Origin of the sequence: Okibacterium sp. HSC-33S16, assembly GCF_024171565.1 — a bacterium.
Taxonomy (GTDB): domain Bacteria; phylum Actinomycetota; class Actinomycetes; order Actinomycetales; family Microbacteriaceae; genus Mycetocola_A.
In genome coordinates this window covers 285,939-343,609 of the sequence record NZ_JALJZZ010000003.1, presented here as the reverse complement: position 1 = coordinate 343,609, position 57,671 = coordinate 285,939, and the positions used below count along the sequence as shown (strand labels likewise).

The window sequence follows — 57,671 nt, the reverse complement described above, 5'->3', positions numbered from 1 at the left end:
GACAGGAGAGCGGATGCCTGCGGCCCCGTTTCACCAGCACGCTCAACGTCCTCGCGGGTGATGAGCCCGTTCTCGCCGGTGCCGAACACCGTCGCGAGGTCGATCCCCCGGTCGCGCGCGAACTTGCGTACCGGTGGGGTTGAGCGCGGCCGCTCGGCGTGTTCCCCCTCGGGAGCCACGTGTTCGGCCTCGCGAGCCCGAACCGCTCCCTCGTCTGCGTGCTGCCCCGCGTCGGGAGCCCGCTCCTCGTCGCGCCAGGTGCGCGCTCGTCGTTTCGGCCGCGCCCCACCGTCGACCCGGGGACCGTACCCCACGAGCACCGACTCTCGTTCGCCGAGACCCTGTGCATCCGACGGAGCCGACGGCGATTCGGAATCGTTCGCGTCGTCACTCACCGAGCCAGCTGCATCCGTTGTCATGGTGTTGGCAGCGCCACGCGCATCAGCATCGCCAGCGGCGTCGACGGGCTCGGGCGCTCCGCTCGTCGGCACGTCGTCGTCTCCACCGGGCACATCGAACGCCACAATCGGCTCACCGACGTTGACTGTCGCGCCTTCGTCGGCGAACAGCCGCGACACGGTTCCCGCGAACGGCGACGGTAACTCAACGAGCGCCTTGGCGGTCTCGACCTCGGCGATGACCTGGTTGAGCGCGACGGTGTCTCCGACGGCGACCCGCCAGGCGACGATCTCGCTTTCGGTCAGCCCCTCCCCGAGGTCGGGCAGAGCAAAATTCACGACGCTCATGCGCGTGCCTCCCATCCGGTGAGCGAGTTGCGGCGGCCGAGGACCCGGTCGACCGCGTCGAGGATGCGGTCGAGGTCGGGCAGGAACGCCTCCTCGAGCGCGGCGGGCGGATACGGCGTATCGAACCCGGTCACCCGCGCGGGCGCGGCCTCAAGCCAGTCGAAGCAGCGTTCCGTAATCGACGCGGCAATCTCCGCGCCCATTCCCCCGGACTGCGCGGCCTCGTGGGTGATCACGAGCCGACCCGTTTTGCGAACGGATGACTCGACCGTCGTGAAGTCCACGGGCGCGAGCGATCGCAGGTCGATGACCTCGATCGCCACGCCGTCGTCTGCCGCGGCGGCCGCCACGTCCAGGGCGGTGCGAACCAGCGGCCCGTAGGCAACCAGCGTCACATCTGACCCCGGCTGCAGCACCCGGGCCTCGCCAATTGGCAGCGCGTCGGCTCCGAGCTCGGTGTTCACCTCACCCTTCTGCCAGTACCGGCGCTTGGGCTCGAAGAAGAGCACCGGGTCGTCGGAGGCGATGGCCTGCTGGATCATCGTGTGCGCATCCTGCGGGTTCGAGCAGGACACCACCCGAAGCCCTGCGGTATGCGCGAAGTACGCCTCGGGCGACTCGGAGTGGTGCTCGACCGCGCCGATGCCCCCACCAAACGGCACCCGAATGGTGATCGGCATTGTCACAGCCCCGCGGGTGCGGTAGTGCAGTTTGGCGACCTGAGCCACGATCTGGTCGAATCCCGGGTAGATGAAGCCGTCGAACTGGATCTCGCAGACCGGGCGGTAGCCGCGAATTGCGAGCCCGACTGCCGTGCCGATGATCCCGGCCTCGGCGAGCGGGGCGTCAATGACCCGACGCGGGCCGAACTCCTCCTGCAGCTTGTCGGTGATGCGAAACACACCACCGAGTTTGCCGATGTCCTCACCGAGAAGCAGCACTTTGTCGTCACGGGCCAGGGAACGCCGAAGCCCGTCGTTGAGTGCGCCGGCGAGCGACATGGTTCTCGTGGCGGCGGGGACTGATGCCGGTGCTTCGTGAGATCCGGTCGCCATCGATCCTGCCGCTGGCACGGTCCCTGTGCTGAACGCGGTCACGATGCGCCTCCCCCTTCGGCCCCGTCTCCATGACCGTTCTCGAATGACGCAAGGTAGGCGGCGTACTGGCCCTTCTGCCGTTCGAGTCCGGAATGCGGCTCGGCATAGACATCGTCGAAGACTGACATCGGGTCGGGTTGGGGAATCGACAGGCAGCCCGCGCGGAGGTCGCGAGCGACAGCATCCGCTTTCCCTTCCACGCGTGAACGCAGCTCGTCTGACATCGCGCCGCGACTCTCCAGCAGTGCGGCCACGCGACTGATCGGGTCTTTGGCCCGCCACTCGTCGAGCTCACCGGTCGGGCGGTACCGGGTGGGATCGTCGCTCGTGGTGTGCGGACCCATGCGGTAGGTGACCGCTTCGATGAAGGTAGGTCCGCCGCCGCTGCGTGCCCGGTCGAGTGCAATGCGGGTGGCCGCCATCACGGCCAGGACATCATTGCCGTCGACGCGCATGCTCGGAATGCCGAAGCCGGGGGCTCGATCGGAGAGATGGCGTTTCGACTGGAGTCCGACCGGTTCGGAGATGGCCCACTGGTTGTTGGAGCAGAAAAACACGACGGGGGCCTGGAAGCTCGCCGCGAAGACCATCGCTTCGTTGACGTCACCCTGACTCGTGGCGCCGTCGCCAAAGTACGCCAGCGCAACGGAGTCTGTGCCGTCGAAGGAGGCACCGAGTGCGTAGCCGGTGGCGTGGAGGGTTTGCGCCCCGATGATCACGGCAGGGGTAGCCATTCCGACCTCGTAGGGGTTCCACCCGGCGGCCGCCGTGCCGCGCCACACGCGCATGAGGTCGGTGAAGGTGACCCCGCGACAGTAGGCGACGCCGTTCTCGCGGTAGCTGGAGAAGACGAAGTCGTCGGGCCGGAGGGTGCGGGCTGACCCGATCTGTGCGGCTTCCTGACCGTGAAGCGGCGGCCACAGCCCGAGCTCACCCTGTCGTTGGAGGGCCGTCGCCTCGGTGTCGATGCGGCGGACGACGACCATGTCTTCGTAGAGGTCCGCCAGTTGCTCGGTGGAAACGTCGTCGACCCACGGGTCGAAACCCGGGCTCGAAAGACGCTCGCCGGTGGGACTGATCAATTGCACAACGTCCTCGAGCTGGCTGAGGTGCACGGGGATGTCGTCGTGCGCCTCGTGAGTTCGTGTGCCTTCATGGGTGGTGGACACAGTTCACTTTCCTTCGTGTACTGAATCGCTGGATCGCAGCGCTCCAGCATCTGGCGCCGTTGCCAGATGTACTTGCGACCGTACGCTCGAGCCTCAAAGGGCACAACCATGCTGCTGTGAATTGCGCATATTGCTTGATTGGTTCGACTGGGGTGGTGCTAGTCTCGGGCACTATGCACAAGCTCGATCGCACGGACACCCGCCTTCTCCTCGCCCTGGCCGAGGAGCCGCGCTCGTCGATCGTCGCTCTCGCCGAGAAATTGGGACTCTCACGCAACACGGTGCAGGCCCGGCTGAGCGCGATCGACTCGACCGACGTGCTCGCCTCATTCGAGCGGCGGATCAACCCGGCGGCCATCGGCTACCCGCTGACGGCGTTCATTTCGGTGCACCTGCAGCAGCAGAAGCTCGCCGCAATCGTCGAGGAGCTGAAGACGATCCCCGAGATCATCCAGGCACATGGGCTCAGCGGGTCAAGCGACCTTCTGGTTCGCGTAGTCGCCACAGATGCGGATGACCTGTTTCGAGTGTCGAGCCTCATCCTGGCCTGCGATGGCGTTGACCGTGCGGAGACGTCTCTCGCGATGGGTGAGCTCATTCCGTTCCGGGCGGCTCCGCTTCTGGAGCGCACCCAGCGCGGGTAACTGTCTCCGCATCACGGCGGCCCCGAATGACCCGAATCAACCGAGCAACAACCGTTGCTCAGACACAATCGGCGACAACCCTCGCTACCGAGGGCTGCTCGGGCACGTGTGGTCACTCGCGCAATGCTCGGACAGTTAGGGGGGCTCCCAGAGCTCAGATGCCGCCGTTTCCGCCCGAGCACCAAGGCGGGCCACCCTTTGTGACGGAGCAACCCCGTCCCAGCGACCACTATCGCCCGAGCAGCACCCCGGTGAGCTCGAACGACCCTAACTGACCGAGCAACAACAGTTGCTCAGACACAATCGGCGACAAGCCCCCGCTTCCGAGGGCTGCTCGGGCACTTGTGGTCACTCGCGCATTGCTCCGGCAGTTGCGGCGGCTCCCAGAGCTCAGATGCCGCCGTTTCCGCCCGAGCACCAAGGCGAGCCACCCTTTGTGACGGAGCAACCCCGTCCCAGCGACCACTATCGCCCGAGCAGCACCCCGGTGAGCTCGAACGACCCGAATCGACCGAGCAACAACCGTTGCTCAGACACAATCGGTGACAAGCACGCGACCGAGGGCTGCTCGGGCAAGGTATGGTCGTATGCGCTTTCTTCTCTCGGTCCTGAGAAGCCACTCGCTCCCAGGCAGGAAGGGCAGTGCGCTTCGGCTGGTGCTGGCCGAAAGCGCGGCCGGTCACGGGGATCACCCCTTTCGCCAAGAAAAGCGGATGCCCCGCCTCGATTTCTCGAGGCGGGGCATCCGCTTAGAAGGAAGAAAGCTGTTTAGCCTTCAGCCGGCTGGTCCGTGTGGACGCGGGCGGCCGGAGCCGTCTCGCCACCCTCAGCGGGCTCGTCCGGGTGGACCCGCTCGGAGGGCTCTTCAGCGATGACCGGCTCAAGCGAGAGCTTTCCGCGGTCGTCGATCTTCGTGATCTGAACGAGGATCTTCTGGCCGACGCCAAGCACGTCTTCGACGTTCTCGACACGCTTGCCACCGGCGAGCTTGCGCACCTCAGAGATGTGCAGCAGGCCGTCCTTGCCCGGGAGCAGCGAGACGAACGCACCGAATGTGGCGATCTTCACGACGGTTCCGAGGAACTGCTCTCCAACCTCAGGGTTGGTCGGGTTGGCAATCGCGTTGACCTGGGCACGAGCCGCCTCGGCCGACGGTCCGTCAACAGCGCCGATGTACACGGTGCCGTCTTCTTCGATCGAGATGTCTGCGCCGGTCTCATCCTGGATGGCGTTGATCGTCTTGCCCTTGGGGCCGATCAACTCACCGATCTTGTCGACGGGGATGTTGACGCTGATCACGCGAGGCGCGGTCGGTGCCATTTCATCCGGAGCGTCGATCGCGGCGTTCAGGACGGAGAGGATCGTGGCACGAGCCTCCTTGGCCTGGGTCAGCGCGGCCTTGAGCACGGAGGCGGGGATGCCGTCGAGCTTGGTGTCGAGCTGGATCGCCGTGACGAACTCAGAAGTACCCGCAACCTTGAAGTCCATGTCGCCGAGTGCGTCTTCTGCACCCAGGATGTCGGTGAGGGCCGCGTAACGGGTCTGGCCGTCAACCTCGTCGGAGACGAGGCCCATGGCGATACCGGCAACCGGGGCGCGCAGCGGCACACCGGCGTTGAGCAGCGACAGGGTCGAAGCGCAAACAGAACCCATTGACGTCGAACCGTTGGAACCGAGAGCCTCGGAAACCTGGCGGATGGCGTAGGGGAACTCGTCGCGGCTCGGCAGAACCGGAACGAGGGCGCGCTCGGCCAGGAAGCCGTGCCCGATCTCGCGACGCTTCGGCGAACCGACGCGACCGGTCTCACCGGTGGAGTACGGCGGGAAGTTGTAGTGGTGCAGGTAGCGCTTCTTCGTGATCGGGCTCAGTGAGTCGATCTGCTGCTCCATCTTGAGCATGTTCAGCGTGGTGACACCCAGGATCTGGGTCTCGCCCCGCTGGAAGATTGCGGAACCGTGAACCCGAGGAATGACCTGCACCTCGGCGTCGAGCGGACGAATGTCGGCAAGGCCACGGCCGTCCATACGGACACCCTCGGTGAGGATGCGCGTGCGGACGATGTCCTTGGTGACCGACTTGTACGCGGCAGACACCTGGCTGTTCGTCTCGGCGGGCAGCTCGCCGGCCTCGACCTTGGCGGCGATGGCAGCCTTGACGCGGTCCTTGAGGGCGTCGTCAGCATCCTGGCGCTCGAGCTTGTCGGCGATCTGGTAGACCGACGTGAGCTCTTCGCGAGCGAGTTCGGATACAGCGGCGAGGGTCTCGTCGTTGTACGGCAGGAAGACCGGGTACTCGCGAACTTCCTTGGCCGACTGGGCAGCGAGCTCGCTCTGAGCCTTGACCAGCTGGAGGAGGAACGGCTTGGCGGCGTCGAGTCCCTCGGCGACGACCTCTTCGTTCGGCTTGCGAGCGCCGGCCTGGATGAGGCCCCATGCGCCTTCGGTGGCTTCTGCTTCAACCATCATGATGGCGATGTCTTCGTTGCCGTTCTCGTCGGTGACGAGGCGGCCAGCCACGGTGAGGTCGAACACAGCGTTTTCCAGCTGCGATGCCTTCGGGAATGCAACCCACTGGCCATCGATGAGCGCGAGGCGGATGCCGGCGATCGGACCCGAGAACGGAAGTCCCGAGATCTGGGTCGACATGGATGCCGCGTTGATGGCGAGAGCGTCGTAGAACTCGTCGGGAGCGATGCTCAGGACGGTGATGACGATCTGGACCTCGTTGCGCAGGCCGGTCACGAAGGACGGGCGAAGCGGACGGTCAATCAGGCGGCAGACGAGGATCGCCTCGGTCGACGGACGGCCTTCACGGCGGAAGAACGAACCGGGGATCTTGCCTGCAGCGTAGCTGCGCTCTTCAACGTCCACCGTGAGGGGGAAGAAGTCGAACTGGTCTTTGGGCTGCTTGCTCGCGCTCGTCGCCGAGAGCAGCATGGTTTCCTCGTCGAGGTAGGCAGCAATGGCACCCTGTGCCTGCTGTGCCAGTCGTCCCGCTTCGAAGCGGACAGTGCGCTTTCCGTACTTGCCGTTGTCGAGGACTGCCTCGGCGAACTTGATTTCTGGACCTTCCATAGGTCACTCCTTACGTTTAGCGCCGCCCCGTGTGGGCGCACGCTCTGCATAGGAGCAGGAACAGGCAGTAATTACTCAAACCATTCGGTCCGGCTGATCTCCAGTAGAAAATCGCTCTCGACGTCCCACCGATACACCGAAGGGAGAATTGTCGGGCACTCCGACGCGAGAGAAATTCACCACCGAGGACCAGCTTCCTGCCGGCCTGCTCCGTGATTCGACTCCGATATTGCTATCGGGCCATGACCAGCCTAGCAGAGGGCCCCTTTTTCGCGGCTGGCAATCTCCTCGTTGGCGTGTCTTTCTGGTGAACGGACGATGTATCAATGAACGGATGCTGTCGCGCACGTTCGCGAAACAGCGCACTCCCCTACCGCCCCGAGTGGCGGCGGGAGTACGGTGTCTCGCAACGAAGCCCGCAGTCCGGCGGGGAGGACAGCACATGACGATCGCGGATGATCCAGCAGCCTTCATCGCCCTCGCCCTCGGAACCGGCGAGCGCACTGAGCCCCGGAGCCTCACCGCCGCCGAGTTCGAGGCATTCACGCCGCGCCACTCGCGGGTGCTTCGAGCCGCACTCGCCATGCGCGGCGGGGTCAGCCTTGCGGTCTGGATCGGTGGAGCCGCAGCCGAAATGGATCTCTGGCGACGCATTCGCGTGTGCACCGACGCCGACGGACAGGTTTGGGCGGTGATTGTGCCGCCCTCTCCCGCCGACGCTTCTCGCCCCACCTGGCTGGACCGCGCGCACATCTACGCCCGGCTGCTCGATTCCCGCGGCTTTGACGCCATCGAGTTCGACGTGATGGCGGGGGCAAGCGCTGGCGGCCTCAACGCCGTCATGTTCGCCGTTGCGCAGCGCGCCGGCGCAGACGTCGACGCCCTCCTGCCGGTCTGGCGGGATGTCGGCAGCGCCTGGCGCCTGCTCCGGCCACCGGGGTTCCGCCGCGTCGATTCTGTCCTCCGCGGCGACGGCTACTTTTGGCCCGAACTCACACGCATCCTCCGCGGCCTCTACGGCCAATCCATCGAAACGGATGCCTCTGGCCACCCTCTCGACGCCCGCCCGGTCGCCAGCGCGGCCGCTTCTTCCCCCTCGCCTATTCACCCGTTCCACCGGGCACGACGCGTCACTGTCGATCTTTCCGCGACGCTCGTCGACAGCGAAGACGCGAGTGAGCGCGGCACTCAGGAAGGCAAGGGACACTTCCACTTCGTGGGCAACGACGACGGCACGGCGTCCGAGTACGGTCGGGGCATTCCCTCGGGCGCCGCCGCCGTTCCCGACTCCGACCTGGCCCGACTCGCCTACGCGGCTCGAACCACATCGTCATTTCCCGGTGCGTTTGAACCGGCATTGATCTTCTCGAAGACCACCCGGGTTCCGCTGACCGGGCCTCTCGCCGCCGACGCCGAAAGCGTCGATATGACATTCGCCTTCCACGCGCATCGCATCGACTGGTCGCATCCGTTTCGAGTGGTTGACGGTGGCGTCCTCGACAACGTGCCCATCGATCGAGCGTTCCGCGCCATCCGCGGCATGGCGTCAACGGTGAACGCCACCCGCGCGCTGCTCTATCTCGACCCGAGCCCGCCCGTGCAGCCGCTCGCCTCGGTCCGTCCGACGCAGTACGGTCGCGCCGATGCTGACTCGGTCTTCGCGAGGCCGCACCGGGTACTCGACCGGCTGGCCGACCGACAGTCCCAATTTCTGGCAGCCATCCAGGCTGGGCGCGGCAAACGCGGCATCAGCGAGTCCGGCCCGGAGGAAGAAGACGAGGTCGAGCGGTTCCGGCTGGCGCTCAAGCAGGCGCAGGGCCGGAGCGAGTCTCTCGCTGTCTTCTCTGAGGCAGCCATCGACGACTACGGAACCGACGCGGCCCAGCGTGCCTACGTCCGATTCCGATCGGCCGCCGATCTGCAGCGGCTCTCCCTCGTGCTCGCGAACCCGTCGCTCTGGCAATTGGGAACCAACCTCCCCACCCGCTCCGCCTGGCGGGCCCGGTCGGCTGAGGAACGCAGCGGGTTCGATGTCCTCTTCGATGCGGTGTACGACAGCATGTCGCTGGCGCCCATCGGCTCAGAGTTTGTCCGCGCCGTGGTCCTCGGTCCGCAGGCGCTGATTGACGCCACGCTCTCGCTCCTCAACTGGGTCCGCGCCCTCGAGAACGTCACCGACCCTGGCGGTGAGGTCGCCGATGTGCGCATGCGGGTCTATCGAATCCTTGCGGATGCGACCGACGCGCGCGACCTGTGCCTGCGGGCGGTACTCGACGACGCCGACCGAACCGGAGCACCGACGCCGGCCCAGCTCGCCGACACCGTCCTCACGGCATGGATCCGGGAAAGCGCAGCGGCCACCGATGCGGTCGCCCATCAGTGGCGCGTTCTCGATGAGTGCCTCGCCGTCCTGCGTGCGGCGGCTCCCGGTTCCTCAAGAGCCGCTGCCTTGCCCACAGCCACTGACGTCCCGACGGCCCCAGACGGGCGGACGTCGTCCGGCTCCCCCACATCCTCCGGCTCCCCCACATCCCCCAAGTCCTCCGCTCCCCTCGATCGCGCGGCCCGGGATGATCCGTCAGAGTCGGCGAGCGCCTGGGCACAGGTCCCGTGGTCAGGAATTCCGAGCCGGCGTCCCGACTTCGCTGCGGCCGACCTCGCTCCGTTCCTGGCCGCCATCGGCATCCCCGAACCGATGTCGGCGCTGACGTTCTGGCGCATCACCGGAGATGAACCCGCAGCGCACCCCGCCGAGTACACGACGCTGCTCGAGCGGAAGAGACGAACGGCGACGCGCGTCGCCCTCGCTCAGGCGTCCAGCGACATCGACGACGACGTGCTCACGCGACTCTTCGGCACCGGTCTCACCTCACTGAACAAGCTCGCGGGCACAACCGCGTTCAGCTTCGGCGGGTTCCTGTCCCGGCAGTGGCGGATCAACGACTGGTGGTGGGGCCGCCTCGACGCGGCCGCCGGGATGACCCGGTTCCTCTCCTCATATCCCGCGCGTCGTCCCGTACCCGGTGAGCACACGGTCCTGCCGCCCGCCTCAGCACTCGCAGACGCTGTCCAGGCGAATGTGCTCGACGACGCGGCGCACAGCATCGACAGCCCATTCCGGTTACCACCGACCGACCCCGGTTCCGCCCCCGACATTCGAGCGGCGTTCAGCCTGGGCGGCAACTCCCTCACCGACCTGTCGCCGCGCTACCTCCTCGCGATCGCGTCACGAAGCATGCGTGTGGCGTCCCGTGCCCTGTCCGGGTCCGTGTCCACCTCGCTCCGGCTCCTGCTTGCACTGGTGCGGCCGATTCTCGTTTTCCTGCCGCTCGCCGCCACGCCGATCCGCGCCGCCATCGCCGCCACCGTGCTGGGCGCGACCATCACGATCGCCGCGTCATCGGCGCGGGTGGCCGTGAACCGGCCAGACGCCTGGACGCTCGCGCCGGGCTTGATGGTGCTGGCCGCGATCCTGATCGCGCTGATTTCAGGGGTTGTGGTCGCCGCGCGGCGCTGGCGCCGTCTGCTTCACCTGCTCCAAGCCTCCACCACGGAGTGGTCAGACGGGGCGCTACATTCCGCCACCGCGCTCTCGCGCAGTGCCCTCGGGCAAGCCGCACTTGGCACTGTGGCTGCCACCGCGACCGTGGGAATCGCCGTCTGGCCGCTGTTTCGCGACGGGCTCAGCGTGTCGTTCTGGATCCTCGCGATCTCCGGCGCGATCATCGCAGCACTGGCTCGACGCTGGGCGCAGGCACCCAGCGGCGTCAGCCACCCTGTCCTTGCCTTCGGGGCCGGAACCCTGGCATACGCCGGTTGGGTCGCGATCGTGCTCCTGCTTCCCGGGCTCGTCGCAGCGCTTCCCGTGAACGACACCGGTGAAGCGTTAGAAAACCTCTCGGTGACCGACGGCGTACTGGCCCTCACAGTCACCGGTGCCGCGCTCGTCCTGGCGCTGTTGTTAACGGTTGGCTGGTTGCCGATTCGAGCCTCCCAGCCGCGAACCTGGCTGCTCAACGCCGCAACCGTCTCGGTGGCCTCGGCGGCCGGCGCCGGTGGAGTCGTGCTCATTTCCCAACTGTTGCGCGGAACGGAGTTCGCCTCGCTCAACATCGCCACCACCGTCATTCTCACCATTGCGGTGTGGGGCTCTCTCCTGTGGTGGCTCCCCGAAATACCGGAAGGGCGTTTGCCCGGCTGGCAGTCAGCCGAAATTCCGGACACCCTGCGGGATTAATCGCGGGTTCGCGCCCACCAGATTCCCACGACGACGAGAAGCACGACGGCGACAAGCGCGACCAGGGCGAACTTGATGGCCACCGCGAGGAAGGTCAGCGCAATATTCACGATCCATGACGCGACGACGACGGCCAGGATGACAACGACGATGCCGATCAGGAGGTTCTTGGTACTGGTCTTCATACGTTCAGTTGACCACAGCGACCACCGGAACAACGAAACGAGCGCGCCCGCTTTCTCGAAAGGAAGCGAACGCGCTCGACGTTGATGACACCGGCAGGGTTAGCTCGGCTGGAAACCGCCGACCGGGCTCAGGGACGCGTCGAAGCCGAAGGGGTCGCGAACTTGGCTCGACCGGTCAGATGCGGCGATGAGGGGAACCAGCTCACCGGCAGCGCGGTCGATCCGGTCAGGCAGTGTCTTAATCTTGTCTGCACCACTGCCCCAGTCCTCTGAGGCTGCGAAGACACTCGTCGGCACAACGACCGCGTGGAGGTAGGTGAACATCGGCCGGAGCGCGTAGTCCAGGGCGAGCGAGTGCCGGGCGGTTCCTGCTGTCGCGCCGATGAGCACCGGCATATCGGTCAGCGACCGGTTGTCGAGCACATCGAAGAACGACTTGAACAGGCCACTGTAGCTCGTCGTGAAGATGGGCGTCACGGCAATGAGTCCATCGGCTCCGGTCACGGCGTCGATCACCGCCTCCAGCTTCGGACTGGCGAAACCGGTCAGCATGTTGTTCATGATGTCCGACGCCACGTCGCGGAGCTCGACCGTGGTGACCTCAACCTCAACGCCCTGCTCCGTCAACCGGGCGACGGTCGCGTCGGCCAGTCGGTCGGCGAGCATCCTGGTCGACGACGGCTGGCTCAGTCCAGCCGAGACAACGGCAAGTTTCCGAGCGGCCATTACTTCACCTCTGATTCGACGAGTGCGGGTGCGGCGTCGGCAACGGCACGAAGCGACGCGTGAGTGGGAGCATCCGGGATATCGGTCGGACGGTTTGCGGCGAACTCGCGGCGGAGCACCGGTACAACTTCTTCGCCGAGCAGGTCGAGCTGCTCGAGCACCGTCTTGAGTGGGAGTCCGGCGTGGTCCATCAGGAACAGCTGGCGCTGGTAGTCGCCGACATAGTCGCGGAAGCCCAGCGTCTTGTCGATGACTTCCTGGGGGCTGCCGACGGTCAATGGGGTTTGCGAGGTGAAGTCCTCGAGGCTCGGGCCGTGGCCGTACACCGGAGCGTTGTCGAAGTACGGGCGGAACTCGCGAACGGCGTCCTGCGAGTTCTTGCGCATGAAGACCTGTCCGCCGAGTCCGACGATGGCCTGGTCGGCGCGACCGTGTCCGTAGTGCTCGAAGCGCTGGCGGTAGAAAGCGACCATCTTTGCGGTGTGCGAGGCGGGCCAGAAGATGTGGTTGGAGAAGAACCCATCGCCGTAGAAGGCAGCCTGCTCCGCAATTTCGGGAGAGCGGATCGAGCCGTGCCAGACAAAGGGGGGGACGCCATCGAGCGGGCGCGGCGTGGAGGTGAATCCCTGCAGAGGCGTGCGGAACTGGCCTTCCCAGTCCACGACGTCCTCGCGCCACAGCCGACGCAACAGCGCGTACTTTTCGAGGGCCAGCGGGATGCCCTGGCGGATGTCCTCACCGAACCAGGGGTACACCGGGCCGGTGTTGCCGCGGCCGAGGGTGAGGTCCATGCGACCACCGGAGAGGTGCTGCAGCATGGCGTATTCCTCGGCAATACGCACGGGGTCGTTGGTGGTGATCAGCGTGGTCGCTGTCGAGAGGATGATCTTGTCGGTCTTGGCGGCGAGGTAGCTGTTGATGGCCACCGGGCTCGAAGGGAAAAACGGCGGGTTGTGGTGCTCGCCCATGGCGAAGACGTCGAGACCGACCGTTTCGGCGTGCTGGGCGATGGTCAGGATGTCCTGCAGGCGCGATGCGTCGGTAGGCGTCTGTCCCGTGGTGGGATCGGTGGTGATATCACCAACACTGAAGATTCCGAACTGCATGGTTTCCTTCTCACAAGTCTGAAATATCTATTCGTATGAATGGATATCAAGTGTAACGGGACGTATCCGTCATCTATTCCCGCTGATCAATGTTCCTTCAGTTGGGCGCTCCGCCCTAGTCTGGGAGCGTGACAGCAGCAACCGGCAGCACTCCGAAACCACGCGTCCCATTCTGGGACAACGCCCGTTTCGCCTGCATCGTTCTCGTTGTCATGGGTCACGGCATTCAACGCATTACGTATGACTCGGATGCTGCGCTGACCGTTTATCTCCTGATCTATACGTTCCATATGCCCGCATTTGCGATTGTCAGTGGGTACTTCACGAAAAGTGGGCCGCCCAACATCCGTCAAATGAAACGGGTGATCACGGACATCCTGCTTCCGTACCTCATCATGGAAACGATCTGGACGCTGGTTCAGTTCCTCGTCGAAGGCAAACGCGAGCTCAACCCCACCCAGCCCTCGTGGACACTTTGGTTCCTGCTTGCGCTCGGCATCTTCCGCCTGGTCCTTCCGTACCTCGCGCTGCTGCGCTGGCCTCTGGCCTGGGCGCTCGTCATCTCGGTGGGGGTGGGCTACTTCGACAACGTGGACAGCACGTTCTCGCTTGCCCGCACGCTCGGTATTCTGCCGTTCTTCGTGCTGGGCTGGCAACTGCACCGATGGAAGCTCGTCGAGCGGTGGCGGGTCGTTGACCGGCAGACCTGGCTGATCCGTGGCATCGCTCTCGCGTTGTTCGGCCTCTGGCTCACCGTGCTCATTGCTTTCATCGACCTCTGGCGGCGCATCGACCTGCGCTACTGGTTCTTCTACGACGACTCCTATGCCGGGCTTGGTGAAGACCAGTGGTTTGCCGGCGGAGTGCGCCTGGCCCTGATTGTGCTTGCCGCGCTGATGAGCGCGGCGTTCTTCGTGCTGCTCCCCCGCCGGGAGACGTGGATGACGCAGTTCGGCAGGTACACGATGTACGTGTACTTGCTGCACAGTTTTGTGCTCTACCCATTACGCGAGAGCGGAGTGCTTCGGCACGAGACGCTGCCGGACGTATGGCTCGTGGCGATGCTAGTCTTTGCGGTGGTGATCTCGGTGGTGCTCGCGAGCTCTCCGGTTCGGCGCCTGTTCCGTCCGCTCATCGAACCCAAGCCGAAGTGGATCTTCGCCGACCACCGTGACGCGGCGCCGGGAGAATCTCGACGGGATCCAACGGGTGCCGAACGCAATCGAGATCCGCACCGCCAGCGACCGGCAGCCCCACCCCGCAGGCCGGAATGAGGTCCGCGTGCTAGCGCGTGGAGTCTGCCAGTGACCGCGACCGCGCGGCACGGGCGGCACGGGCGGCCTGGGCGTCCCTCGCCGCCTTCTCCCGCTTGATCTCACGCGCCTTCCGCGCGGTGAGAATGAGCCCGGCCAGCACACCGACGATGGCACCGACGCTGTTCGCCACGAGGTCCCGAGGGTCGGAGACTCGACCGGGAATAAAGATCTGTGCGGTCTCGATCGCCAGGGTGATGCCGCAGCCGAGAGCCATGGCAAGCCACCACAGCCGACGACCGAACAGGAGCACAAGGAACAAGCCGATCGGGAAGAACATGGCAACGTTCGCGCCGAATTCGAGCGTGTTGTAATTGATCCAGGCGGTGGCGTCGTGGCGCTGCAACACCCGCAGCACTGTGAAGATCAGTCCGCTGTTGCTCTCGTCGAACGGCTGCGGGCCGAGGGTCACCCAGCCGACAAAGGCCAGATATAGCCCGGTCAACAGGCCGAGGATCGGATGACGATGAAGCATCCGTTTATTGTGACCTACTTTGCTGGTGACGGCATCCCTCAACGCCCTCTCAAACTGTGGAGTTGCCGCACATCCCCTGCGCGCCCGCTAGGGGGTTCGAGTGAGTCGCTCGGTCGCCTCCTGCTTGCCGAGCACCGAATTGCGGCGGCCGTATGCGAAGTAAATGACGAGGCCGACCACCAGCCAAATAGCAAAGCGCACCCAGGTCAGGGTGGTCAGGTTGAGCATGAGCCAGAGGCACAACACAGCCGAGAGGATCGGGAGGAACGGCGACAGCGGCACCCGGAACGCCCGCGGCAGGTCGGGGCGCTTCTTACGCAGCACGACGACGGCGATACTCACGAGCACGAAGGCGCTGAGCGTTCCGATGTTGATCATTTCCTCGAGAATTCCGACGTCGGTCAGGCCCGCGAGGAGCGCCACCAGCACACCCGAGATGATCTGGACGCGAACCGGGGTCCTCCGCTTCTCGCTCGTGACGCTCAGCCACCTCGGTAGCAGTCCGTCGCGGCTCATGGCGAAGAGAACCCGGGCGAGCCCGAGCAGGAGCACCATGATGACGGTGGTCAGCCCGGCGAGGATACCGACAGAGATCACCTGCGCGGCCCAGTCGGCGCCAACGGCCACGAACGCCGTCGCGAGCGACGGGTCCTCCGCTTCGGCGAGGGTGGTGTACGGAACCATTCCGGTCAGCACCAGACTGACTCCGATGTAAAGAATCGTGACGATGGCGAGGCCACCGAAGATGCCGCGCGGCAGGTTCTTCTGTGGGTCGCGGACCTCCTCGGCACTCGTCGCGACAACATCGAATCCGATGAAAGCGAAGAACACGAGGCTGGCACCGGCAAGAAGACCAAACACCCCATACTGGGCTGGCGCAGCTCCGGTCATGAAGGAGAACAGTGACTGGGTCCACGCGTCCTCCGACCCACCCTCGGTCGGAACCGACTCCGGAATGAACGGTGAGTAGTTCGCGGGCTGGATGAAGAAGGCGCCGACGACGATGACGAAGAGGACGATGGCCACCTTGATGATGGTGAACACCGCGCCGACGCGAGCGGAGAGTTGGGTGCCGAGCACGAGGAGCGTGGTGAAGACCGCAACGATGAGGAACGGACCCCAACTGACCTGGACACCGCCGAGGTTGAGCGTGTCGGGAAGGCTCCAGTTCCAGAGGTCGAAGACAAGCGAGAGGTAGATGCCCCAATACTTGGCGATGACCGCGGCTGCGGTGAGCATTTCGAGGATCAGGTCCCAGCCGATGATCCAGGCCAGCAACTCTCCCAGCGTGGCGTAGGTGAAGGTGTATGCCGACCCGGCGACCGGCACGGCGGAGGCGAACTCGGCGTAACACATGATGGCGAGCGCGCAGGTGATCGCCGCGAGGAGAAACGAGAGGCTCACCGATGGCCCGGCGTACTGGCCGGCCGCGCGGGCGCCAACCGAGAAGATGCCCGCGCCGACCGCGACAGCAACGCCCATGACCATGAGGTCCCAGGTGCCGAGTGTGCGTTTGAGGCTGCGGTGCTCGAGGTGCGAATCCGCGAGGGAATCCTCAATACTTTTTGTGCGCCAGAGGCTCATGGTGACTTCCCCGATCTGTGCCCCAAACGGGGCACCTACTGAGAATGCCAGACATCGCGTTCTGCGTCGAGACAATCTGCCCCACGCAAGCCCGTGTCGTCAGGAGAGGAGGAATGAGAGGATCGGCGCCATGACGGACATTGTGACAACTCGAATCGACCCTGACCACCGCACCGAGCCGTGGTGGACACGGGCCGTGGTCTACCAGATTTACCCGCGAAGCTTCGCCGATTCCGACGGGAATGGTATCGGTGACCTGAATGGCATCCGTTCGAAGCTCGACTACCTGGCCGAGCTGGGCGTCGATGTGCTGTGGCTGTCGCCGGTCTACCCGTCGCCGCAACACGACAACGGCTACGATATCCGCGACTATGAGGACATCGATCCGGTGTTCGGCTCGCTGCGCGACTTTGATGAGTTGGTGACGGAAGCCCGCGACCGTGGCATCCGCATTGTCATGGATCTTGTCGTGAATCACACGAGTGATGAACACGAGTGGTTTCGCGAGTCGCGGTCATCGATCGATAACCCGAAGCGGGACTGGTATTGGTGGCGGCCACCGAATGAGGACGGCGGTGCCCCGAACGGCTGGACCAGTGCGTTTTCAGGGCCGGCGTGGACTCTCGACGAGGCGACGGGCGAGTATTACCTGCACTTGTTCGCCACTCAGCAGCCCGACCTGAACTGGGAAAACCCGGACGTGAGGCACGCCGTTTACGCGATGATGCGGCGTTGGCTTGACCGCGGTGTTGCCGGGTTCCGGATGGACGTCATCAACCTCATCGCGAAGCGCGTGGAACTCATCGACGGGCCAGAGCGCGGCTCGGGCGGCGGCTTTGTGATGGGGCCACAGATTCACGACTATCTCAAAGAGATGCACCGGGAAGTGTTCGAGGGGCGCGAGGGAACCTACCTGACCGTTGGCGAGATGCCCGGAGTCAGTATCGACGACGCCGCATTGTTCACCGACCCGACGCAGGGCGAGGTGGACATGGTATTCCAGTTCGAGCACGTGTCGCTGGACCAGGGCGCGCACAAGTTTGAGCCGATTCCACTCGACCTCGTCGCGCTCAAGACAAATCTTGCTCGGTGGCAGGTTGGCCTTGCTGAGACCGGGTGGAACAGCCTCTACCTCAACAATCACGATCAGCCGCGGCTGGTGTCGCGGTTCGGTAACGACCGGGAGTACCGCTACGAGTCGGCAACGCTGTGGGCGCTCGTGCTTCATCTGCACCGTGGAACGCCATACATCTATCAGGGTGAAGAGATCGGAATGACCAATGTGCGTTTCGAGTCGATCGAGCATTACCGCGATATCGAATCGCTCAATCACTATCGGGAAGCGGTCGAGGAGTTCGACCAGGCGCCGTCAAGCGTGTTGAGCGCCGTCCACGCGATGGGTCGGGACAACGCTCGAACCCCCATGCAGTGGAACGCGGACGAGCAGGCGGGATTCACCACCGGGACACCGTGGATCGCGGTGAACCCGAATGCCGTAGAGATCAACGTCGAAGCGGATCGGGCCAGTGGAAGAAGCGTGTTCGGGTTCTATCAGCGGCTGATCGAGTTGCGTCACAGCAACGACACCGTGGCGTTCGGAAATTTCGAATTGCTTGAACCGTCTCATCCCACGCTGTACGCGTTCACCAGGACGTCGGAGCCTGAACGGTTGCTTGTCGTGGCAAATGCCTCAGACGAACCACTCAGCACGGAACTGCCCATGGACGTCGGTTCGGCTGAACTGCTTCTCAGCAACTACCCCGTGAATGGTGACGCACCGCTTCACCCCTGGGAGGCACGCCTGTACCGCCTCTAGGCCAGCACAAAAAATGGGCCGTTCACCCGAAAGGTGAACGGCCCATTGTTTAAGAAGATCGCGTTGTCATCGTCCTGATCAGATCAGGAGCCGACGCGGTTCTCGACTGAGATTAGCGACGCAGTCCGAGACGCTCGATGAGCGAGCGGTAACGGTTAATGTCGACATCAGCGAGGTAACCGAGCAGGCGGCGACGCTGGCCAACCAACAGAAGCAGGCCACGACGTGAGTGGTGGTCGTGCTTGTGCTCTTTGAGGTGCTCAGTGAGATCCTTGATCCGCTGAGTCATCACAGCGACCTGGACCTCGGGGGATCCGGTGTCACCGGGGTGGGTTGCGTACTCTTCGATGATCGCCTTCTTGGCTTCGCCTTCAAGTGCCATAGGTTGATCCCCTTTTCTCTCGTTGCGCGGTGCCCGTCACAGAATGTGTGGGCTCTCTTTATCCGCGGCCGTTTGACGGCAACCTCAAGAGTTTAGCAGGTTTCACGCCCGCCATCGGCGCTAGTGTAAACGCACCCGGCACGAACGGCTGTGAAGGCCAGCGTGCCACCGTCGAAAGGGATGCCATGGCCTCGTCTCTCAGGGATATCCTGCGACCGCTCCCCTCATTTCCCGATGAGCTTCCGACTTTCGATGTGAACGCGGCACCCGATGATCCGGTGGCTCTGTTCGTTGACTGGCTCACGGAGGCCATCGACGCCTCGGTACTCGCACCGCACGCGATGACTCTGTCGACCAGTGAGCCGGACGGGAAAGTGACGGCGCGAATGCTGGTGCTCAAGGACATCGATGACCGGGGCTGGGTCTTTGCATCACGCGACGATGGGGCGAAAGCCCGAGATCTCGGTGCAAACCCCTTTGCCGCGCTCACCTTCTTCTGGCCTCAGATGGGCAGGCAGGTTCGCGTGACGGGCGCGGTGCGGAAGCGGCCGCGCACCGAGGGCGAAGCAGACTTTCTGGCACGATCTGAAGGTTCAAGGGTGTCGGCGTTTGTCGGGCATCAAAGCGAACCACTCGAATCGCTGGAGATGTACGACGAGGCATACGCGGTGGCGGCGGCGCGTGTCGCCGAGGACCCTTCGCTCGTCACCCGCACCTGGAACACCTGGTCGGTTGCCGCCGATGAGGTGGAATTCTGGCAGGCCTCACGCGACCGTGGGCACATTCGCCTCAAGTATCGACACCATGGTCACTCCTGGGAGCACGGTCTCCTGTGGCCGTGAGCGCACACACCCTCGAAACGAATCACCCTAGAACGGAGCGGCGCCGGATCCGTTCGGCTCACCGGCTAGTTGCGGGGGCCATACCGGCAGAACAGCGTCCGGAGCGGTGACGTACTTGCGTTTCAAGGGCGATGTCCACTCGAGGAACCCATTTCCAGTCTGCTTCACCGACCATGCCGTCTGGTGCTTGAGCCGGTGGTGTGGCGGACACAGACTGGCGAGATTGGCGTAGTCGGACCTGCCGGAGAATTGCCAGTCGACCGTGTGGTCGATGTCGCATTCCGAGGCGGCCCGGTTGCAGCCGTAGCCGCGGCATGTGCCGTCCCTGAGCTCGAGTGCGAGCCGGAGATCCTTCGGGATTTTGTACTTGTCCCGACCAAGCGACAGCGGCACTCCCGTTTCGGGATGCACCAGCAGCCGCATGAACGACGTCGCCTCACCGGCAAGTTGTCGCGCGGTCTCTGGATCGATGGGCCCGTATCCCTCAAGCTCCGCAGGCTCTTCGCTCACTCCCATCAGCGTCAAGACGGGGACGGTGACAATAACGGTTGGGCGAATGCCTCGAAGCGGCCCATTGCGTCGCTGGTCCGAACGGTCGCGTGAGCCGTGCGCGGCCGCCGTCGGGCCGCTGGCGCCAACCTCCACCACATCGTCGACGCTCGTGGCGAGTTCTGTGCCCACAGAGTCCGACCGCTCACACTCGGCACATGCAGCTGAACCAGAAACGGAGCCGGTTTCGTCCTGTGGCGCGGGGCAACCGCACTCGAGTCGAGGAGCGGCACCACGTGGCAGCTTGTGCTGCACGCTCTCCAACAGGTGATCCACCGCCACGTCGAGGCTGAGCTGCGTGAGGGTTCGAGGCTCATCGTCACGCTGGAGCGTCATCGCTTCCGCTCTCACCGAGTTGTAGATGGCCATCGCTGTTGCGGCCGGCTGATAGAGGTTGATCCACGCCATGCCGTCGAGATCGGCTTGGAACTCCATCCGACGCTTCTCAAACGCCGATCGCTTGCGACTCGTGATCGATTCGGGATGAGTGCGCTCCCGAAGCTTCCGGGCCCTGGCACTGAACTTCGCAGCCGTCAGTGACTTCGCTGCCGGCAGAACCTTGTGCTCGAAATCCGCTCGGGCGTCGACCGGCAGCGTTGTTACCTGGTCAACCATCGCCTGAGCGTGTCGATACGAAATCTCTCCGGCGGCGAGCGCATCCATCGTCGCAGGCAGCTGCTGCGCGAGCGTTTCGCTGTCGGCAATGAGTGAGGATGCCGTGCTCTCCGGGATGCGCAGCGCACTGGCCAGCTCCCAGGTGAAAGACCGCCGTGCAAGATCTTGCACCTCGGCATCGGTGTGTGGGGGTCCGAGCACCACGACCGACCGCGCCGTGACCTCGCTCCAGGCTCGAGCCTGATCGATCAGCAGCGCCCGAGTCGCGTGCGCCCGTGCAATCAGCTCGTTGACGGTGACAATGCCGTCGACCAAAGCAGAAAGTGCATCCGCGTTGAGTGCGCCTTGCGACGAGACCTCCGGGTCGGGCGACTCGTCGTCCGGTTCCGAATCGGGCGGCCCACCCCGCAAGATTTCTTCGTCGCTCATCTCGATGAACTCGGTGTCCTGCGGACGCGTGTCGATCACATAGACGTCGCCGCAGAACGGGTCGTCTTCGAGCGACACGTCGGGAAACGGCTCACCATGCAGCGCATCATCAGTCGGGAGCTCATCGGGCCTCAACCAATAGGGCGGTACTCCACCAGGGATCAACTCATGCGCTGGTCGCCAGTCGGGAGGTTGGAGGTCAGGTACATCATCGTCATCCTTCATGGCTCAAGTACATACCCTGCCACCGACATTACTTCGATTCACGGCATTGCAATGCTCGCATACAATCGAAGCTATCTTCGACTCGCCCACCCGGAACTCCGCCCGCACGAACAGAGGTTTCCCACGATCGCCGGTTCTTCCGCACCCGTTCTCCGAGTGACAAACTGGCTCCATGGATTCTCGCGTTCACTTCATCACCGTCGCAACAGCCGACCTCGATGCGGCTCGGCACTTCTACCAGGAAGGCCTCGGCTGGGAACCCCTCGTCGACGTGCCGGACGAGATCCTCTTCTTCCAAATCGGCCCAGGTCTCACCCTCGGACTCTATGACGCGCGCACTTTCACCAACGACCTGCTCGCCCCAGGCACCGCTCAGCCCTCTGGTTTCACCCTGTCGCACAACGTCGACAGCGCAACCCTCGTCGACGAGACGATCGAACGGCTGCTTGCTGCCGGGGCTACCCTCGTCACCAAGCCTCAGTTTGCGGCGTTTGGCGGGTATCACGGCCACGTCGCTGATCCCAATGGCATCGTGTGGGAGATCGCGCATAATCCGGCGTGGAGCGTCGACGAAACCGGCGCTGTTCTCCTGGGAGAGTAAAAAGCATCGTCGAACGGATGCCATCGGCTGCCTAAACTGGAACCGTCAAGACCCAGCGTGAGGACGTCCCATGAGCACGAACGAACCAACAGCACACCCGGACGGCCCCGCCGACCGGGCCGAGGAAACGAAGCGCAAGTTCCGCGAGGCGCTCGAGCGGAAGAACGCCAAGTCGCAGGGCAAGGGCACCGCCCACCTCAACGGCGATTCGTCCATCCACGCCGCGCAAGGACCCGCTTCACACCAGCGCGAGTTCCGGCGGAAGAGCGGCTAAGCCGAGCGCTCGAACACCAGCAGCGTTGACGTCGCGGTCGCAATCACACGCCCATCGGCATCCGTGAGAGCGGCAGACGCAAACGCAGCACGACGCCCGAACGAGATGAGGTTCGCCTCCGCGCGAACCCGTCCCGTCTCGGCCGTCATCGGTCGGTGGTACGACGTCTTCAACTCGAGCGTCGTGTAGCCCTGCGTCGGCGACAGGCGAGTGTGCACCGCTGTGCCGCACGCCGAGTCAAGCAGCGCGGCAGCGTAGCCGCCGTGCACCGAACCGATCGGATTCAGCACGTGGTCGCCGGGGATCCCCTCGAACGCCGCCATTCCACGGCCCACCTCGACGAGATCAAAGCCGAGCGTCTCACAAATCGATGGCCGCTGGCCCGCCGCGATCATGGCCTGCATTTGCTCGAGCCCGGTCAGACCGTCGGACTCAGGTGCGTCGAGAATGTTCATTCCCTCAGCTTAGGCAACAGCTCGGCCGCGGCTTCCAGCACCGCCTCGCTTCCCGCGTAGATGCCGTCTGCGCGCGGCCAGTGCGTCAACACTTCGGTGAATCCGAGTTCTGCGGCTCGCCCGACGCTGTCCTCAAACCGGGCAACACTGTCAAGGGCATAAACCCCGCCCGAGTCGATCATCAGGTACCGCTCCACGTTCAGCGGATCCGTCCCGACCGAGTCCGCCGCATCCTCAAACCGGGCACCGAGCGTCGCGATCGATGCCCACCAGTCCTCGCCAACGGCTCCGTCTGCGCCGGTCGTCACCCAGCCGGCGCCGTACTCCGCCGCGACCCGCATTCCCTTCGGCCCGTTCGCCGCGACCACAAACGGCAGCCGCGGCTGCTGTGCTGGCACACCGACCATGCGGGCGTTCACCGCGGTGTACCACTCCCCCGAAAAGCTCACCCCCGCGCTACCGGGCAACTCGAACCGCAACAGCAGGTCGAGGTCAGACACGAACTCCGCGAACCGCTCGTGCCGTTGCATCGGCGACAGTTCTCGCTCGCCCAACACGAACGCGTCGAACCCCGTGCCGCCAGCCCCAACGCCGAGCACGAACCGGCCACCCGAGATCTCGTCGAGTGTCGCGATGTCCTTCGCAAACGGCACGGGATGACGAAAGTTCGGCGATGCCACAATCGTTCCCAAACGGATGTGTGTCGTCACGACGGACGCCGCGGTGAGCGTTGGCACTGTCGCCTGCCACGGTTCGTCGGCCAGGCTTCGCCAGGAGAGGTGGTCATAGGTCCAGGCTGAGTCGAAACCCAGCTCCTCAGCCCCCCGCCATTTGCGCTGGGCTTCGGTCCACGGGTCCTGGGGAAGGATGATGATTCCACAACGCATGACGGCAGTCTAGAAGACATAAATCCCGCCTCTTCGTTGCCTCCCTCCCCCATCTCGCTGCCGAAAGTCCTGTCAAGGGTGGTCAGATGTCGGCGGGCGGTGTCACAATTTCGCCATGAGCACGCACACGAACATCGCACGCTGCTTCATCGTGCCTCCGTATCTTCTCGACCACATCGCCAAGCTCGACGATCCTCGGCTTGAGCACGCCTCGCACGCCGCCCAGCGCGCGCTGGCTTCCGCGCCGCCGTACGCCACTGTGCGCCGTGGCGAGCCTGCGCCCGGCCAGAAGAGCATGCGTTCCACACCCGAAGCGCCCCGGCGGGAGGCTGTTGCCGGTGAGCCGTCACGATTCATATCGGATGCCGGTGGCTCAGAAAACCTGCCGGGTCGCCTCGTGCGCTCAGAGGGGGAATCACCCACGGCCGACGACAGCGTGAACGAAGCCTACGACGGGCTCGGCGACACCTACTCACTGTTCTGGGAAGCATTCACCCGCGATTCCATCGACGACAACGGCATGCCCCTTGCCGCGACCGTGCACTATGGCGAGGCCTACGACAACGCGTTTTGGGACGGCACCCAAATGGTGTTCGGCGACGGAGACGGACAGGTGTTTGTGGGGTTCACGAACTCGCTCAGCGTGATCGGTCACGAACTTGCCCACGGCGTCACCCAGTACACAGCGAATCTCGTGTACTCGGGCCAGTCAGGCGCCCTCAACGAATCGGTGTCCGACGTCTTCGGGGCCCTTGTGGAGCAGCACTCAAGGGGCCACAGCGCCGACGAAGCCAGCTGGCTCATCGGTGAGGGCATCTTCTCCGCTGAGGTCGAGGGGCAGGCCCTGCGCTCGATGAAGGCACCGGGCACCGCGTACGACGATGACGTGCTCGGCAAAGATCCGCAGCCGGCAGACATGAGCGGCTATATCGAGACGGACGACGATAACGGCGGAGTACACCTCAACTCGGGCATTCCGAACCGCGCGTTCTACCTGACCGCCACCGCCATCGGCGGCAACGCGTGGGAATCAGCGGGGCGCATCTGGTACGAGACGCTCACCACCGAGATCAAGGCGAACACCGACTTCGCCCAGTTCGCTGAGGCCACGGCCACGGTGGCCGCACGGCTCTTCGGCGACGACTCGAGCGAGGCCGACGCCGTGCGCTCAGCGTGGCGGGAGGTAGGCGTAACGTCGCCAGCGGAGTAGCATTCCGGGCATGAAGGTGACCGTGACCCGAAGCGGCGGTTTCGCTGGGTTGTCGACGCGCTGGGAAGTGCGCGTTGACGAGCAGCCAGACGAGGACGCGTGGCTCTCGCTGCTGCGCGACCTGCCCTGGGACGCCGAGCGTCGGCAGGCGCCACAACCCGACCGCTACACCTACCGCATTCGGTGCGAGCCGGTTCCTGCCGCCCGTCCTGAGCCGAGGGAAGCCGTGATCGGCGAGCAGTCGCTCACCGGAGGCTGGCGTGAACTCGTTGACCGGGTCCGCTCGCTCGACCCCTCACCCGAGCGAGCGACGCCCTCTCGCCGTGACCGCGGAACCAGCTCGACTTTCTGATCAGACGCGCTCAACGACCGCCGGCGTGATTTCGTCGAGCGCCTTGCCGCGCTTGTCCGCGAGCCCCAGCGCTGCGCCGGCGGCCACGAGGAAGAACACCGCGAACACGCTAAACAGCAGCACGCTTCCGCCGACACCGCTGAGAACGGGCACAAGCAGCGGCGCGATGATGGACGCGATTCGGCCGACTCCCGCCGCCCAGCCGGCTCCGGTTGCACGGAGCTCGGTCGGATACAGCTCGGGTGTCACCGCGTAGAGCGCGCCCCACGCACCGAGGTTGAAGAACGAGAGCAGCATGCCCGCCGCGAGCACCTGCCACTCGAGCCCCGCCATACCGAACGCAACGGCAGACAGCGCCGATCCGGTGAGGAAGACCGCGAGGGTCTTATTCCTTCCCCACTTCTCGACGAGGTATGCGGCGACCAGGTACCCGGGCAACTGCGCAAGCGTGATGATGAGCGTGTACTCGAACGATTTCACCAGCGAGAACCCGGATGCCACGAGGATCGACGGGAGCCAAACGAACGCCCCGTAGTAGGAAAAGTTGACGCAGAACCAGACGACCCAGAGGGCGAGGGTCTGTCGGCGGTGCGGGCCGGCCCAGAGCAGAGCGACCTGTTGACGCGCGGACAGTCGCGGGGGCAGGGCCGCAGCAGTCGGTTCGGCTGCTGTGCCAGAGGCGAGAGGCGAGTCGTCTGCTGAACCGACGCCGTCGCTGGCAGAACCGGATTCGGGAACGGGAGTGACGGCATCCGCTCGCCCTGCCGATTGTTCGAAGGCCAGCACCGTTGCCTCGGCTTCGGCGGTGCGACCGCGGGACTCCAGGAATCGGACCGACTCGGGCATGCCGAACCGGACGATCACCGCGTAAATGGCGGGAATCGCGCCGATGGCGAACGCCCAGCGCCAGCCGTTGTCGCTGAGCGGAACGATGAAGTAGCCGATCAGGGCGGCGATGGTCCAGCCGACGGCCCAGAACGCCTCAAGTAAAACGATGATGCGACCGCGGATGCGGGGCGGTGCGAACTCCGACATGTAGGTCGACGCGACCGGAAGTTCGGCACCGAGCCCCAGCCCGACAACGAACCGGAGGACGATGAGCACACCGAGCGACCAGGACAGCGCGGCGGCTCCCGTCGCGATGCCGAAGATCAGCAGGGTGATGGCGAAGACCTGGCGGCGGCCGAGCCGGTCGGCCAGCAACCCGCCCAGGCTCGCGCCGACGGCCATGCCCACGAAGCCCGCCGACGCGATCCAGCTGAGTTCGGCACTGCCGAGCTGCCAGGTCACCGCGAGCTGTGCCAGGACGAAGGAGATGAGCCCGACGTCCATGGCGTCGAGTGCCCAGCCCAGGCCGGAACCGACGAGGAGCTTCCTGTGCTTCGGGGTGAACGGGAGCGCGTCAAGCCTCGCCAGTCGGGAGCTCGGGGGTAACGTCATCTGCCTATTCTGGCGTGTTCGGGGCACCGGGATGACCGAATGGGCCCTAGCGCGGGAGCAACTGCTCGGCGAGCAGTTCGAGGGTCTGCACCCGAGCCGGTGCCGCGGCAAGCGGGTCGGCCTCGAATGCCGATGCGCCCGGCGACACCATGACCTCATCCACGTCGAACCGCTTCGCGAGTTCGCGCACCCGCTCGGCGGCCGCTACGGGCTCGTCGATGATCCACGAGCCGAGCGACGCCTGGATGAACTCGTCCTGCAACGGCGACATGGTGGTGTTCGCGGCTTCCTCCACGGTCGCCAGTCGGCCGAGCTTCTCGTTGGTGCGCAGCCGCGCCATGTGCTGGAGGTTCGGCAGCGCGAGCGCGAGCGCCTCTGCGGAGGTCGGCGCCGCCACGACGTTCGCTGTGACGAAAGTGCGAGGGGCTGAGAGAATCTCCGACGGCTGGAACTGGCCACGGTATATCTCGAGGGCGCGCTCCGCGCCGTGACCGGCAAAGTGATGGGCGAACACATACGGCAGGCCGAGGGACGCTGCGAGCGTCGCGGAGTAGTCGCTCGAACCGAGCAGCCAGACGTCAGGCGTACCGGTCGCGGCCGGAGTTGCGCGCAACTCGTACTCCTGGCCGCTCGTGAGCCGCACCGTGGCCCCCTCGTCGCCGAGGAGCGCGATGATGTCGCTGACGTAATTGGGGAACTGATTGACATCGCTCGTCGCTCCGGAGCGGTTCAGCACGGCGGTGACCACCGGGTCGCTTCCCGGAGCACGTCCGATACCCAGGTCGATGCGACCAGGAGCGCTGGCCTCGAGGAGCGCGAACTGCTCGGCGACGACGAGCGGAGCGTGGTTCGGCAGCATGACGCCGCCGGAGCCGACGCGAATCCGATCGGTGTGTGCGGCCAGGATGCCAATGATGACGGCCGGATTCGTCGAGGCGACCGACGGCATGTTGTGGTGTTCGGCCACCCAGTATCGGGTGTAGCCGAGGGCATCGGCGGCCTTCGCGAGGTCAATCGATGCGGCGAGCGCATCGGCTGAGGATTGCCGTGAGCGGACGGGGACGAGATCAAGTACAGAGAGTTTCACAAACACAACCTTTCGACAATGTCCAAGGCGTGCGGTCGGCCCGGCATTCCCGAATCAGGCGAGAAGCTGTTGCCACCCCGTGCCGGCCGCATGTTCGAAGACGAGGTTGGTCTCCGTGTGCGCGACGGCCGGGTGACCGGTGAGGTACTGCACGACGAATTCGCGAAGGTCTGCGGTGCTCCGAGCGGCAACGTGCATGAGGTAGTCGTCGCGGCCGCCCATGTGGAACATCGAGAGAACGCCCGGCCAGGTGGGCGCTTCCTTGCGGAACTTCTGGATGTCGGCCCGGTTGTGCTGAGCCAGCTGCACGGCGATGAGTGCCTGCAGTGGCGCGCCGAGCACAGCGAGGTCAATATCGGCGTGGTAGCCCGTGATGTGGCCGGACTGGTGCAGTCGCCGCAGTCGGAGCGAGACGGTGGACTCGGCCAGGCCGAGGTCAGCGGCCAGCTGGGATCCTGACGCCCGCGCGTTGCTCGAGAGAGCGCGAAGGAGGGCCCGGTCGGTGCTGTCGAGTTGGGGTTTCTTCGATTCCATGACATCTCTCCTGTGGCACGCGCACGTTCTTCGGCATCCGGCCGTTTTTCCCCATACTAGTTGCCGGCGCTCCCGCCCGAATCGAAGAATGTCTCCTGTGCCGCGCCTCGCCGAAGCGCTCGACGGGCAGATCCCGACTGCTGGCGCCGCGCGGCAATAGGCTTCGCGCATGGTCATCCTCATCACGATCGCCGCTACCCTCTCCGCCGCGATCCACGTGCTCATCTTCTACTGGGAATCACTCGCATGGACCCGTCCGGCCGTGTGGAAGCGATTCGGCCTGGCCAGCGCCGAGGACGCCGAGACCACGCGCGTTTTGGCGTACAACCAAGGCTTCTACAACCTGTTCCTTGCCATCGGCGCCTTGGTGGGATCGATCATGTACGGGATCGGTTGGACCGATGCCGGGTTCGCGCTCGGTATCTTCGCCGTCTCCTGCATGCTGGCCGCTGCGATCGTGCTCGCGACGAGCGGCAAGGGTCGGCTGCGCGGGGCGCTCCTTCAGGGCTTCTTCCCGCTCATCACGATCGTGCTCTATCTCGCCAGCTGGACGATCGAACGCTGAGCGGGGAACAACACACCCCGTTCGGATTTCTCCGAACGGGGTTGGTGGTGCGGGCTCAGCCGCGCTCAGCGACGATCGAGTACAGGTCGTATGCGGACAGTCGCTCGCGACCGCCGAGTCCCTGAAGCTCAAGAACAAGACCGATGCCAGCAACCGTGTAGCCGGATCGTTCGACCAGTCGTGCCGCTGCCGATGAGCTGCCGCCCGTTGCCAGAACGTCATCGACGATGAGAACGCGACTGCCCTCGGCGAGCTGGCCCGGGCGAATCTCCAGTGTCGCGGTCCCGTATTCGAGGGCGTAGTCCTCGGCCAGGACGTGGCCGGGCAGCTTGCCGGCCTTGCGCACCGCGACGAGAGGAACGTGCTCGGCATATGCGAGCGCGGCGGCGAGCAAGAACCCTCGAGCCTCAACGCCGGCAACAGCGTCAAACTGACCGGAGAATCGGGCCGCAAGATCATCGATCACGGCAGTGAAGGCATCCGCATCGGCAAAGACAGGAGTGAGGTCACGAAACACGATCCCCGACTTCGGAAAGTCGGGGATCGTGTCGCTCAGCTCAAGAACGAGCTCTGAGACGTTCACTGACTTACTTCACGCCCAGGAGGTCAATCACGAAGATGAGCGTCTGGCCGCTGAGCGGGTGTCCGCTACCGGCCGGGCCGTATGCGAGCGCCGGCGGGCAGATCAGCTTGCGACGTCCGCCGACCTTCATGCCGGGGATACCTTCCTGCCACCCGCGGATGAGGTTGGAGAGCGGGAAGTTAATCGGTTCGCCGCGGCTCCACGACGAGTCGAACTCGTCACCGGTGTCGTAGCTGACGCCGAGGTAGTGAACGTTGACGGTCGAGGACGCCTGTGCTTCATCACCGTCACCGACGGTGATGTCGACGATCTCGAGCTCCGAGGGAGCCGGTCCCTCTGGAGCGTCAATCTCTGGCTTGGTGTTCTGGTTTTCGGTCATGGAACAATACAACCGCCTCAGTGGGCGCGCGTCAAAAGCGACAGGGAGTCGATGCTCACACTCTCAGGAAAAAATCCTTGCGTTCGGATGGCACCGGGTGCATCCTGATAACGAGTAACTCATCGCCCCGTCGACTCGCCGGCACTGCCGCAGCACAGGGCGATGAGTTCTTTAATCCGTGGTTCTCACCGAGGTTCGCCGGAGTTCACGGACCGAGCAGAATCTGCCGGTCACTGGCGACGGCGGTGAGAAGCTCCTGCTCCGTCATGCGGGACACGAGGTCGTTGCGACCGGTGAGGATCCGCTGACGCGTGAACGCAAGCCGTGTGGCATCCTGCGCAAACTGCTTCATCACCCGCGACTTGTTTCCGGGCAGGGTACGCGCCCACGAGACGGCCTGCCTGCGTCCCGACCACGAGGCCAGCATTTCGACTTCCGCGGGTACGAACCACCCGGCAGCGGCATACTCGCTGAGCCGCGCATGAGTGAGCCGGATTTCGTGTCGACGGACGAGGATCGTCATGACGATGAGTGTCACGAAAATCGGAACCTGGATCAACGCATAGTAGAGCGCGTACGACTCGAGCGAGGAGATGAAGAAGGCCGAGGCGTTCCAGAGCGAGTGCAGGAAAATAGCACCGAGAAGGCCGAGGGTGAACCACCCGATCACTCCCCTGCCGTTGCGCAGCGCGGCAACTCCGATCGCCAATCCGGTCAGTGCGGTGAAGGTGATGTGAGCAAACGGAGAAAGCACAGCGCGCATGAAGAATGTCGCTGTGAGTTCACCGACGCCGCCTTCAACCAGGGCGACCGCGAAGTACTGGATGTTCTCCGTGAAGGCGAATCCCGCAGCGACGATCGCGGCGTAGACAAGCCCGTCGACCGGTCCCGTGAAGTGCTTGCGTGTTGCGAAGAACAGGATCAGCACGCCGATGCCCTTCGCGGTCTCCTCAACGATCGGCGCCTGAACCGCTGCCTGCAGGAACGTTCCTGTGCTTTCACCGGTTGCGACCACGGCAGCGACTTCGATGGTGAGTCCGACGAGGAGCGCAATGGCGATAGACGCGGCGGCGCCCCAGAGGAAGCCGAACAGCAGCGCAAGTCGAGGTTCCGGTTCCCAGCGGTCAATCCACCGAATCGCGGCAAGCACGATGGCAAGCGGGAACAGCGCGATGACAAACCCAACCACGGTCGCGGCCGGGCCAAGGAAGACCACAAAATAAGCCAGAACACACAGCAGGACGAGCGACAAAAGCGCGACACCGATGATGCCGAAGACCGCACCGGCAGACGCGCGGGAGACCGGTTGAGTCCACACCGGTTGGACCCAGGACGGCGGTGCGACCGGTTGGGTGTGTGTCGGCTGGCCGAAGCCCGCCGGATGGGAAAAGGCGGACCCGGTGTAGATCTGCAGCGGCTGGTGGCGCGCTGGTGTTCCGCCGGAACGGGAAGGGTGAGGGGTGGACCGGGAACCGCCGGGAAACTCGTTCGCCATCACCACAGAGTAGTTGTTTCCTCAGTTTCGAGCTCACGGGAGACAGCGCGGGGTCGGCTAGCCTAAGGTAGTGAGATTTGCACACCTGATCGATGACGCCCACCCGACCTCCCCCGGAACCTCCCGCGCTCGATTGGCGGTGGTCGTCGGCAACGGAGCACTTTTCCTCGATGAGATTCTCGACGATGCGCCCGCCGACCTGCAGGAACTCCTCGAACGCGGCGACGACGAGTTCGCCCGGGTGAAGGCGCTGTCCGATGCCGCTCTCGCGCAGGGAGTCGAACTCACCTCGATCTCCGGCTTGACCCACGCTTCCGCGGTGCTTCGGCCCCCGCAGATCATCGCCATCGGCCTCAACTATTCGGCCCACTCTTCCGAGCTCAATGTCAAGGCGGATGCCGCTCCGACGGTTTTCTCGCTCTGGCCCAATTCCTTGTCCGGCCACGACGGAACAACGGCCTGGCCGCGGTCGCTCAGCGAATCGATCGACTATGAGGCCGAACTCGGCGTCATCATCGGCACGCCAGCAAAGAACGTTTCTGAAGCGGATGCCCTCGATTACGTTTTCGGTTACACCGTCGTTAATGACATCACGGCTCGAGACATCCAATTCTCGGAGACGCAGTGGAGTCGCTGTAAGTCGTTCGATGGCTTCACACCAACCGGGCCAACCGTCGTGACACGGGACGAGATCGCCGACCCGCAGGCCCTGCACGTGTCCACCAGGCTCGACGGTCACCTCATGCAGGACTCGACGACGGGCCTGATGGTGCGCAGTGTCGCGAAACTCATCGCCCACCTCTCACGCTCCGCAACTCTGCTGCCCGGAACCCTGATCTCGACGGGAAGCCCCGGCGGAGCAGGGTACTCCCGCGAGCCGCAGGTATTCCTGCGCGACCGATCGACCGTCACGGTTGCGGTTGAGGGCGTTGGTGAGCTCACGACACACTGCCGGATGCACTGACCGCAGGCATGACGAAGGCCCGAGCACAGCACGTGCTCGGGCCTTCGTCCGGTTAAGACAGGTTCGAGCCCTCCACCGACGTCGTAACCTCGTCGCCTACAGCGCGCAGGCGCTCGGGGCCGTCAATGATGGGAATGGCGGTTGTCACGGCCTCGAGCCCGGACAGTCGAGCGGGAGACAGTTGCCGAGTCACCTCTTCGCGCGTCATGAGCTCGGATTCGACCACCAGGTCAGCGATGTTGCGACGAGTGAGCAGTGCGGTCTTCGCGAGGGCCGCAGCGGCCGAGTAGCCGATGAACGGAGTGAGTGCCGTGATTACGCCAACCGATGACCCCACCATGGTTTCCAACCGTTCCAGGTTGGCCGTGATGCCGTCGATGCAGTTGACCCTGAGGGTGTGGCAGGCCTGGGTCATCCAGGTGATGCTCTGAAGCAGCGAGTGGGCGATGACCGGCTCGAACGCGTTCAGCTGCAACTGGCCGGCTTCAGCAGCCATGGTCACGGTCATGTCGGCGCCGACAACGGAGAACGCGACCTGGTTGACCACCTCGGGGATCACCGGGTTGACCTTGCCCGGCATGATGCTGGATCCGGCCTGCACCGGTGGCAGGTTGATTTCGCCGAGCCCGGCCTGCGGACCGCTCGACAGCAGGCGGAGGTCGTTGCAGATCTTCGACAACTTGATGGCCGACCGCTTGAGCGTTCCACTGAAGGACATGAATCCGCCCGCGTCGCTTGTGGCCTCAATGAGGTCAGGCGCAGTCTCGAGCGTCAGGCCGGTGATGCGGTTGAGGTGTTTGACCACTGCGGAGGCGTAGCGCGGGTCTGCGGTGATGCCGGTACCGATGGCGGTCGCTCCGAGGTTGATCTCGGCGAGTAGCCAGCGGGTCTCATTCAATCGGGCGTGGTCTTCACCGAGGGTCGTGGCGAAGCCATGGAATTCCTGTCCCAGGGTCATCGGGACGGCATCCTGCAGCTGCGTGCGGCCCACCTTCAACACGTGTCGGAACTCCGCTGACTTGCGGATGAACGAGTCCTTGAGGTACTCGAGCTCGTCGAGCAGCGTCTGCAACGAGAACGACAGGGCGATCTTAATCGCCGTCGGGTACACATCGTTGGTCGACTGGCTGCGGTTTGTGTGGTCGATCGGCGACAGGTAGCTGTAGTCCCCCTTGGCGCGACCGGACAGTTCGAGCGCAATGTTGGTGATGACCTCGTTGGCGTTCATGTTGGTGGACGTCCCAGCGCCACCCTGGATGACGCCGACCACGAACTGGTCGTGGAAGTCACCGTCGATGACGCGCTGGCAGGCCTGGTCGATGAGCGCACCTTTTTCGGCGCTCAACGCCCCAAGTTCGACGTTGGTGCGGGCGGCTGCCTGCTTCACACTGGCGAGGGCCCCGACCAGGTCGGGATAGACCGAGATGGGTCGTTTGGAGATGGGAAAATTTTCGAGGGCCCGAGCCGTGTGGATGCCCCAGTACGCATCCGCCGGGATCTCCAGAGATCCGAGCGAGTCGGTTTCGGTCCGAGTTTCTCCCGCTGAATTCACTCTGAACCTCTCTGTGTTCTCTTCGTCGATGATGATTCCGCTCGTGGCGGGCATGCTGCTTCTCACTGTGGCTCCGTTGCCTGTTGTGTCGTTTCGCTTGTGGCCGGACTCTTCGACTGTACCTCTTTCCGCAGGCAGGCGGACGGGCCGGATTGGCATTCATTTCGAGCTCAATCGCCGGTGTGGCAGAGCCGTTCGCTCACACTCTGTGACCCGAGTGGAGGTCAGCGTTTGCGGGAGAACGCCTCGATGCGCTCCTCGGGAGAGAGGGCTTCCATCTCGGCGATGAAGTCATCGGTGAAGGTGTCTGCCGTCGCAAAGTCTCCGATCGGCACCACGGAGTGGGTGATCTGCTCGTCGTACACATGGACGAGGTTGAATGACTGGCCACCGTTCATGCCGTTCGTCGCCCGCGGCGGGTTCGACAGGTTCATGGTGTAGCAGCTCGCGGCCGCAACAGAGACGGGCACGTCGGCAAACGTCGAGTGCAACGCATAGTGGAGGTGTCCAGCCAGGATCGCGCGAACATCGCGGCCGGCAAGGACCTCCGCAAACGGGCGCTGGTCGCGCAACTCAAGCAGGTCGAACAGCGGCTGCGGTGCGGGGACCGGCGGGTGATGCATTCCGATCACGGTGCCATATCGAGCCGGACTGTCGAGAACACCGTCGAGCCAGTCAAGCTGGGCGTCGGACAACTCGCCGTGGTGAAACCCGGGCACGCTCGAGTCAAGACCGATGAATCGGAGCCCGCCCAGGTCCCACACCTGATCAAGAGGGCCGTCGCTCTGCTCCTGGTCGAGCAGTGCCGAGCGCATCGGCCCGCGCTCGTCGTGATTGCCCATCAGCCAGATGATCTGGGCACCAAGCCGCTCCGCCACCGGCTCAACGCGCGCACGAAGGCGCGCATACGCATCCGTTTCGCCGAGATCGGTGAGGTCACCGGTGAAAACGAGAGCGGAGGGCCGAATGCCCATCGATTCCACCTGTTCGAGCGCGCGTTCGAGGTTGGATTCAGTGGGAAGGTCGCCATGCAGAAGGGCGCCATCGCGTAGAAAATGGGTGTCGCTGAGGTGAACAAGCACCTGGCGCGCGGGTGGATACTGACCGAGCTGAACCATGGGGTCAGCCTAGTTCCGGCAGCCGACACCGCGCCGACGAATGACTTCGCATGTCGCGATTTACACAGAGCGGGCCGCCGGACTGCTCCGGCGACCCGCTCTGCACGCCGGACTGCTCCGGCGACCCGCTCTGCACGCCGGATTGTTAGGCGAAAAGCGCCTCGATCGGGCCGCGTGCGAAGAAAACCAGGAAGCCCAGGGCGACCACCCAGAGCAGCGGGCTGATCTCGCGAGCCTTGCCGCTGAATGCGCGAAGGACGACCCAGGCGATAAAGCCGGCGCCGATACCGTTGGCGATCGAGAAGGTGAACGGCATCACGGCGATGGTCACGAACACGGGGAAGCTGACCGAGAAGTCGGTCCACACGATGTCCTTGATCTGCGCCATCATCATGGCACCCACGAGGACGAGGGCAGCAGAGGCGACCTCGCTCGGCACGATGCTCGTGAGCGGCGTGAGGAACATGGCCAGGAGGAACAGCACACCGGTGACGATGTTGGCCAGGCCGGTGCGCGCTCCCTCTCCGATACCGGCGCCGGACTCGACGAAGACGGTGTTCGACGAGGCCGATGCCGCACCACCGGCGACGGCTCCGACACCTTCGACGATGAGAGCCGACTTGAGGCGGGGGAAGTTGCCCTTCTCGTCAGCGACGTCTGCTTCCTTGCTCAGCCCAGTCATGGTTCCCATGGCATCGAAGAAGTTGGTGAACACGAGGGTGAAGACGAGCATGAGCGCGGCGAGGATTCCGATGCGCTCAAAGCTGCCGAAGTTGAATGCTCCGATGAGCCCGAGGTCAGGGGCGCTGAAGATCTGGCTGGGCAGCGCGGGGACGGAGAGGCTCCAGCCACCGGGGTTGTCCGCGGAGGACCCCACCGGCCAGAACGCCTCGGAGATCACCGCGATCACGGTTCCCGTGAGGATGGCGATGAGCAGTGCGCCTTTAACCTTGCGGGCGACCAGAACCCCACCGAGCAGGACGGTGATCACGAAGATGAGGGTCGGTACCGTGGCAACCGAGCCGCCAAGGCCCAGCCCGATCGGCGGGGATGCCTGGCCGGTCGAGGTGACGAAGCCCGCATTGACGAGACCGATGAAGGCGATGAAGAGACCGATACCGACCGTGATGCCGATCTTGAGCTGGATCGGAACCGCCTCAAAAATCAGCCGTCGCAGACCGGTGGCAGCGAGCAGGACGATGAAGAGGCCATTGATGACCACGAGGCCCATTGCTTCGGCCCAGGTGACCTGCCCGACCACGCTGAACGCGAGGAACGAGTTAATGCCGAGTCCCGCTGCGAACGCGAATGGCAGCCGCGCGATGAGACCGAACAGGATCGTCATCACGCCGGCGGTGAGTGCCGTGACCGCCGAGAGTTGGGCGAAGTCGAGCGACTTACCGTCGACGTCGACGCCACCCGAAAGGATGATCGGGTTGAGGACAACGATGTAGGCCATCGCAACGAAGGTGACAACGCCCCCGCGGAGTTCCCCGCTGAAGGTGGATCCTCGCTTCGTGATTTCGAAGAATCGGTCGATGCGATCTTTGATGGTTGGCGCAGATGTGGATGCCACTCAGGGGCCTTTCCGAAAAAGGAGTTGGAGGGGAAGACCCAGCTCACGGCACGGGGACGCGGACCGGGGACGCGCTGGCGACAAGTAGCCTGCGCAGACTGACAGTTTATTGCCCGCTCCATGCTCGTCTGCGCACGGAGCCGGTTTGCCAGTACTGTGACGGAGGACCAATCCCCCGGAGAGAAGAGATCGAATGGCCCTGCCCTGGAAATTGCACGGTGACGGAAAAGATGTCGGAGCACGTGAAGTCGTCGGGCCGGCCGAACGCCTGACCTGGCCACGCACTATTGGGCTCGGTGCCCAACACGTCGTCGCGATGTTCGGCGCGACGTTCCTCGTGCCGATCCTCACCGGTTTCCCGCCGTCGACGACGCTGCTGTTCTCGGGAGTTGGAACTCTGCTGTTCCTCCTCATCACGAAGAACAGGCTGCCCAGTTACCTCGGCTCGTCGTTCGCGTTCATCGCGCCGATCACCGTGGCAACCACGGCGCAGGGCATGGGCAGTGCGCTCTTCGGCATCGTCATCGTCGGACTCCTGCTCGCGCTCGTTGGATTGCTGGTGCAATTTACCGGTGTCGGCTGGATTAACTCACTCATGCCGCCCGTTGTTGCCGGGGCCATCGTTGCCCTCATCGGCTTCAACCTCGGGCCTGCTGCATGGAACAACTTCCAGGTAGCACCGGTCACCGCAACGATCACACTCGCGGCGGTCATCCTCGCCTCGGTCCTGTTCCGGGGAATTCTCGGCCGGATGTCGATCCTGCTCGGAGTGATCGTGGGGTACATCGCAGCAGCGATCTCCGGCGAAATCGACTTCTCCGCGGTCGGCGAGGCCGCATGGGTCGGCCTCCCACAATTCGCCATGCCCGGCAACCCATTCACTGACTCGGCGCTCTGGGCCGTGCTTCCTGCATTCCTTCCCGTCGTTCTCGTGCTCGTCGCAGAGAACGTGGGACACATCCGCGGCGTTGCGCAGATGACCGAAGAGCCGACCATCAACACGCTCACCGGTCGCGGTCTCTTCGCGGACGGACTTGCGACCGTCGTAGCCGGTATGGGCGGCGGTTCCGCCACCACAACCTACGGCGAGAACATCGGGGTCATGGCCGCAACGAGGGTCTACTCAACTGCCGCATACTGGGTCGCCGGAATCTTCGCCATCCTGCTGGGACTGTCGCCCAAGGTGGGAGCCGTCATCAACACCATTCCCGCCGGTGTGCTGGGTGGAGTCACCACGGCGTTGTACGGCCTGATCGGAATCATCGGGGTGAAGATCTGGATCGACAACCGCGTGGATTTCGCGCTTCCGAAGAACCAGTTCACTGCGGCCATCGCACTCATCCTCGGAATTGCCAACTACACGCTGCAGTTCGGCGATGTCATCTTCAACGGCATCGCCCTCGGCACGATTGCGGCCATCGTGGTCTACCACCTGATGAACACGCTCGCTCGACTGCGCGGCACCGAATAGCCTCACTGCCACACAGGGCCCGCACTGCTTCTCGCAGCGCGGGCCCTGTTGCGTCGAAACACGATGTTGTCGCGGCTTATCCCCCGTGCAGCGCCGGAACGATGAGGTAGATGCCGAAGAGCACGGCAGCAGCGCAGAGAACGAAAGACCCGTATGCGGCGATCAGGGCGACGCGCTTCTGTCCGGCCGAGAGCGGGTTCTTCCGCGCAGCCTTAGCGGCCTTCTTCTCCGCGGACTTGATCTCCGCCGGAGTCAGGACCGTGATCGCATCGGTGAACGTCGCTGGGGTGACGACCGGAACGCGACCCGCCCGAACCAGCATCTTGAGCCCGAAGGCATACAACCCCACAACGACAACGGCTCCAACGAGCGCAGCGAAGAGGACGATGACGAACCCCATCCAGTCGATCACTTCGCGACCTTCTTCTTCTTTGACTTGCGAGCGATCGCCACGGCCTCACCGGACGCTGCAACCTCGCTGACGACATTGTGGTGGCCAATCTGGTCACGCCGTGACCAGAGGAAGATGAAGACGATGGTGCCGACACCAACGACCGCGTCGATGATCACGCCCCAGGTACCGAGGTGGGCGACCAGAGCCGCAAGTGCACCAACGATGCCCGCCGCTGGCAGGGTGAGGAGCCAACCGATAGCGATGCGGCCAGCAGTACCCCAGCGAACCGTCGAACCGCGTCGCCCGAGACCGGAACCGATCACCGAACCCGACGCGACCTGCGTTGTGGATAGAGCAAATCCCAGGTGGCTGGAGGCCAGGATGGTCGCTGCCGTGCTGGTTTCTGCCGAGAATCCCTGGGCGGGCTTCACATCGGTGAGTCCGGTTCCGAGCGTCTTGATGATGCGCCAGCCGCCGACGTAGGTGCCGAGCGCGATGGCCAGTGCGCAGACGACGACGACCCAGAAGGGAACACCGTCGTCCGGCCCGAGCAGGTTAACCGAGATCAGCGCAAGGGTGATGACGCCCATCGTCTTCTGTGCGTCGTTAGTACCGTGCGCGAGCGCGACAAGTGACGACGAGAAGATCTGCCCATACCGGAAGCCGGATCGACCATCGGGCTTGCCGTCATAGCGGCGCGTGATGCCGTAGGCGAGCTTGGTGGCCGCGAACGCGATCAGGCCCGCGGTGAGCGGCGCCAGGAGTGCGGGGAGAATGACTTTCGACAGGAGCACGCCGAAGTCGATGGCGCCGGTTCCGAAGCCGACGAGGGCCGCTCCGATGAGCCCACCGAAGAGGGCGTGCGACGAGCTCGACGGCAGGCCGAGCAGCCAGGTCAGCATATTCCAGACGATCGCGCCGATCAGTCCGGCGAAGATGAGTTCCGGCGTGATGAGGACGCCGCCGTCCCCTTCACGGATGATTCCGCCGGAGATGGTCTTGGCCACCTCGGTCGAAAGGAACGCACCAACCAGGTTGAGGATCGCCGCGAGGCCAACGGCAACCTTGGGCTTGAGAGCCCCGGTTGCGATCGGCGTCGCCATGGCGTTCGCCGTGTCGTGGAATCCGTTGGTGAAGTCGAAGAAAAGGGCTAGTGCAATGACAAGCACAATAATGAGGGTGATATCCACCGGCATAGTTCTCTGAGTAGGGACTTCCCCGCGCACAGCTCTCCCGGATGTATTTTCACCGGGAGTTCATGTAATCAAGGTTGCCAGTTGAGGGGCCGTAAACGATGATTACACCCCTCGGGAGTCGCGTCAACTTGAGACGCTCGGTTAGGCGAATGCTCAGCGACCGCCTCCTCCGCCCCCTCCTCCACCGCCACCGGAAAATCCTCCGCCACCTGATCCGCCCGAACTGCTCGCGGTCGCACTGGCCGACCACGGGGTGGATGATCCGGACGACGTGGTGAATGTGCCAAGGCCGGCAGAAAAGCTCACTGGGCTGAAGCCGGACCGGCTCGAATACCAGTCGGGACCGGTTGCAGATTGTTCGTAGTATCGACCCAATTCTTTCGACCATTGCTCGTCAACGCCCCACAACACCGCAAAGGGCAGCAGCTTTTCGTAGAACTTCACCATCTGCATCGTGTCGGCCGCGTCGACGGTGTCCTCGACACTGACCCGTTGGGCACCGGCCGGGCTCTGCAGCATCGCGATGCGGTCTGCCTCGGCGAGCTCGAGATAATCACGGAGGCCGAGGAGGTACTCACGGACTTCGGCACCCTGCGGCGTGAGCGCGTTGCGCGAGGTGATGGCGATGAAGCTGGAGATCACGGCGATCATCGTGACGACCAGCGAGAGAGCCACCCAGGCATTGACGCCATACAGGGCGAGAGCGAAGCCGAAGAGCCCTACCGTCGCGAGAAGCACAGCGAGCGCCAGTATGACAATCCAGCGTCGGCCGGCAACGGTCTTCTTCACCCGGAGGCCCGCGTCGACGGACAGTACGGGGGCGCCGGCAATGAACCCCTGCACGGCCTTCGCCAGGGCAGCATCGCTCGCGTTGAGGTCCTTCATCGTACCCGGGCGCCGCCGGGGGCTGAAGAGGGCGTCGAGAATTTCACGATCAGCAGCCGACGCACCGGCATCCGTCATGAATTGCAATCGGTACTCTCGTTTGTTCGCTCGCAGGAACGACGCTTGTTCGCCGTCGTCGATGATGCGCAGGTTGCCTCTGACCGCGAGGCTCAGGAGAACGGCAGGCATTGCTTTCGCCGTCTTCGCGATGAGATCAGCGGCCACGAAAATGTCGAGGCCGCGTGGCACGGTGTACTGCGGAATGACTATTCCGCGTCCGGGCGCGTCTGCCGTACTTCGACGGCGAAGAACTAGTGCCGCGATCAGCGTTCCGACGCCGACCAGGGAGACGCCAATAGGAACCACGGTGAATATCGGCCAGGTTGACGGAATCTCCGGGGTGACAAACGTGCCCTTGTCAAAGGCGACCGAGAGTGAAAAGTTCTCACCTGGGGCCAGCGCGGTGCGGGGAGTAGCGAAGACCGTCGCACCATCCGTGCGCGTTTCGGCGACGTCGCACGCTCTCGGTGACCCCTGCTGACCGACGTAGCACGCTGAGTTCCCCGTCAGTTCCTCGGCTAGCTCCTCGGGAACAACAATGCGCATCTGAGCCTCGGCAAATGGCTGGTCCCAACCGGTCCCGGGCGCATCCCAATACAGCTCATCCACCGCCGTGTCTGCAAAAGCACGCACGGCATCCCTCTGGGTGTACTCGATCACGTACGTCTGCGTTCCGCGTACATAGTCGTCGGTGCCCAGAGCGAGTTGAATGAAACCGTCCTCGGTCTCGCTGTCGTCGTATGGCACAGCATTGCCGTCGGCGTCGGTCACCGAGACGATCTCGGTGTGCAGGTTGACGCCGAGGTACCCTTCGGGGATCGCGCGAATGATCCCCTTGTTCTGGTCGGCGTCCGGAAACTCAGCGACGAAGGTCTCGACAGATGTCAGCGTCGAGCGCCCCTCGTCGTCTTTCCCCAGGGTGTATTCACCCTCGAAGGAACTGAAGGTGAAGTCGGACACGTCCGAGCGGACGCTGGGCACGGCAGCAGCCGGTGAAGCCGGCGCGAATATTGGGCCGGCGAGGACAGCACCAAGCGCCACGGCAATGGCCGCCGCCCGGACGAACAGCGAACGGACGGGTGGTCGGGAGGGGCATCTCGGCGTCGACGTCATGGCCCCAGCCTAGGAGACCTACATCTCCTCGTGGGTGTTGGGGTCTCCGCCGAAGAGGCGCCCGTCTGGCTTGCCCAGGGCGGTGATGGCGGCGATCTCGTCGACCGTGAGGTCGTCGCCGGGCATCTCGAAGTTGGAACGTTGGCGCTCGGGGTTGGCCGACTTCGGCAGCGGAACAATGCCCCGCTGAACGTGCCAGCGCAGCACGGCCTGCGTCGGGGTGATGCCGTGTGCATTCGCGATGTCGGCGATCACCTGCTCCTGGTAGGGCGCCGCACGCTTGCCGAGGGGGCTCCACGCCTCGGTCAGGATTCCGTGCTCGCGGTGGTACTCGACGAGCGCGTCCTGCGGGAAGTATGGGTGCACCTCGATCTGGTTGACCGCGGGGAGCACCCCGGTCTCCGCCCCGAGCCGCTCGAGAAACGCCTCGGTAAAGTTCGACACTCCAATCGAGCGCACCCGGTGGTCCTTCTGCAGTTGCACCATGGCCTTCCAGCTCTCCGCGAACTTTCCTACGGAGGGGTTCGGCCAGTGAATGAGGTAGAGGTCGATGGTCTCGAGCCCGAGCGCTTCGGCTGAGGCCTCAAACGAACGCAGTGTCTCGTCATAGCCGTGGTCCCTGCCGGGGAGCTTGGTGGTGACCACGATCTCGGACCGCGGCACGTCACTGGCCGCGATGGCCCGGCCGACCACGTCCTCATTGCCGTAGTTCACCGCCGTATCGATCAATCGATAGCCGATCTCGAGAGCCGAGCTCACGGCATCCGCTCCCTCTGAACCGGTGAGGGGATACGTCCCGAATCCGATCGCCGGAAGCTGGGAGCCGTCATTGAGGAGGTGCGGGGCGGGAAGAGTCATGCCTTCGACCCTAGTCCCGGTAGCGTGAAGTCATGCCGAATGAACTCGCACCGATCGCCCCGAAGCGCCCCGCAACTCGACAGCACCACGGCGACACTGTTGTCGACAACTATGAGTGGCTGCGCGAGAAGGACAACCCGGAAGTGATCGCGCACCTCGAGGCCGAGAACGCGTACACCGAGGCCGAGAACTCGGCACTCGCGCCGCTGCGGCAGACGCTTTTCGAAGAGATCAAGGGCCGCACCCTCGAGACAGACCTCAGCGTGCCGGTGCGTGAAGGTGACTGGTGGTACTACTCGCGCAGCGTTGAGGGCTCCGAGTATGCGCTGCACTGCCGCGCGCCGATCTCGGGCCCAGACGACTGGACTCCCCCCGCCCTCGAACCGGGCGTCGACGTGGTCAGCGAGCAGGTACTTCTCGACGGAAACGTCGAAGCAGAAGGACACGACTTCTTTTCGCTCGGCTCCTTCGACGTGTCGCAGGACGGTGAACTGCTGGCCTGGGCCGTCGACACCGAAGGCGACGAGCGGTTCACCCTCCGCGTGCGCAACCTGGTCACCGGTGAGGAGCTCCCCGACGAGATTCCGAACACCAGCCACGGTGCGACCTTCTCCCCCGACGGCCGGTACATCTTTTACACGACGGTCGACGAGTCCTGGCGCCCAGACACCCTGTGGCGGCACGAGGTGGGGACACCGGTGCGTGCCGACGTGGTCGTGCTCAGCGAGCCCGACGAACGGTTCTGGGTCGGTGTCGGCGTCACCCGCAGCGCAAAATACATCGTCGTCGTCGTGTCGTCGAGTGTGACGAGCGAGTGGCTCGTGATCCCGGGTGACGATGCCACCGCCGAGCCGCGGGTGCTCTGGCCGCGGCGTGACGGCGTCGAGTATTCGGTCGAGCACGCGGTGATCGGCGGCGAGGACTGGTTCCTGCTGCTCCACAATGACGCGGCACCCAACTTTGAGCTGGTTGCTCTGCGAACGGATGCTGTCAGCACCGGCCCAGAGGACGCTCTCGTCGTGCGCGCACACAGCGCGGATATCCGGCTCGAAGACGTTGAGGCGTTTGCCGGCCACCTCGTTCTGTCCTACCGCCGCGCCGGGCTCAGCCAGCTGGGCATCGCGAGCCTCGACGGCGTCCACTCCCCCGACACCGTGACGGTGTCTGAGGTGCCGTTCGATGAGCCGCTGTACACGGTCGGCTCGGGAAACAACCCCGAGTGGGCACAACCGACCGTTCGACTCGGCTATGGCTCACTCGTGACACCGGCGACGATCTACAACCTTGACGTGCGTTCCGGTGAACTCACCCAGCTCAAGCAGCAACCGGTGCTGGGCGGTTACGACCCGGGCGAGTACGACCAGAAGCGCGAGTGGGCGGTGGCCGACGACGGTACACGGGTGCCCATCTCGCTGGTCTGGAAGAAGAACGTCGCGACGCGCCCCGGCCCCCTCGAGCTCTACGGTTACGGCTCCTATGAGGCGAGCATGGACCCGTCGTTCTCGGTGGCACGGCTCAGCCTGCTCGACCGTGGAGTCACCTTCGCGATTGCCCATGTGCGCGGTGGCGGAGAGCTGGGCCGGGCCTGGTACGAGGATGGCAAAGCCCTATCGAAGAAAAACACGTTCACCGACTTCGTGGCCTGCGCCCGGCATCTCATTGCCGAGGGCTACACGACGCCCGAGCAGATGGTGGCCGAGGGCGGAAGCGCGGGTGGCCTGCTCATGGGCGCTGTGGCGAACCTCGCCCCCGAGCTGTTCGCCGGGATCCTGGCTGGGGTACCGTTCGTCGACGCGCTCACGAGCATTCTCGACCCGAGCCTTCCGCTCACCGTCATCGAGTGGGACGAGTGGGGAAACCCGCTCGAGGACGGTGAGGTGTACGCGTACATGAAGTCATACTCGCCGTACGAGAACGTACGTGAAGACGTCACGTACCCGCCGATCCTCGCGGTGACGAGCCTCAACGACACCCGCGTGCTCTACGTCGAGCCCGCGAAGTGGGTCGCGCGACTGCGAGAGGTCGGGGCACCAGCGCAGCTCAAGATTGAGATGAGCGCCGGCCACGGTGGCGTCAGCGGTCGCTACAACGCCTGGCATGAGCGCGCATACGAGCTCGCCTGGCTGCTCAAGGTGCTCGGCCTCGCCGATTAGCGGCGAGCGCGCCAGATTCCCTGCGAGTGCTCCAGCAACTTCTGCAGCACTCGCAGGGATGTGCAGCGCTCGGTAAAGGAGCCCGCGCGAGACGACGCAGAGAGCGGGACTACCCGAAGAGGATCGCGGCCTCGTCGTAGCGTTCCTGCGGCACGGTCTTGAGTCCGCCGAGCGCATCGGCAAACGGCACGTTGACGAGGTTCGTTCCGCGGAGGGCCACCATGGTGCCCCACTCTTCGTTCATGACCGAGTCGATCGCCGCCATGCCGAGTCGCGTGGCCAGCACACGGTCGTACGCACTCGGCACGCCGCCGCGCTGCAGGTGCCCGAGCACTGTGGCCCGTGACTCGATGCCCGTGCGCTCCTCGATGATCGGCGCGAGCACATCGGCAATGCCGCCGAGGCGTGGGCGGTTGAACGCATCCAGACCCTTCTCAGAGTGTGCGCTTTCCATGGTGTCGAGGGTGAAGCCCTCCGACACGACGATGACCGGTGCCCGACCACGGTCGCCGACGCTCTTCGCCCACTCGCAGATCTGGTCGATCGACTGCGGCTGCTCGGGAATGAGGATGGCGTGCGCGCCGGCAGCCATGCCCGAGTGCAGGGCAATCCAGCCGACGTGGCGGCCCATCACTTCGACCACCATGCACCGGCGGTGGGACTCACCGGTGGTGCGCAGGCGGTCGATGGCCTCTGTCGCAATCTCGACGGCCGTGTCGAATCCAAACGAGTAGTCGGTGGCGTCGAGGTCGTTGTCGATGGTCTTCGGAACGCCGACGATCTTGAGCCCAGCGTCGGTGAGCCGCTTCGCCGCGGCCAGGGTGCCCTCGCCGCCGATGGCGATGAGCGCGTCGATGCCGAGCCGGTCGAGCGTGGCCTGCACGTTCTCGGGCCCGCCGTGCGGTCCTTCGAACGGGTTGGTGCGGCTGGTGCCGAGGATCGTCCCACCCTGCTTGCCGAGCCCGCGCACACTGTGGCGGTCGAGCGGCATGGTCAGTCCCTCAACGACACCCTTCCAGCCGTCGCGAATTCCGACGAACTCCTGGTTGTGAATCTTGGTGCCCTTGAGCACAGCTCCGCGAATGACAGCATTGAGTCCGGGGCAGTCGCCGCCGCTGGTGAGCACACCAATTCTCATAGGGATACGTTCCTCATACAGTGGGGGAATGAAACAGTCGGGAATGAAAAGTGCAGCGTCGTTGCTGCATCGACAATAGCGCGAAGCGCGGGCGAGGCTCTAACCGGGCGGCGCTCCCGGCGCATCAGCGTCAACACATCCCACAACGGAAGAAGCGAACCTCATGAGCACAGCCCCCAGCTATGTCCCCGAAAACGGCACCATCACGATGTTTTCGACCGGGTGGTGCGGCTACTGTGCGCGGCTGAAGAGCCAGCTCGATAAGGAAGGGATCGGCTACACCGAGGTCAACATTGAAGAGGTGCCCGGTACCGCTGAGCTCGTGGCGAGCCTCAACGGCGGCAACCAGACGGTGCCGACCGTCATCTACCCCGACGGCACCTCGGCCACCAACCCGTCGCTGATTGCGGTCAAGAGCGCACTCGGCGTCTAAGCCCCACAGATCATTTCGAGAACGGATGCTGTCGCGCACGTCGTGCGCACCAGCATCCGTTTCTCATTTCGCATAATTTTCCGGTGTCGTGGCAAACATCGCTTCCCGGACGCAAGGGGTAGCCGGTCGGGTGCCGTGCGACGTAGCCTCGAGCCATGACCGATGCGCAGAACACTCCAGAAACCGGCCCGAACTTCGACAACGTCGACAGCGCCGACACCGCTGACACGTCGGGCACCGCAAGCGGGGGCACCGAAGGGGTTGAGAACACGGCGACGTCAAACGACCCGCTGACCGACTTCTCGATTCCGCAGGACGCCGACATTGTGGCCGATGATGCGGCCGGTGACCCCGAGTCTCATGACTCCGGTGCCGGTTCAACAGAAAGCAATGCGACCGGGGACGACGCCGGATCGAACGCCGCCGAATCGAATGCAGCCGAATCGAACGCCGCGGACGACGACGCCATAACCGACGAGCCCAGTGACCAGGCGGGCCAGGTCGCCGACAATCCAGCTGTGGACGCCGCGACTCCGGCCGAGGCCGAGGAACTCACGCCAGAGCCCGGTTCCTAAGTCTCCCGCGAGAACGTTCCGACCGCCATCGGCCTAGCGCCGGTGGCGGTCTTCTAGTTCGGCCTCGACCTTAATCAGTACGCCAGCCGCGACGAACGGGATCGCCGCGATGAGCTGGGCAGCGAACCAGCCGTCGCCCGAGAGCGGCAGCGGAAGCACCGGGTTCCACAGCACAATGATCGGCACCAGCACGACAAGCCAGAGGTACTGCTTCGCTTGAATTGCGAACCAGCCGATGATCACGGCAAGGATCGTCACGACGAAGTGAACGAGAAGGAACCATGAGTTGTCCATAAACCCGACGCCGGCCATCAGGACGATGGCCGCGAGGATGCCCGGAGCAAGCGCGGGCCGCGCGAACCTCGGTTCGGCGGCTTTCCTGCTCTGCTGCGCCACCGCTACGCCTCCAGTGCGTCGCGGAGGAGCCCGATGAGAGCGTTGAGCTGCACGGAGTCGCTCGTCGTGATGTCCTGGTCACTCCCGTCGAGGGCACGAGCAGCGAGGCCCTGCTTGCTGTCGATGAGCTCGGCGATCTTCGCGTCGATGGTGTGCGCTGCAATGATGCGCCAGGCGGTGACGGGTTCGTCCTGACCGATGCGGTGCACGCGGTCGATGGCCTGGGTCTGCTCGGCAGCGGTCCAGCTGAGCTCGGCAAGCACGACGTTCGACGCGGCCTGCAGGTTGAGGCCGACGCCAGCAGCGGTGAGTGAACAGACGGCAACAGCGACATCCGGATCGGTATTGAACGCGTCAATCGCGGCCTGCCGGGCCGGTGTCGACTGGTCGCCGCGGATGGACACGGTCTTCAGGCCGCGACCGGCGAAGACCTGCTCCGCGGTATCCATGACATCGATGTGCTTCGCGAAGAAGACCACCTTGCCGACCGAGTGCGCCAGTTGCGCCGTGTAGTCGGCCGCAAGCACGGACTTGGCCTGGCCGATCTTGCGGACCATGGTGAAGACGTTCTCTGCGCCGCCGGATGCTTTCGACTCGTCGAGCTCACCCTGCGCGACGAGGCGCATGATGTCGGTGTCGAGCTCGCCGGCGAACGATGCCCGCTCGCCACGGGCCTCGAGGATGCGGCGGTACTTGGCGGCGAGCCGTGCGCCGAGCTCGCGCTCAGCGTCGCGGATCGAACGACCGAGGTCATCGTCGAGTTCGACCGGGATGTCGGCGATGAGCTTCGACGGCAGGTCTTTGGCCACGTCGATCTTGCGTCGGCGCACGATACCCATATCGATGACGGCGCTGCGGGCCTCGGGGTAAAAGTCCCTGTCTGCCGGGGTGAGGCCGGTTTCTTCGAGTTTTGCCATCAGCTCGGGAGCGGGCTTGTCACCCTGGACCCAGCCGAGGAACTGCCAGATGGCGTTGAAGTCTTCGACGTCGTTGATGAGCGGGGTTCCGGTGAGTGCAAGCAGCAGCGGGTTCCCGCCCGGGGTGAGCTTGCGGATGCGGGAAGCCAGCGACAGCACGTGCTGGGACCGCTGCGAGTGCAGGTTTTTGATGAAGTGCGCCTCATCGACAACCATTCCCTTGAAGCCGAGGGTGCCCAGCCAGGCCAGGTGCCTGTCGAGCACTTCGTAGTTCACGATGACGACGTCGGCGAAGGCGTCGAGGTCTCGGCCGTCACCGTGGATGACCGTTGCCCGGCGGTTCGGCGCCCAGCGCTCCACTTCCCGTGCCCAGTTCATCTTCACGACGTTGGGCACGACGGCCAAAAGTGGCCAGGCGTCAGCGACGCTCGCCGCGAGGATCGACTGGGCGGTCTTGCCAAGACCCGGCTCGTCGGCGAGCAGGAAGGTGCGGTGCCCCTCGCGGACAGACTCAACAAAGCGGGCCTGGTGACGCATAATTTCGCGTCCCTTGGGCGACAGCCGATCGATTTTCGGAGCCTCAGGCAGCTCCATGCTCGCGGCTCGGCCCCCAGAGCCCTGCTCGAACGCCTTGTACAGCGGGCCCATCAGTTCCCAGTTGGAGAGTCGGCCGCTGACCGGCGGCTTGGCCGTCGGAGCGTCGAGCGCGGGCGCGAGGAACGGGTTCGCGAGCAGCCGGGATTTCACTGACTGCGGGATGACCTGCTTCTCCGCGAGCTCGGCCGGGACAACCGGCTCGAGCACCGGCTGGGAGGTGGTGATGATGAGTTCATCTGGGCTCAGTTCGGCACCGGACTCGAGCAGCCAGTCACGACGCAGCTTTTGTGCAACCGGTGTGGTGGCGGCATCCGCTTCAAGAAGAGTGATGAGCGAGGTATCACGAGCGGCCGTTTTGGCGAGGATGGTGGCGACGCCGTCGAGCCGTTTGAGCAGCTCCGCGCGCGTGCTGTCGCTCAGGGTCGTGTCGGCCTTAACCCGGGCGCGTTCCTCACGCACCAGGAAGGCGATGACCTGGAACTTGGTGCGGTTGGTGGGCCCCACCTTGCCCTTTTGGGCCTTCGCCTCGACCTCGCGCACCTTGCGGGCGAGGATCGGGATGATCGGGGCGTCGTCGTCGTGACGCGAGGATGATCGCGTCGACGATGGGCGCGATGAACCGCGCGATGACGATCCACGGGTGGCCTGTCGGCCAGAACTACGGCGTGTACCGGTGTACGGCATGCTCCTCCTGAGCAGTCGAAAGGCCAAGCGGATGCCGATGGCCGAGACAGCGGGCGCCGGATACGAGACCGATCAACGCGAAGAAATTCTTGCGGAGCGGTACACCCCACACGGCGGGCGCACGCCCATTCTACGCTATTGAGCCCGTTCGCGTGGCGCGAATGACCGCAACCTCAGGCTGTTGAGTACGACGAAAACGCTGGAGAACGCCATTGCTGCGCCGGCGACCATCGGGTTGAGGAGTCCGAACGCGGCGAGCGGAAGCGCGGCGACGTTGTAGGCGAAGGCCCAGAACAGGTTGCCGTGGATGGTGCCGAGGGTACGGCGGGACAGTTCGACGGCGTCGGCCACTCCCCCGAGCTCAGACCGCACGAGGGTGATGTCCGCGGCGGAGATGGCCGCGTCCGTTCCGGACCCCATGGCGATACCGAGGTCAGCGGTGGCCAGGGCTGCCGCGTCGTTCACGCCGTCGCCGACCATGGCGACGCGAGCGCCGGTCGACTGCAGTCGAGAGATCTCGGCCACTTTCTGTTCCGGCAGCACCCCGGAGACCACCCGGTCGATTCCCACCTCGGTGGCAACGGCGTGAGCGGCCCGCGCGTTGTCTCCGGTGAGCAGCACCGGGGTGAGGCCGAGTTGCTTGAGACGGGTGACGGCGTCACGAGCGTCGGCTTTGACCCGGTCGGACAGGGCAAGCACCCCACGCACCTCGCCGTCCCAGCCGACAACCACCGCCGTTGCACCCGACGACTCGGCGCGCTCGACGGCGGCGGCCAGCGTCTCGCCCAGCACGCACCCGTGCTCGGCCACGAACGCGGGTCGGCCGACGACGACGTGTGTGCCCTCAACGGTTCCGGTGACGCCGAGCCCCGACGTCGAGACGAAGTCGGCGACCGGCGCCAGTGCTGAGTCTCCCGCTCCGGCCACAATGGCGCGAGCGAGCGGATGTTCCGACGCCGTCTCGAGCGACGCCGCCCGAAGCAGCGCGGCCGGGTGGGTAGCCGTCACCTCGGTGAGCGTCATCGTTCCGGTGGTCACCGTACCCGTCTTGTCGAGCACAACGGTATCGATGCCGCGGGCCTGCTCGAGCGCGTCAGGCCCGGTGATGAGGATGCCGAACTCCGCGCCGCGACTGGTGCCGACGAGCAGGGCGACCGGGGTGGCGAGGCCGAGCGCGCACGGGCAGGCGATGATGAGCACGGCGACCGCAGCGGTAAATCCGGCAGACACCGGGTTGCCGGCGAGCACCCAGCCAACCAGGACGACGGCAGCCAGCACGATGACGATTGGGACGAAGATCGCGGCGATTCGGTCGGCCAGACGCTGGGCACGTCCCTTACCGAGCTGTGCAGACTCAACCAGTCGCGCCATCTGCGCCAGCTGGGTATCCCGCCCGATCCGGGTGGCCCGGACGACGAGGCGTCCTCCGCTCGCGATCGTCGCACCGGTGACGGTGTCACCCTCCCCTACGTCGACGGGAACCGGCTCACCGGTCAGCATGCTGGCGTCGACCGCAGCTGAGCCCGATTCGACGACGCCGTCGGTGGCAATCGTCTCTCCCGGCCGCACGACGAATCGGTCACCGACCGCGAGCTCGTCAATGGGAATGGTGACCTGGGCCGACCCTGATGATCCTGGGCGCAGCACCGTGACGTCATGGGCACCGAGTTCGAGCAATGCACGGAGCGCCTGCCCTGCCGTTCGCTTGGATCGCTGCTCGATATACCGGCCCAGGAGCAGGAACACGGTGACGCCCGCCGCAACCTCGAGGTAGATGGCGCCCGACGCGTCGGCGTTGGGCGTGAACAGGCTGAACTCGTGTGTGGCGCCTGGCATGCCGGCCATGCCGAAGAACAGTGCCCACAACGACCAGAGGAAAGCGGCGCCGGTGCCCAGGGTGATGAGCGTGTCCATGGTGAGAGAGCCATGGCGCAGGTTGACCCACGTGGCCCGGTGGAACGGATACCCGCCCCACACCACGACGGGGGCCGCGAGCGTGAGCGAGAGCCACTGCCAGTTGGGAAATTGCCAGGCCGGAACCATGGCGAGCGCGATCACCGGAATCGCCAGCACCGCGCTGACGATCAGGCGCGTGAACAGCGGCGTGAAACCACCGGCACCCGGGGTTCCGTCAGCGTTTGCGCCCTCGGGAGTTGCGGGTTCAGGGCCGCGCCGTTCCGGAACCACGGACGCGGAATAGCCCGCGGATTCGACGGCGGCAACGAGCTGTTCGGCCGTGATTGCGTCGGGGTAGGTGACCCGGGCCCGCTCGGTGGCGAGATTGACCTCGGCTGCCACACCGTCGAGTCGCTCGAGTCGCTTCTGGACGCGTGACACGCAACTGGCACAGGTCATCCCAGTGATGTCGAGGGTTGAGGTGTTCTGCGTTGTGTTCGTCACACGCTCCAAGATACCCCTAGGGGGTATCAACAGCAAGTCGTCAGGTACCGGGTGCGGTCGATGCGAGCCACGCATCGAGGTTCGATGGACGATCCGTGATGATGCCGTCGACACCGAGCGATCGAGCATGCTCCCACGTTTCCTCGGAATTGAGCGTGTACAGCAGAACGCCGAGCCCGGCAACGTGCATGTCATCGATGAGCGTTGGACGCGCTGCAAGCAGCTTCGATGCGGTCACCACACCGATGACCCCGAAGGATCGGGCGTACGTGACCGGGTCGTCGGGCAGTGCTCGCAGGATGGCGAGGCGCGGTATGGCCGGGGCAAGGGCAGCGGCACTCGAGAGAGACCCGAGATTGAAGCTCATAAAGATGACTCGGTTCGAGACGCCGGCGTCGTCAATGAGCGTGGTCACAACGGCGAGCTCGTCGATTGACCAATATCCCTTGAGCTCGAGTAGCGCCTTCTTGTCGCTCGGGGCAAGGATCGCCAGGAACTCAGCGAGCGTGGGGATGCGCTCCCCCGCGAAGGCCGCCGAGTACCAGGACCCCGCGTCGAGTGACTGCAGCTCGGCGAGCGTCTTGTCAGCGAGAGGCCCGACTCCATCTGTCGTGCGCTTGAGCGTGCGGTCATGGAAAAGCACCGGGACGCCGTCGCTCGAGCGTGAGATGTCGGTTTCGACGAAGTCGAGGGGCGAATCGATCGCATGCTGCAACGCTGTCAACGTGTTTTCCGGCGCGACCGAACGGTCGCCGCGGTGTCCCGCCATGAAGAACGGCTCGCCCGGTTCCCGCAGCTCGCCGAACATGTCGGTTGCATAGACGGGCGTCGCCCCCGGGTTCACGATGAGAAGAACGATGATCGCGACGGCGGCGCAGAAACTCGCGCACAGCGGAAAGACACCCTGGCGCGTTCGGGACGTCATCATTGACCACCTGTTCCTGTGTCGGGCAGAATTTCGGGTGGTTGAAGCCTAGGGGCGCCCGTTACCCTTTCGTTATCTTTCGGAGCGGCGCACTCACCCCAATCCAGGGGATGCGAGGGTTGTGGCCGTCGCTGCCACGCAGCATCCGCTGTTCGAACGCACGAAAAAGGCCGGGACGACGTCCCGAAGGATGTCGTCCCGGCCACCGGGCGTGAGAGCTTAGATCAGGCTCTTCGTGTGCCAGACCGTTTTGGTCTCGGTGAGCGCCGTGATGCGGTCCAGGCTCGGGGCTGCGGAATCGGTACCGCCTTCGGGGCGGAGCACTCGCTTAAGCGTTTCGGCCGCCGCGATCTCAAGGTCGACCCAGTCGAGGCCGCCCGCTCCGGTGAGGTCAATGGCGTTGACGTCGGCGTGTGACGCCAGCCACGGGGTGATCTCGGCCGGCGAGCCGGTGAGAATGTTGACCACTCCCCCGGGAACGTCGCTCGTAGCGAGTACTTCGGAGAGGCTGATGGCCGACAGCGGAAGCGTCTCTGACGCGATCACGACAACGGTGTTGCCCGCGACGAGCGCGGGTGCCACCACACTGACGAGCCCGAGCAGCGACGAGTTCTGCGGGGCGACGATCGCCACGACCCCGGTCGGTTCCGGTACGGACAGGTTGAAGTACGGGCCCGAAACCGGGTTCGCGTTTCCGGCGACCTGCGCATACTTGTCTGCCCAGCCGGCGTACCAGACCCAGCGGTCGATGGCCTCGTCCACCTGACGATTTGCTGCATCCGCGGATACGCCCTCCGAACGCTCGATCTCGTCAACGAACTGCACACGGCGTCCTTCGAGAAGCTCGGCGATGCGGTAGAGCACCTGTCCGCGGTTGTAGGGGGTCGCGCCAGCCCAGCCGGACTGCGCGCTCCGTGCAGCAACTACCGCGTCGCGAGCGTCCTTGCGGGATGCCTTCGCGGCGTTGGCGAGGAACGTCCCGTCCGTCGCTGCCACTTCGTAGGTGCGCCCGGACTCCGAGCGCGGGAACTTTCCCCCGATGTAGAGCTTGTAGGTCTTGGGAACGGCGAGGCGGCTCATTTGCTGCCCTTCTTCTTCGTCACGGGTGCGGATGTCTCGGTCTCGGCGGGTGCCGGTGCGCTCGGGGTAGCGAGCTCAGCCGGCGCAGCCGTTGTGGGCAGGTCTGCGGCCGGAGCCGATGTGACCTGTCGCGTCGAACCGGCGGGCTTGAGGTAGGCGCCGAGCCCGTGCCGCCCGCCCTCGCGGCCGTAACCGGACTCCTTGTACCCACCGAACGGGCTGGCCGGGTCGAACTTGTTGAACGTGTTTGCCCAGATCACGCCGGCCCGGAGCTTGTCGGCGACAGCGAGGATGCGGCTGCCCTTGTCACTCCAGATTCCTGCGGAGAGTCCGTACGGCGTGTTGTTTGCTTTGGCGATCGCTTCCGCCGGCGTACGGAAGGTCAGCACGCTGAGCACCGGTCCGAAGATCTCCTCGCGCGCAATCCGGTGGCTCGTCGACACGTTCGTGAAGATCGTCGGTGCGAACCAGAACCCGGTCGACGGGAGCTCGCACTCCGGGCTCCAGCGCTCAGCGCCTTCGGCCTCGCCCACGTCGCTCAGCGCACGGATGCGGTCGAGCTGAGCGGCCGAGTTGACCGCACCGATGTCGGTGTTCTTGTCGAGCGGGTCACCCAGTCGCAGCGTCGACAGGCGCTGCTTGAGTCGGTCAACCACCTCGTCGTGGATGTTCTCCTGCACGAGCAGTCGTGATCCGGCGCAGCAGACGTGCCCCTGGTTGAAGAAGATGCCGTTCACGATGCCTTCGATGGCCTGGTCGATCGGCGCGTCATCGAAGACGATATTCGCGGCCTTTCCACCGAGTTCAAGGGTCACACGCTTGTCGGTTCCGGCGATGGCACGAGCGATGCCCCGGCCAACATTGGTCGAGCCCGTGAAGGCGATCTTGTTGACGCCTGTGTGGTTCACCAGTGCAGACCCGGTCGCCCCCGCACCGGTGATGATGTTGACGACACCCGCTGGCAGGTCGGCCTGCTGCAAGATCTCGGCAAACAGCAGAGCGGTGAGCGACGTGGTCTCGGCGGGCTTCAGCACAACAGTGTTGCCCGCGGCGAGGGCCGGTGCGATCTTCCAGGCCAGCATGAGCAGCGGGAAATTCCACGGGATGATCTGACCGGCAACACCGAGCGACGCGGGGTTTGGGCCGAGCCCAGCGTGATCGAGCTTGTCGGCCCAGCCTGCGTAGTAGAAGAACCACGCAGCAACGAGGGGCACGTCGACGTCGCGGCTCTCCTTGATCGGCTTGCCGTTGTCGAGGCTCTCGGCGACCGCGAGTTCACGCGCCCGCTCCTGCACCAGCCGTGCAATCCGGAAGAGGTACTTGCCGCGGTCAGAACCGGACATCCGCGACCAGACGTTGTCATACGCGGCACGAGCAGCGGCAACCGCCCGATCCACATCGGCGTCGTTAGCCGAGGAGATCGTGGCGATCGTCTTCTCGGTTGCGGGCGAGATAGTGGCGAATGGGGTGCCGTTTCCGTCCACGAACTCGCCGTTGATGAAGAGTCCGTACTGGCTCTTCAGGTTGAGGATCGCCGTCGACTCGGGGGCCGGCGCGTAGTCCAGAAAACTCATTGTCATCCTTTAATCGATCGTGACGTAGTCAGCGCCGGAGTAGTGGCCGGTGGTCATCTTCTGCCGCTGCAGCAACACATCGTTGAGCAGGCTCGATGCTCCGAACCGGAAGAGGTGAGGCTGAAGCCAGTCCTCACCAACCGTCTCCGCGACGGTGACGAGGTACTTGATGGCATCCTTTGAGGTACGGATGCCTCCAGCCGGCTTGACGCCGATTTTCTCGCCGGTGAGGCGGTGCCAGTCCCGCACAACCTCGAGCATGAGGAGCGTCACCGGCAGCGTTGCTGCCGGTGACACCTTGCCGGTTGACGTCTTGATGAAGTCGCCACCGGCGAGGATCGACAGCCACGAGGCACGGCGGACGTTGTCGTAGGTGTTGAGTTCACCGGTCTCGAGAATGACCTTGAGGTGCGCGTATGTTCCGTCTGCGCGGCGGCAGGCTTCCTTCACCGCAACGATCTCGTCGAAGACCTGGCCGTATCGGCCGGCGAGGAACGCGCCCCGGTCGATCACCATGTCGATTTCATCGGCGCCAGCGTCGACGGCGTCTGCCGTGTCGCTGAGCTTGATAGCGAGCGAGGCGCGGCCGGAGGGGAAGGCGGTTGCGACCGCTGCGACGTTGATCCCGGAGTCGGTGCCCTTCGCGTGGTGGGCGCCGAGCGCTTCGACGGCGTACGGCACCATGTCGCCGTAGACGCAGACGGCCGCGACCCGCGGCGTACTCGCGTCGGTGGCGTCGGGCGTGATGGCCTTGGCGACGAGTGAGCGCACCTTGCCGGGGGTGTCTGCACCCTCGAGGGTGGTCAGGTCGATGAGGCCGATGATGGTGTCGAGCGCCCACTTCTTCGACGTGGTCTTGATCGAGCGGGTGCCGAGGCCGGCGGCGCGCTGCTCGAGGCCGACAGCGTCGACCCCGGGGATTCCCTCGAGATAGCGGCGGAGATTCGCATCGGTCACCGGCCCGTCGAAGAGTTCAAGGGCGGTTGCTCGGGGCGCAACAGCCTGAGTGATGTCGGTCATGCGTAGATGTCCTTCTGCGTGGTGGTGTTCAGGTCGGGAAAATGAGAAGGCTCGACCGGTCAGGAACCGGTGTCGAGCAGTGCCAGTGCTGTTGCTTCGTCTGTCACCAGCACCGTGCACAGTCCGCTGGTGACAACCGCGCGGGCAACGGGGATCTTTCCGGCGCCGGCGATGACCGCGACGCTCGTGGTCGCGCGGCGGAGAGTGTCGAGGCTGAGTCCGACAGTGCGCTCGTTCAGTGACGGGTCGACGATCATGCCGGCCGCGTCGATGTAACGGCCGACCACGTCGCCAACGGCACCGCGGCGCACCAGCTCGTCGACGTCGTTCGGCGTCAGGTACCCGCTCTCGACGAGAGCCGAGTCGTGCCCGGCGACGCCGGCACTGTAGAGGTAAGCAGAGGCGTCAGCAGCCATGCCGAGCACCCCGCCGACGGTGCGATCCGCCTCGATCGAGCGTTTGGTTTCGAGCCGCTCGAGGATCGCAGGGCTCGGCAGCAGGGTGGCCTGGCCCGAGGCCTTCCGAGCGATCTCGAACGCCGTTGCCGCTGCGGTGCCTGCGCGCTGGTTGACGCTCACTCCGCCGTTGATCTGAACGACGTTGACGCCGGTTGCCCAGCCCTCGCTCAAGTGCTCGGCGACATCGTGCAGGGTTCGACCCCAGCTCACCCCGAGCACGCGCGGAACGGGTCGGAGGCTGGCCAGGTAGTCGGCAGCGGCCTGCGCTGCGCGAGCGCGAAGATCATCTGCGCCCTGCGTTCCTGCTGCGGGAACAACGATGGCGTCGCGAATGCCGAAGCGTTCGCAGAGGGTGCGCTCGAGGGTCAGCTTGCGAGCCCGCGGGTGCACGATCTCGATGCGGATGAAGCCCTTCTCCTTGGCTGAAGCGAGGAGGCGACCCACCTTCCAGCGGGTGAGCTTGAGGATCGCGCCGACTTCGTCCTGGGTCTTGTTCTCGTCGTAGTACAGCTCGGCGGCGCGAATGGACAGCAGTTCGTCGTTGTCGATGGTGTCCACCGCTCTCCCCTGTCGTCGTCTGTGCGGGCGCGTGCACGCATGCTCCAGCCTAGGTCGGCGGAGTGCGCAGAACAACACTCGTGGTGGTTTCTGCTCATATGAGCAGAGCGGCGGGAATTCGCCATCGGATGCTGCTCCGGTTCAGGCGCCATCCTCGATGGCGCGGTCCCGAGCGACGACCGCTCCCGCGAAGACGCCGACGAACGCCACGCACACCAGCACAATGAGCGGCACCGTCCAGCCGCCGGTCACGTCATGGGTAATCCCCACCACGAGCGGGCCCACCGCCCCGATGACGTATCCAACGCTCTGCACGAAGCTCGACAGGGCGATGGCACCATCATGGGTCCGAGTGCGGAGGTTGATGAGCACGAGGGCGAGAGGAAAGAGGAGCGGCCCGAGTCCGATAAGCACGACCCACAGGACAGGAACGGATGTGGGAGCAAGGAGGAATCCGGCATAACCGGCCACGAGGCATCCGATCGCCACATAAACGAGC

Annotated in this window: 51 protein-coding genes (2 of these 51 cut by a window edge); 15 read left to right on the top strand and 36 right to left on the bottom strand. The window is 64.7% G+C overall.

Features of this window, described 5'->3' with window-relative positions:
• The 3 genes from L1277_RS09960 to pdhA all read right to left on the bottom strand — a co-directional run.
• On the bottom strand, window positions 1-746 hold the 5' end (the start) of the coding sequence (locus L1277_RS09960) for a dihydrolipoamide acetyltransferase family protein (protein ID WP_253376223.1). Its footprint begins 748 nt before the window's first position; the window shows 746 of its 1,494 coding nt (coding positions 1-746); the start codon lies at window positions 744-746; the stop codon falls past the left edge of the window.
• Entirely contained in the window at window positions 743-1,747 is a 1,005-nt protein-coding gene (locus L1277_RS09955; protein ID WP_374110210.1) for an alpha-ketoacid dehydrogenase subunit beta, read from the bottom strand. Before L1277_RS09955 ends, L1277_RS09960 begins: the two co-directional genes overlap by 4 nt.
• A gap of 92 nt (window positions 1,748-1,839) precedes the next feature.
• Window positions 1,840-2,964, bottom strand: a complete 1,125-nt coding sequence (pdhA, locus tag L1277_RS09950) for a pyruvate dehydrogenase (acetyl-transferring) E1 component subunit alpha (protein WP_253376305.1) — start codon at window positions 2,962-2,964, stop codon at window positions 1,840-1,842.
• A gap of 221 nt (window positions 2,965-3,185) precedes the next feature.
• Between pdhA and L1277_RS09945 the strand changes: the two genes are divergently transcribed.
• The gene (locus L1277_RS09945) at window positions 3,186-3,656 is read left to right on the top strand and encodes an Lrp/AsnC family transcriptional regulator (protein WP_253376221.1); all 471 of its coding nucleotides are present in this window, start codon (window positions 3,186-3,188) and stop codon (window positions 3,654-3,656) included.
• Between the two features lie 768 nt (window positions 3,657-4,424).
• Here L1277_RS09945 and L1277_RS09940 read toward each other — a convergent pair.
• A complete protein-coding gene (locus L1277_RS09940; protein ID WP_253376220.1) occupies window positions 4,425-6,731 on the bottom strand; it encodes a polyribonucleotide nucleotidyltransferase in 2,307 nt (768 codons plus the stop codon).
• Window positions 6,732-7,173: 442 nt separating this feature from the next.
• Between L1277_RS09940 and L1277_RS09935 the strand changes: the two genes are divergently transcribed.
• Window positions 7,174-10,968 carry a DUF3376 domain-containing protein gene (locus tag L1277_RS09935; RefSeq protein WP_253376219.1) on the top strand — a complete coding sequence of 1,265 codons (3,795 nt, stop codon included), beginning with the start codon at window positions 7,174-7,176 and terminating at the stop codon, window positions 10,966-10,968.
• Here L1277_RS09935 and L1277_RS09930 read toward each other — a convergent pair.
• The 3 genes from L1277_RS09930 to L1277_RS09920 form a co-directional block, all read right to left on the bottom strand.
• A complete protein-coding gene (locus L1277_RS09930; RefSeq protein ID WP_253376218.1) occupies window positions 10,965-11,153 on the bottom strand; it encodes a hypothetical protein in 189 nt (62 codons plus the stop codon). The genes L1277_RS09935 and L1277_RS09930 overlap by 4 nt on opposite strands.
• 99 nt (window positions 11,154-11,252) lie before the next feature.
• Window positions 11,253-11,879, bottom strand: a complete 627-nt coding sequence (locus tag L1277_RS09925) for an FMN reductase (protein ID WP_253376217.1) — start codon at window positions 11,877-11,879, stop codon at window positions 11,253-11,255.
• Window positions 11,879-12,985 (bottom strand): LLM class flavin-dependent oxidoreductase, encoded by a 1,107-nt coding sequence (locus L1277_RS09920; RefSeq protein ID WP_253376216.1) that lies wholly within the window; start codon window positions 12,983-12,985, stop codon window positions 11,879-11,881. The genes L1277_RS09925 and L1277_RS09920 overlap by 1 nt, the downstream gene beginning before the upstream one ends.
• A gap of 128 nt (window positions 12,986-13,113) precedes the next feature.
• On the opposite strand from L1277_RS09920, the gene L1277_RS09915 reads away from it, so the two are divergent.
• Window positions 13,114-14,259 carry an acyltransferase family protein gene (locus tag L1277_RS09915; RefSeq protein WP_253376215.1) on the top strand — a complete coding sequence of 382 codons (1,146 nt, stop codon included), beginning with the start codon at window positions 13,114-13,116 and terminating at the stop codon, window positions 14,257-14,259.
• Window positions 14,260-14,269: 10 nt separating this feature from the next.
• Here L1277_RS09915 and L1277_RS09910 read toward each other — a convergent pair whose 3' ends face one another.
• Both L1277_RS09910 and L1277_RS09905 read right to left on the bottom strand, forming a co-directional pair.
• A complete protein-coding gene (locus L1277_RS09910) occupies window positions 14,270-14,773 on the bottom strand; it encodes a VanZ family protein (protein WP_253376214.1) in 504 nt (167 codons plus the stop codon).
• 87 nt (window positions 14,774-14,860) lie between these two features.
• Window positions 14,861-16,357 carry an amino acid permease gene (locus tag L1277_RS09905; protein ID WP_253376213.1) on the bottom strand — a complete coding sequence of 499 codons (1,497 nt, stop codon included), beginning with the start codon at window positions 16,355-16,357 and terminating at the stop codon, window positions 14,861-14,863.
• A gap of 130 nt (window positions 16,358-16,487) precedes the next feature.
• On the opposite strand from L1277_RS09905, the gene L1277_RS09900 reads away from it, so the two are divergent.
• Window positions 16,488-18,173: an alpha-glucosidase gene (locus L1277_RS09900; RefSeq protein ID WP_253376212.1), complete on the top strand. Its 1,686-nt coding sequence runs from the start codon at window positions 16,488-16,490 to the stop codon at window positions 18,171-18,173.
• 112 nt (window positions 18,174-18,285) lie between these two features.
• Here the strand turns inward: L1277_RS09900 and rpsO are convergent, their stop codons facing one another.
• Complete coding sequence (gene rpsO, locus L1277_RS09895; protein WP_108390576.1) at window positions 18,286-18,555, bottom strand: 30S ribosomal protein S15; 270 nt, start codon at window positions 18,553-18,555, stop codon at window positions 18,286-18,288.
• A gap of 185 nt (window positions 18,556-18,740) precedes the next feature.
• On the opposite strand from rpsO, the gene L1277_RS09890 reads away from it, so the two are divergent.
• Complete coding sequence (locus L1277_RS09890) at window positions 18,741-19,397, top strand: pyridoxal 5'-phosphate synthase (RefSeq protein ID WP_253376211.1); 657 nt, start codon at window positions 18,741-18,743, stop codon at window positions 19,395-19,397.
• Between the two features lie 27 nt (window positions 19,398-19,424).
• Here L1277_RS09890 and L1277_RS09885 read toward each other — a convergent pair whose 3' ends face one another.
• A complete protein-coding gene (locus L1277_RS09885) occupies window positions 19,425-21,215 on the bottom strand; it encodes an HNH endonuclease signature motif containing protein (protein ID WP_253376210.1) in 1,791 nt (596 codons plus the stop codon).
• A gap of 172 nt (window positions 21,216-21,387) precedes the next feature.
• Between L1277_RS09885 and L1277_RS09880 the strand changes: the two genes are divergently transcribed.
• Both L1277_RS09880 and L1277_RS09875 read left to right on the top strand, forming a co-directional pair.
• On the top strand, window positions 21,388-21,816 hold the full coding sequence (locus L1277_RS09880; protein WP_253376209.1) for a VOC family protein: 429 nt from the start codon (window positions 21,388-21,390) through the stop codon (window positions 21,814-21,816).
• A gap of 70 nt (window positions 21,817-21,886) precedes the next feature.
• Window positions 21,887-22,090, top strand: coding sequence for a DUF5302 domain-containing protein (locus L1277_RS09875; protein ID WP_253376208.1), 204 nt, complete (start codon window positions 21,887-21,889; stop codon window positions 22,088-22,090).
• Here the strand turns inward: L1277_RS09875 and L1277_RS09870 are convergent.
• Together L1277_RS09870 and L1277_RS09865 are read right to left on the bottom strand one after the other, a co-directional pair.
• A complete protein-coding gene (locus L1277_RS09870; protein ID WP_253376207.1) occupies window positions 22,087-22,545 on the bottom strand; it encodes a PaaI family thioesterase in 459 nt (152 codons plus the stop codon). The two genes, L1277_RS09875 and L1277_RS09870, sit on opposite strands and share 4 nt — an antisense overlap.
• Window positions 22,542-23,432 (bottom strand): LLM class flavin-dependent oxidoreductase, encoded by an 891-nt coding sequence (locus tag L1277_RS09865; protein ID WP_253376206.1) that lies wholly within the window; start codon window positions 23,430-23,432, stop codon window positions 22,542-22,544. Before L1277_RS09865 ends, L1277_RS09870 begins: the two co-directional genes overlap by 4 nt.
• Before the next feature lie 115 nt (window positions 23,433-23,547).
• Here L1277_RS09865 and L1277_RS09860 point away from each other — a divergent pair, with 115 nt between their 5' ends.
• Together L1277_RS09860 and L1277_RS09855 are read left to right on the top strand one after the other, a co-directional pair.
• Complete coding sequence (locus L1277_RS09860) at window positions 23,548-24,642, top strand: M4 family metallopeptidase (protein WP_253376205.1); 1,095 nt, start codon at window positions 23,548-23,550, stop codon at window positions 24,640-24,642.
• 10 nt (window positions 24,643-24,652) lie between these two features.
• Window positions 24,653-24,994, top strand: a complete 342-nt coding sequence (locus L1277_RS09855) for a protealysin inhibitor emfourin (RefSeq protein WP_253376204.1) — start codon at window positions 24,653-24,655, stop codon at window positions 24,992-24,994.
• On the opposite strand, the gene L1277_RS09850 is transcribed toward L1277_RS09855, so the two are convergent.
• Genes L1277_RS09850 through L1277_RS09840 form a run of 3 tightly spaced genes read right to left on the bottom strand, consistent with a single transcriptional unit; the run spans window position 24,995 to window position 28,055 of the window.
• Window positions 24,995-26,434: an MFS transporter gene (locus tag L1277_RS09850; protein WP_253376203.1), complete on the bottom strand. Its 1,440-nt coding sequence runs from the start codon at window positions 26,432-26,434 to the stop codon at window positions 24,995-24,997.
• 46 nt (window positions 26,435-26,480) lie between these two features.
• The gene (locus L1277_RS09845) at window positions 26,481-27,521 is read right to left on the bottom strand and encodes an LLM class flavin-dependent oxidoreductase (protein ID WP_253376202.1); all 1,041 of its coding nucleotides are present in this window, start codon (window positions 27,519-27,521) and stop codon (window positions 26,481-26,483) included.
• A gap of 54 nt (window positions 27,522-27,575) precedes the next feature.
• Window positions 27,576-28,055, bottom strand: coding sequence for an Lrp/AsnC family transcriptional regulator (locus L1277_RS09840; RefSeq protein ID WP_121660248.1), 480 nt, complete (start codon window positions 28,053-28,055; stop codon window positions 27,576-27,578).
• 169 nt (window positions 28,056-28,224) lie between these two features.
• On the opposite strand from L1277_RS09840, the gene L1277_RS09835 reads away from it, so the two are divergent.
• Window positions 28,225-28,620, top strand: coding sequence for a DUF1304 domain-containing protein (locus L1277_RS09835; protein WP_253376201.1), 396 nt, complete (start codon window positions 28,225-28,227; stop codon window positions 28,618-28,620).
• Between the two features lie 55 nt (window positions 28,621-28,675).
• Here the strand turns inward: L1277_RS09835 and L1277_RS09830 are convergent, their stop codons facing one another.
• The 3 genes from L1277_RS09830 to L1277_RS09820 form a co-directional block, all read right to left on the bottom strand.
• On the bottom strand, window positions 28,676-29,203 hold the full coding sequence (locus L1277_RS09830) for an adenine phosphoribosyltransferase (protein ID WP_253376200.1): 528 nt from the start codon (window positions 29,201-29,203) through the stop codon (window positions 28,676-28,678).
• Between the two features lie 4 nt (window positions 29,204-29,207).
• Window positions 29,208-29,582, bottom strand: a complete 375-nt coding sequence (locus tag L1277_RS09825) for an FKBP-type peptidyl-prolyl cis-trans isomerase (RefSeq protein ID WP_253376199.1) — start codon at window positions 29,580-29,582, stop codon at window positions 29,208-29,210.
• Window positions 29,583-29,787: 205 nt separating this feature from the next.
• Window positions 29,788-31,077, bottom strand: a complete 1,290-nt coding sequence (locus tag L1277_RS09820) for a PrsW family intramembrane metalloprotease (RefSeq protein WP_253376198.1) — start codon at window positions 31,075-31,077, stop codon at window positions 29,788-29,790.
• Between the two features lie 70 nt (window positions 31,078-31,147).
• On the opposite strand from L1277_RS09820, the gene L1277_RS09815 reads away from it, so the two are divergent.
• A complete protein-coding gene (locus tag L1277_RS09815; protein WP_253376197.1) occupies window positions 31,148-32,041 on the top strand; it encodes a fumarylacetoacetate hydrolase family protein in 894 nt (297 codons plus the stop codon).
• A gap of 52 nt (window positions 32,042-32,093) precedes the next feature.
• Here L1277_RS09815 and L1277_RS09810 read toward each other — a convergent pair whose 3' ends face one another.
• The 3 genes from L1277_RS09810 to L1277_RS09800 form a co-directional block, all read right to left on the bottom strand.
• Window positions 32,094-33,647 carry an aspartate ammonia-lyase gene (locus tag L1277_RS09810; RefSeq protein ID WP_256481629.1) on the bottom strand — a complete coding sequence of 518 codons (1,554 nt, stop codon included), beginning with the start codon at window positions 33,645-33,647 and terminating at the stop codon, window positions 32,094-32,096.
• 170 nt (window positions 33,648-33,817) lie between these two features.
• Window positions 33,818-34,711 (bottom strand): metallophosphoesterase, encoded by an 894-nt coding sequence (locus tag L1277_RS09805; protein ID WP_253376195.1) that lies wholly within the window; start codon window positions 34,709-34,711, stop codon window positions 33,818-33,820.
• 145 nt (window positions 34,712-34,856) lie between these two features.
• Complete coding sequence (locus L1277_RS09800; RefSeq protein ID WP_253376194.1) at window positions 34,857-36,287, bottom strand: NCS2 family permease; 1,431 nt, start codon at window positions 36,285-36,287, stop codon at window positions 34,857-34,859.
• Window positions 36,288-36,480: 193 nt separating this feature from the next.
• Between L1277_RS09800 and L1277_RS09795 the strand changes: the two genes are divergently transcribed.
• On the top strand, window positions 36,481-37,758 hold the full coding sequence (locus L1277_RS09795; RefSeq protein WP_253376193.1) for a uracil-xanthine permease family protein: 1,278 nt from the start codon (window positions 36,481-36,483) through the stop codon (window positions 37,756-37,758).
• Window positions 37,759-37,834: 76 nt separating this feature from the next.
• Here L1277_RS09795 and L1277_RS09790 read toward each other — a convergent pair whose 3' ends face one another.
• The 4 genes from L1277_RS09790 to L1277_RS09775 all read right to left on the bottom strand — a co-directional run bounded on the left by L1277_RS09790 (window position 37,835) and on the right by L1277_RS09775 (window position 42,264).
• A complete protein-coding gene (locus L1277_RS09790) occupies window positions 37,835-38,170 on the bottom strand; it encodes a peptidase (protein WP_374110202.1) in 336 nt (111 codons plus the stop codon).
• Window positions 38,167-39,342 carry an anion permease gene (locus L1277_RS09785; protein WP_308215091.1) on the bottom strand — a complete coding sequence of 392 codons (1,176 nt, stop codon included), beginning with the start codon at window positions 39,340-39,342 and terminating at the stop codon, window positions 38,167-38,169. The genes L1277_RS09790 and L1277_RS09785 overlap by 4 nt, the downstream gene beginning before the upstream one ends.
• Before the next feature lie 159 nt (window positions 39,343-39,501).
• A complete protein-coding gene (locus L1277_RS09780) occupies window positions 39,502-41,406 on the bottom strand; it encodes a DUF2207 domain-containing protein (protein WP_253376191.1) in 1,905 nt (634 codons plus the stop codon).
• An 18-nt stretch (window positions 41,407-41,424) separates the two neighbouring features.
• On the bottom strand, window positions 41,425-42,264 hold the full coding sequence (locus L1277_RS09775; RefSeq protein WP_253376190.1) for an aldo/keto reductase: 840 nt from the start codon (window positions 42,262-42,264) through the stop codon (window positions 41,425-41,427).
• Between the two features lie 32 nt (window positions 42,265-42,296).
• Here L1277_RS09775 and L1277_RS09770 point away from each other — a divergent pair, with 32 nt between their 5' ends.
• Entirely contained in the window at window positions 42,297-44,417 is a 2,121-nt protein-coding gene (locus L1277_RS09770) for a S9 family peptidase (protein WP_253376189.1), read from the top strand.
• 109 nt (window positions 44,418-44,526) lie between these two features.
• Here the strand turns inward: L1277_RS09770 and L1277_RS09765 are convergent, their stop codons facing one another.
• Window positions 44,527-45,555, bottom strand: a complete 1,029-nt coding sequence (locus tag L1277_RS09765; protein ID WP_253376188.1) for a 6-phosphofructokinase — start codon at window positions 45,553-45,555, stop codon at window positions 44,527-44,529.
• A gap of 163 nt (window positions 45,556-45,718) precedes the next feature.
• Here L1277_RS09765 and L1277_RS09760 point away from each other — a divergent pair, with 163 nt between their 5' ends.
• Window positions 45,719-45,988: a mycoredoxin gene (locus L1277_RS09760; protein ID WP_253376187.1), complete on the top strand. Its 270-nt coding sequence runs from the start codon at window positions 45,719-45,721 to the stop codon at window positions 45,986-45,988.
• A 155-nt stretch (window positions 45,989-46,143) separates the two neighbouring features.
• On the top strand, window positions 46,144-46,563 hold the full coding sequence (locus L1277_RS09755) for a hypothetical protein (protein WP_253376186.1): 420 nt from the start codon (window positions 46,144-46,146) through the stop codon (window positions 46,561-46,563).
• A gap of 33 nt (window positions 46,564-46,596) precedes the next feature.
• On the opposite strand, the gene L1277_RS09750 is transcribed toward L1277_RS09755, so the two are convergent.
• The 9 genes from L1277_RS09750 to L1277_RS09710 form a co-directional block, all read right to left on the bottom strand.
• Window positions 46,597-46,959, bottom strand: a complete 363-nt coding sequence (locus tag L1277_RS09750; protein WP_253376185.1) for a DUF6804 family protein — start codon at window positions 46,957-46,959, stop codon at window positions 46,597-46,599.
• A gap of 2 nt (window positions 46,960-46,961) precedes the next feature.
• Window positions 46,962-49,157 carry a DEAD/DEAH box helicase gene (locus L1277_RS09745; protein ID WP_253376184.1) on the bottom strand — a complete coding sequence of 732 codons (2,196 nt, stop codon included), beginning with the start codon at window positions 49,155-49,157 and terminating at the stop codon, window positions 46,962-46,964.
• A gap of 135 nt (window positions 49,158-49,292) precedes the next feature.
• Entirely contained in the window at window positions 49,293-51,566 is a 2,274-nt protein-coding gene (locus tag L1277_RS09740; RefSeq protein ID WP_374110201.1) for a heavy metal translocating P-type ATPase, read from the bottom strand.
• 31 nt (window positions 51,567-51,597) lie between these two features.
• Window positions 51,598-52,482, bottom strand: coding sequence for a glycerophosphodiester phosphodiesterase family protein (locus tag L1277_RS09735; RefSeq protein ID WP_253376183.1), 885 nt, complete (start codon window positions 52,480-52,482; stop codon window positions 51,598-51,600).
• Window positions 52,483-52,701: 219 nt separating this feature from the next.
• Window positions 52,702-53,562 (bottom strand): aldehyde dehydrogenase, encoded by an 861-nt coding sequence (locus tag L1277_RS09730; RefSeq protein ID WP_253376182.1) that lies wholly within the window; start codon window positions 53,560-53,562, stop codon window positions 52,702-52,704.
• Window positions 53,559-55,136 (bottom strand): aldehyde dehydrogenase family protein, encoded by a 1,578-nt coding sequence (locus L1277_RS09725; protein WP_253376181.1) that lies wholly within the window; start codon window positions 55,134-55,136, stop codon window positions 53,559-53,561. The genes L1277_RS09730 and L1277_RS09725 overlap by 4 nt, the downstream gene beginning before the upstream one ends.
• Before the next feature lie 9 nt (window positions 55,137-55,145).
• Window positions 55,146-56,156: a deoxyribose-phosphate aldolase gene (gene deoC, locus L1277_RS09720; RefSeq protein WP_253376180.1), complete on the bottom strand. Its 1,011-nt coding sequence runs from the start codon at window positions 56,154-56,156 to the stop codon at window positions 55,146-55,148.
• 59 nt (window positions 56,157-56,215) lie between these two features.
• Window positions 56,216-57,172: a sugar-binding transcriptional regulator gene (locus L1277_RS09715; protein WP_253376179.1), complete on the bottom strand. Its 957-nt coding sequence runs from the start codon at window positions 57,170-57,172 to the stop codon at window positions 56,216-56,218.
• A gap of 141 nt (window positions 57,173-57,313) precedes the next feature.
• Window positions 57,314-57,671 carry the 3' end of an MFS transporter gene (locus L1277_RS09710; RefSeq protein WP_253376178.1) on the bottom strand. Its footprint extends 851 nt past the window's final position, so only the last 358 of its 1,209 coding nucleotides appear in the window; the start codon falls outside the window, past its right edge; it ends in the stop codon at window positions 57,314-57,316.

Coding starts and splice junctions, on each gene's coding strand:
- L1277_RS09955 (WP_374110210.1), bottom strand. CDS start 1,747: ATGTCGCTCGCCGGCGCACTCAACGACGGGCTTCGGCGTTCCCTGGCC.
- L1277_RS09945 (WP_253376221.1), top strand. CDS start 3,186: ATGCACAAGCTCGATCGCACGGACACCCGCCTTCTCCTCGCCCTGGCC.
- L1277_RS09940 (WP_253376220.1), bottom strand. CDS start 6,731: ATGGAAGGTCCAGAAATCAAGTTCGCCGAGGCAGTCCTCGACAACGGC.
- L1277_RS09935 (WP_253376219.1), top strand. CDS start 7,174: ATGACGATCGCGGATGATCCAGCAGCCTTCATCGCCCTCGCCCTCGGA.
- L1277_RS09930 (WP_253376218.1), bottom strand. CDS start 11,153: ATGAAGACCAGTACCAAGAACCTCCTGATCGGCATCGTCGTTGTCATC.
- L1277_RS09925 (WP_253376217.1), bottom strand. CDS start 11,879: ATGGCCGCTCGGAAACTTGCCGTTGTCTCGGCTGGACTGAGCCAGCCG.
- L1277_RS09920 (WP_253376216.1), bottom strand. CDS start 12,985: ATGCAGTTCGGAATCTTCAGTGTTGGTGATATCACCACCGATCCCACC.
- L1277_RS09910 (WP_253376214.1), bottom strand. CDS start 14,773: ATGCTTCATCGTCATCCGATCCTCGGCCTGTTGACCGGGCTATATCTG.
- L1277_RS09905 (WP_253376213.1), bottom strand. CDS start 16,357: ATGAGCCTCTGGCGCACAAAAAGTATTGAGGATTCCCTCGCGGATTCG.
- L1277_RS09900 (WP_253376212.1), top strand. CDS start 16,488: ATGACGGACATTGTGACAACTCGAATCGACCCTGACCACCGCACCGAG.
- rpsO (WP_108390576.1), bottom strand. CDS start 18,555: ATGGCACTTGAAGGCGAAGCCAAGAAGGCGATCATCGAAGAGTACGCA.
- L1277_RS09890 (WP_253376211.1), top strand. CDS start 18,741: ATGGCCTCGTCTCTCAGGGATATCCTGCGACCGCTCCCCTCATTTCCC.
- L1277_RS09885 (WP_253376210.1), bottom strand. CDS start 21,215: ATGAAGGATGACGATGATGTACCTGACCTCCAACCTCCCGACTGGCGA.
- L1277_RS09880 (WP_253376209.1), top strand. CDS start 21,388: ATGGATTCTCGCGTTCACTTCATCACCGTCGCAACAGCCGACCTCGAT.
- L1277_RS09875 (WP_253376208.1), top strand. CDS start 21,887: ATGAGCACGAACGAACCAACAGCACACCCGGACGGCCCCGCCGACCGG.
- L1277_RS09870 (WP_253376207.1), bottom strand. CDS start 22,545: ATGAACATTCTCGACGCACCTGAGTCCGACGGTCTGACCGGGCTCGAG.
- L1277_RS09865 (WP_253376206.1), bottom strand. CDS start 23,432: ATGCGTTGTGGAATCATCATCCTTCCCCAGGACCCGTGGACCGAAGCC.
- L1277_RS09860 (WP_253376205.1), top strand. CDS start 23,548: ATGAGCACGCACACGAACATCGCACGCTGCTTCATCGTGCCTCCGTAT.
- L1277_RS09855 (WP_253376204.1), top strand. CDS start 24,653: ATGAAGGTGACCGTGACCCGAAGCGGCGGTTTCGCTGGGTTGTCGACG.
- L1277_RS09850 (WP_253376203.1), bottom strand. CDS start 26,434: ATGACGTTACCCCCGAGCTCCCGACTGGCGAGGCTTGACGCGCTCCCG.
- L1277_RS09840 (WP_121660248.1), bottom strand. CDS start 28,055: ATGGAATCGAAGAAACCCCAACTCGACAGCACCGACCGGGCCCTCCTT.
- L1277_RS09835 (WP_253376201.1), top strand. CDS start 28,225: ATGGTCATCCTCATCACGATCGCCGCTACCCTCTCCGCCGCGATCCAC.
- L1277_RS09825 (WP_253376199.1), bottom strand. CDS start 29,582: ATGACCGAAAACCAGAACACCAAGCCAGAGATTGACGCTCCAGAGGGA.
- L1277_RS09820 (WP_253376198.1), bottom strand. CDS start 31,077: ATGGCGAACGAGTTTCCCGGCGGTTCCCGGTCCACCCCTCACCCTTCC.
- L1277_RS09810 (WP_256481629.1), bottom strand. CDS start 33,647: ATGCCCGCCACGAGCGGAATCATCATCGACGAAGAGAACACAGAGAGG.
- L1277_RS09805 (WP_253376195.1), bottom strand. CDS start 34,711: ATGGTTCAGCTCGGTCAGTATCCACCCGCGCGCCAGGTGCTTGTTCAC.
- L1277_RS09795 (WP_253376193.1), top strand. CDS start 36,481: ATGGCCCTGCCCTGGAAATTGCACGGTGACGGAAAAGATGTCGGAGCA.
- L1277_RS09780 (WP_253376191.1), bottom strand. CDS start 41,406: ATGACGTCGACGCCGAGATGCCCCTCCCGACCACCCGTCCGTTCGCTG.
- L1277_RS09775 (WP_253376190.1), bottom strand. CDS start 42,264: ATGACTCTTCCCGCCCCGCACCTCCTCAATGACGGCTCCCAGCTTCCG.
- L1277_RS09770 (WP_253376189.1), top strand. CDS start 42,297: ATGCCGAATGAACTCGCACCGATCGCCCCGAAGCGCCCCGCAACTCGA.
- L1277_RS09765 (WP_253376188.1), bottom strand. CDS start 45,555: ATGAGAATTGGTGTGCTCACCAGCGGCGGCGACTGCCCCGGACTCAAT.
- L1277_RS09760 (WP_253376187.1), top strand. CDS start 45,719: ATGAGCACAGCCCCCAGCTATGTCCCCGAAAACGGCACCATCACGATG.
- L1277_RS09755 (WP_253376186.1), top strand. CDS start 46,144: ATGACCGATGCGCAGAACACTCCAGAAACCGGCCCGAACTTCGACAAC.
- L1277_RS09745 (WP_253376184.1), bottom strand. CDS start 49,157: ATGCCGTACACCGGTACACGCCGTAGTTCTGGCCGACAGGCCACCCGT.
- L1277_RS09735 (WP_253376183.1), bottom strand. CDS start 52,482: ATGACGTCCCGAACGCGCCAGGGTGTCTTTCCGCTGTGCGCGAGTTTC.
- L1277_RS09730 (WP_253376182.1), bottom strand. CDS start 53,562: ATGAGCCGCCTCGCCGTTCCCAAGACCTACAAGCTCTACATCGGGGGA.
- L1277_RS09725 (WP_253376181.1), bottom strand. CDS start 55,136: ATGAGTTTTCTGGACTACGCGCCGGCCCCCGAGTCGACGGCGATCCTC.
- deoC (WP_253376180.1), bottom strand. CDS start 56,156: ATGACCGACATCACTCAGGCTGTTGCGCCCCGAGCAACCGCCCTTGAA.